This is a genomic window from Phenylobacterium sp. LjRoot219 (genome assembly GCF_964252995.1).
Classification (GTDB): Bacteria; Pseudomonadota; Alphaproteobacteria; order Caulobacterales; family Caulobacteraceae; genus Phenylobacterium.
The window spans coordinates 2042551-2097891 of the sequence record NZ_CAXUQI020000001.1 but is presented as its reverse complement, the minus strand read 5'-3'; the positions used below and the strand labels follow the sequence as shown (position 1 = coordinate 2097891).

Below are 55341 nucleotides of genomic sequence, written 5' to 3'. Positions count from 1 at the left end.
GTCGGTGAAGATTTCCGAGAAGCAGCAGCTGCTCGAGATCTTCAACGTCGTGAAGCGCCTGGAGAAGGTCTACGCCCTGATGGAGGGCGAGATCAGCGTCATGCAGACGGAGAAGAAGATCCGTAACCGCGTGAAGCGCCAGATGGAGAAGACGCAGCGCGAGTACTACCTGAACGAGCAGATGAAGGCGATCCAGCGCGAGCTGGGCGAGCAGGACGACTCGCGCGACGAGCTGATCGAGCTCGAGAAGCGCATCAAGAAGACCAAGCTCTCCAAGGAGGCCCGGACCAAGGCCGAGGCCGAGCTGAAGAAGCTGCGCAACATGAGCCCGATGTCGGCGGAATCCACCGTCGTGCGGAACTACCTCGACTGGCTGCTGTCGATCCCGTGGGGCAAGACCAAGCAGAAGCCGATCGACCTGCAGAAGGCCGAGGACATCCTCAACGAGGACCACTACGGCCTGGATAAGGTCAAGGAGCGGATCCTCGAGTACCTGGCGGTGCAGAGCCGCGTGGGCTCGTTGAAGGGCCCGATCCTGTGCCTGGTCGGCCCGCCCGGCGTCGGCAAGACCTCGCTCGGCAAGTCGATCGCCAAGGCCACGGCCCGCGAGTTCGTGCGCGTCGCCTTGGGCGGCGTGCGCGACGAGGCCGAGATCCGCGGCCACCGGCGGACCTACATCGGCTCGATGCCCGGCAAGGTCATCCAGTCGATGAAGAAGGCCAAGACGACCAACGCCTTCTTCCTGCTGGACGAGATCGACAAGATGGGCGCCGACTGGCGCGGGGATCCGTCCTCGGCGCTGCTGGAGGTGCTCGACCCGTCGCAGAACTCGACCTTCGCCGACCACTATCTGGAGGTCGACTACGACCTGTCGCCGGTGATGTTCGTCACCACGGCCAACAGCCTGAACATGCCCCAGCCGCTGCTGGACCGCATGGAGATCATCCGCATCCCCGGCTACACCGAGGATGAGAAGGTGGAGATCGCCAAGCGCCACGTCCTGCCGAAGCTGACCAAGGACCACGGGCTGAAGCCGGAGGAGTTCGTCGTTCCGGAGCCCGCGATCCGCGACCTGATCCGCTACTACACGCGGGAGGCCGGGGTCCGCTCGCTGGAGCGCGAACTGGGCAACCTGGCGCGGAAGACGGTGCGTGACCTGACCCGCGAGAAGGTGACTTCGATCACCATCGACGACGAGCGGCTGGCCAAGTACGCGGGCGTGCGGAAGTACCGCTACGGCGAGACCGACGCCGAGGATCAGGTCGGGATCATTACCGGCCTGGCCTACACCGAGTTCGGCGGCGACATCCTGACCATCGAAGCGGTCAAGATGCCGGGCAAGGGCCGCATGACGGTGACCGGCAACCTGAAGGACGTGATGAAGGAGTCGATCTCGGCGGCGAACTCTTACGTCCGCAGCCGGGCCACGAAGTTCGGCATCGAGCCGCCGCAGTTCGAGAAGACCGACGTCCACATCCACGTGCCGGACGGCGCCACGCCGAAGGACGGCCCGTCCGCCGGCGCGGCGATGGCCACGGCGATCGTCTCGGTGCTCACCGGGATCCCGATCCGCAAGGAGATCGCCATGACCGGCGAGGTCACCCTGCGCGGCCGGGTCACCGCCATCGGCGGCCTGAAGGAAAAGCTGCTCGCGGCGCTCCGTTCAGGCGTCAAGACGGTGCTGATCCCGAGCGAGAACGAGAAGGATCTGGCGGACATCCCGGCCAATGTGAAGGACGAGCTGGAGATCATTCCGGTCTCGACCATGGACGAGGTGCTGGCCAAGGCGCTGGTGCGGCAACCGACGCCGATCGAATGGTCGGAAGCGGACCAGCCCGCGCCGGTCGCGGCTGAGGATGGCGAACCCGAAGCGGTGCTCACCCACTAAGCCACCGGTTCACATCGTGTGTCAGCGGAGCGGCGCGGGAGTAATCCCGCGCCGCTCTCGTTTGACGTGTGTCGTTCCTCGGACATAATCCCGGGCAGGCGGAATCCCGGGCAGGCGGAGGGGCGTCTGTCGGCGGCTCCCTGCGCGTCCAAAAATAATAAAGACGGTGGGAGACGAACGCAGATGACGAAGGCGGAACTGGTCGCGGCGATCGCGGACCGGGCGGGGCTCAACAAGACCCAGGCGAAGGACGCGCTCGAGGCGTTCATCAGCTCGGTGGCGCATTCGCTGAAGGCCGGCGACGAGGTGCGGCTGGTCGGCTTCGGCAGCTTCGTGCCGGTGAAGCGCCCGGCCGGGGCGGCGCGCAATCCGCGCACCGGCGAGGCCGTGGCCAGGCCGGCGACCCGCAGCTGCAAATTCCGGGCGGGCGAGGCGCTGAAAAACGCCCTCAACGCCTGAGCAGGCGAGCCCGCTGGAAAGCGGCGATACACAGGCGGCCGCTTTTTCATTTGTCCCGAGCCGCCGGCGCGGCTAAGCAGCCCCCATCTCGGGGAGTAGCCGTTCGCAACACAGCGAAGCCCGCGTCAACAAACTTGCCCCTTCGGGGGCATGGCGCGGCGACAGGTCCGAACGGACCTGGATTGGCGAGACCGACGATCTAGACCTCGCGCCACGGGCCGGCGAGGTCCGGGTCGTCGTGTGTTCGCCAGGCCCGGAGAGACCCAGCTTCATGATCTTCGAGCCCCTGCTGATCTCGACGGGCGTCGTCGCCGTCGCCGAGATCGGCGACAAGACCCAGCTGCTGGCCATCGTGCTCGCGGCCAAGTTCCGCAAACCCTGGCCGATCATCCTCGGCATCCTGGCCGCGACCGTGCTCAACCACGCCGTCGCCGCGACCCTCGGCTATCTCGTGGCCCAGTGGCTGAGCGGCAGGACCTTCCAGATCGTGGTCGGCGCCGCCTTCGTCGCCATGGCCGGCTGGGCGCTGATCCCGGACAAGGAAGACGAGGGGGCGGCCGACCGCTCGCGCGGCGGGGTGTTCCTGACCACGCTGGTGGCCTTCTTCTTCGTCGAGATCGGCGACAAGACCCAGATCGCCACCTCGCTGCTGGCCGCGCGGTTCCACGAGGTCGTCCTGGTCACCGCCGGCACCACGCTGGGGATGATGATCGCCAACGTGCCGGCGGTGTTCCTCGGCGAGGCGGCGACCAAGGTCGTCCCGCTGAACGTCGTGCGCATCGTCGCCGCGGCCATCTTTGCCATGATCGGGGTCTGGGTGCTGCTCGCGGCGTTCGGCGTGGTCTAGCGCGCGCTCATCGGCGGGCCGAGGATCTCAATGTTGTGCCGCGCGCTGGCGGCGACCAGCGCCTCGATCTCCGCGGGGGAGGGTTCCGCCATCGGCGGCAGCCCTTCGCCCGCGGGGCGCGCGACCTCACGCATCATGCCTTCGAAATCGCCGGCGGTGTCGAAGGTCAGCAGACGCGCCTCATCGCTCTCGATGCGAAAGGTGTGGGGCACGCCCTTCGGGCCCACCACAGTGTCGCCGGTCCGGGCGGTGATCAGCTGGTCGCCGACCTGAAAGAGAACCTCGCCCTCGAGGATGTGGAAGACCTCGTCTTCGCGGCGATGCAGGTGCAGCGGCGGGGAATCGCCCCGGACCATCCGATGCTCGATCAGGCTGGCCGGATGCTCGCCGGCCGCCGAGCGGGACCTGACCCGGACGCGGGAGTTGAGGAACCACAGATCGTCGGAAGCTTGATCTTGGGTCATAGCGCCCTCTTGGCGAAGTGGCGGCGCGCGCGCCGCGGCGACTACGACAAGAACGCGGCGCATCGCCGGTTGGACAAGCACATTCGCGAAGTTTGCATGCCCTTACAGGCCTGACCGCGGCGGCGAATTCCGCTAGAACGCTGCCGCGGGCGGCTAGCTCAGCTGGTCAGAGCACCTGGTTTACACCCAGGGGGTCACAGGTTCGAACCCTGTGCCGCCCACCATTCCCTCAGTCACCCGCCTCAGGCGCGCCGGGCGCGCAGGTAGAGCTCGCTGTTCAGCCAGGCGGGCAGGGCGGGGAAGGGGCTGCCGATCCGCCTCTCCAGCACGAACCGCTCCGCGACCGCGCGGACCAGCGGACGGTGATCGAAGCCGGTGTGATGCGGATAGTAGGCGCGGCCCGGGCTGATCTCGGCCTGCGGGCGAGGACGTGGCGGGCGACACAGCGAAGCCTGCAGGATCGCGCCCGGCGCGCCGTCGAAGTCGCCGGGGCGCCGCACCGCCCGGAACAGGCCCTTGGCCAGCGCCGGCGGGCCGATCTCGACCGGCACGCCGATGAGCGCACGGCCGCCGGACTTCAGGATTCGGGCGATCTCGTTCAGCGCGCGCTCGGTCTCGGGCGGCGGCAGGTGCTCGAAGACCTCGGTGCAGAACAGCAGATCGGCCGCGCCGTCGGGCAGCAGCTGTTCAGTCTCGACGACCTCGGCTTGCGCGATGTCCGCGAGCAGCGCGCGCGCCTGCTCGGCCAGTTGCGGGGCCGGCTCGAAGCAGATGATGCGCGCTGTCGGCCAGGTCTCGGCGACCGAACGGCAGAGCGCGCCGTCGCCGCCGCCGTAATCGACGACGAGTTCCGGCGCGAGATCGGCTGCGAGCCGCAGCGCATCGACCAGCCTCCGGCCCTGCACCGCCCGTTTCAGCGGATTGGGGTCGTTGCGCGTCAGCGCCGCATAGCTCTGATCGGGGGGCGTGCTCACCCGACCGGTCCCTGCGTCATGTTGTGGAGCGTCACCGCGGCATATAGATCGAGGCCCGCCGTTTAGGGCAAGCTGAAAGCCGATGAGTTTGCATCGCCTCCGCGAGCCGGTCCTGGTGCTCGGCGCGACCTCGCTGGTCGGCCGTTATGTGCTGCCGCGACTGGCCGATCTGCGCGCCGTGACGGTGGCGTTGAGCCGCGCGCCGGTCGACGAACCGCGCGGGGTGCGCTGGATCCAGGGGAACCTGCAGGATCTGGCCGCCGTCGAGCTTCCCTACGCCGAGACGGCGTTCAGCCTGTGCCCGATCTGGCTGCTGCCGGACGCGTTGCCGGCGCTGAAGGCTGCGGGCGTCACCCGGCTGTTGGCCTTCTCCTCGACCAGCGTCACCGGCAAGGCCCGCTCGTCGGACCGGGGAGAGCGCGCGGTGGCGGCGCGTCTGGCTGAGGCCGAGGCGACGGTGCGGCGGTTCTGCGAGGCGAACGGGGTGGCCTGGACGATCCTGCGGCCGACGATGATCTATTCCGAGGGGCTGGACGGCAACGTAAGCCGGCTGGCCCGGCTCGCCGAGCGCTTCAAGATCGTGCCGCTCGCCGGCAGCGGCCGTGGCTTACGCCAGCCGGTCCACGCCGAGGACCTCGCCTGGGCGGCGCTCGCCGCGGCGGCCTCGCCGCTCACGTCTGGGCGCGCCTACGACCTGCCGGGCGGCGAGACCCTGACCTACAAGCAGATGGTCGAGCGGATCTTCCTGGGGCTCGACCGCACGCCGCGGGTGCTGTGCGCGCCGACCGGGCTCTGGCGTCTGGCCTTCCGGCTCGCCGGACCGCGGCTGCGGGGCGCGACCGCGGCCATGGGCGAGCGGATGAACCAGGACCTGGCCTTCGACGGCGAGCCGGCCGCCCGCGACTTCGGCTGGGCGCCGCGGACCTTCAAGCCGGTCTTCCCGCGTGGCGCGCGCGCTCCGGGCTGAGGCTTTCCTCGCACACGGACAGCCGGCAAGATGCCGCCCCGGGGGAGACAAGGGAACTGATGCGCAAAGCCGGTCTCGTGCTCGTCCTGACGCTCGCCGCCTGCGAACGCGGGGCGCCGCCCGCCAACGCCCAGGTCGCGCCATCCGTCGGGAAGCCAGCCGCTGCTGCGCAGGTGAATCCGGACCCGGGCGTGCGCACCTATCGCTGCGACGACGGCCGCACGCTGCAGGCCGGCTATCCCGACAGCACGACCGCCGTGGTCGACGTCGACGGCCGCGCCCATCCGCTGCGGATCGCGCCGTCCGCCAGCGGCGCGCGCTACATCGGCTTTGGTCTGCAATGGTGGACCAAGGGCATGGCTGAGGGCCGGCTCTCCCGATTGAAGGACGGCGAGACCATCGCCAGCGATCCTGGCGTGCTGTGCCATGCGGGAACGGACGTGCCGGCACAGGCGCCGTCGCCGGGCGCGCCGGGCGGCCTGCCCGATGATCGCCGCCCGCTGGTGGAGGCGCCGATCGCGCCCTCCAGCGCAGAGGGGGCGGCCCAGGTGGTGCAGAGCTATTACGCGCTGCTGGAATCCGGCCGCGAGGCGCAGGCCTGGAAGCTGTGGTCGGACGGCTCGCCGGACCGCGCGGCCAGCGCTGAGGCCTTCGCCCGCCAGTTCGACCGCTTCGCCGACTATCACGCGCAGATCGGCGCCCCGGGCCGGGTCGAGGGCGCGGCGGGGTCGCTCTATGTCGAAGTGCCGGTCGTCATCTACGGCCGCCTGAAGTCGGGGGCCGAGGTCCACGAGTCGGGCAAGGCGACCCTGCGCCGGGTCAACGACGTGCCGGGGTCGAGCGAAGCGCAGCGGAGCTGGCGGATCTACAAGATCGAGCTGCGGAGCTGAGATCGCCAACCCACCGGTCATCCCCGCGAAAGCGGGGACCCAGGTGTTTTGTTGTCCGGTGGCCGACGTCGCCCTTGGCGCCCAAACTGAAAAAGCCTGGATCCCCGCTTTCGCGGGAACGAGCGGAAGGGAGAGAGAACGCGAGAGTGGCGGCAGCTAGCCGCCCGTCTCGTTCTGGAGTGGTCTGGATGGAAGTTCCGATTGGCCACCGAAAAAGTGGCGCGAGTGACGGGACTCGAACCCGCGACCTCCGGCGTGACAGGCCGGCGCTCTAACCAACTGAGCTACACCCGCGTGCGGGACTTCGTCTTCGCCTGGATTAAGGATCTTGGCCATCGAAGAGATGGCGCGAGTGACGGGACTCGAACCCGCGACCTCCGGCGTGACAGGCCGGCGCTCTAACCAACTGAGCTACACCCGCTTGCTGGACCGCGTTGGCCCCGGCGAGGGCGGCCTGATACGTCCCGCTCGGAATCGTGTCAACGGCATAGTGCGCCGCACCCCTCGGATCTGTGGATAGTCTGGCTCGGCGAGGTGCGTGGGGAGCGGGCGCGGCGGTGACCTGTCAGATCGTTCGTACGGTCCAAGCGGCGACGGCGGCGGACGCGTCCCGGCGACTCGCGGTCAGCGGTGAGCATGGATCCCTGGCTGGAAGCGGGAGGCGGCGGGACGCAGATCGCCTCGGGTTGCGAGCTGAATTCGTTGCTTTCGTCGACACTGCTTCGCATGTGCACGCGCTCAACGCGGGCCGGAACCAGCAGGCCGCCAGCTCTGTTGCAGAGACCACGGAGGCTGTGTGACGAGGCGCCGGGCGGGTGTCCGGCGCGCGGCCGCAATTTGACCTAACGCCGACATCAAAGCCGCGTTTGAATCAGCCGTATGGCTGGTCTAGAAGGGCGCCGACTCCCTCCGAGGACTCCATGAACGCGTTCCTTCTGCAGTACCTGCCCATCGTGATCTTCATCGGGATCGCGGCGGCGCTGGGTATCGCCTTCATCCTGGCCGCAGCCATTCTGGCGCCGAAGGCCCCGGACCCTGAAAAGCTGTCGTCGTACGAGTGCGGCTTCAACGCCTTCGACGACGCCCGAATGAAGTTCGACATCCGGTTCTATCTGGTGTCGATCCTCTTCATCATCTTCGACCTGGAAGTGGCCTTCCTGTTCCCCTGGGCGGTGTCGCTGATGAAGCTGCCCCCGGAGACGGCGCAGTTCGCCTTCTGGTCGATGATGGCGTTCCTCGGGGTGCTGACGGTGGGCTTCATCTACGAATGGAAGAAGGGAGCCCTGGAATGGGACTGATCGTTCCTGCGGGCGCCGCCGGCCGCTCCTCGGTGGAGGGCTATGACCCCAAGCTGCACGACCCGTATTTCGACGGCGTCTCGCAGCAGCTGGCGGACAAGGGCTTCGTCACCGCCGCCGCCGACGACCTGATCACCTGGGCGCGCACTGGCTCGCTGATGTGGATGACGTTCGGCCTGGCGTGCTGCGCGGTCGAGATGATCCAGGCGGCCATGCCGCGGTACGACGTGGAGCGTTTTGGCTTCGCGCCGCGCGCCAGCCCGCGCCAGTCCGACGTGATGATCGTCGCCGGCACGCTGGTGAACAAGATGGCCCCGGCGCTGCGCAAGGTCTACGACCAGATGCCGGAGCCGCGCTACGTCATCTCCATGGGCAGCTGCGCCAACGGCGGCGGCTACTACTATTTCAGCTATTCGACTGTGCGCGGCTGCGACCGCGTGCTGCCGGTGGACATCTACGTCCCCGGCTGCCCGCCGACCGCCGAGTCGCTGGTCTACGGAATCCTGCAGTTGCAGAAGAAGATCCGCCGCACCGGGACGATCGTGCGATGAGCTGGCCGCATTCCCACGCCGACCTGGAGCAGATCGGCCAGCGTCTCGTCGCCGACAGCGCCGGCGTCTTCACCGCCTATGAGGTGGCGTTCGGCGACCTGCGCGTCACCGCGCAGCTGCCGCGCATCGTCGAGGCCATGCGCCTGCTGCGCGACGCCGAGGGCTTCCAGCAGCTGATCGACATCTGCGGCGTGGACTATCCGGAGCGCGAACGGCGCTTCGACGTGGTCTATCACCTGCTGTCGCTGACCCGGAACCTGCGCATCCGGGTGAAGCTGCAGACCGACGAGGACACCGCGGTGCCCTCGGTCACTCCGGTCTACGGCAACGCCGACTGGTACGAGCGCGAGGCGTTCGACATGTACGGTGTCTTCTTCGACGGCCACCCCGACCTGCGCCGGATCCTCACCGACTACGGCTTCCACGGGCATCCGCTCCGCAAGGACTTCCCGATGACGGGCTATGTGGAGGTTCGTTACGACGACGAACTGAAGCGGGTCGTCTATGAGCCGGTGAAGTCGGTCGAGTGGCGCAACTGGGACTTCCTCTCGCCCTGGGAAGGCATGGAGCGCGGCGTCGGCCCGCTGCCGGGCGACGAGAAGGGTGAGAAGGCATGACCGGCGCGAACACGCCTGCCGCTTCCGTCGACGCGAACGTCGCCGGCGGCGAGACCAAGATCCGCAAGTTCAACATCAACTTCGGTCCGCAGCACCCGGCGGCGCACGGCGTGCTGCGCCTGGTGCTGGAGCTGGACGGCGAAGTGGTCGAACGGGTCGATCCGCACATCGGCCTGCTGCACCGCGGCACCGAGAAGCTGATGGAGGCGCGGCCCTACGCGCAGTCGATCCCGTACTTCGATCGGCTGGACTACGTCGCGCCGATGAACCAGGAGCACGCCTTCGTGCTCGCCATCGAGCGGATGATCGGCGTCGAAGTGCCGATCCGCGGCCAACTGATCCGGGTGCTCTACTCGGAGATGGGCCGGATCCTGAACCACCTGCTCAACGTCACCACCCAGGCGATGGACGTCGGCGCGCTGACCCCGCCGCTGTGGGGCTTCGAGCAGCGCGAGAAGCTGATGGTGTTCTACGAGCGCGCGTCTGGCGCGCGCCTGCACGCCAACTACTTCCGCGTCGGCGGCGTCCGCCAGGACCTGCCGCCGGAGCTGGTGCAGGATATCGCCGACTGGTGCGACCAGTTCCCGAGGATCCTGGACGATATCGAAGGCCTGATCACCGACAACCGCATCTTCAAGCAGCGCAACGTCGACATCGGCGTGGTCAGCAAGGAAGAGGCGCTCGCCTGGGGCTTCTCCGGCGTGATGGTGCGCGGTTCGGGCGTGGCCTGGGACCTGCGCCGCAGCCAGCCCTACGAGTGCTACAACGACTTCGAGTTCGACATTCCGCTCGGCGTCAACGGCGACTGCTACGACCGCTACCTCTGCCGGATGGAAGAGATGCGGCAGTCGACGAAGATCATGAAGGAAGCCTGCCTGCGGCTGCAGAAGACGCCGGGCCTGGTGCTTTCCGACGACCACAAGGTCTCGCCGCCACGGCGTGGGGAGATGAAGCGCTCGATGGAGGCGCTCATCCACCACTTCAAGCTCTACACCGAGGGCTATCGCACGCCGCCCGGCGACATCTACGCCGCCGTCGAGGCGCCCAAGGGCGAGTTCGGCGTCTATCTGGTCAGCGACGGCACCAACAAGCCGTACCGCTGCAAGATCCGCGCGCCGGGATATCCGCACCTGCAGGCGATGGACGCGATGAACCGCGGCCACATGCTGGCCGATGTCGCCGCCATCCTCGGCTCCATCGATATCGTGTTTGGGGAGATCGACCGTTGACCGTCGCCAAGCTTTCGAACGTCGACCTCGTCCAAGCGCAGCTCGAGGCCTACAACGCCCAGGACCTGGACGCCTATTGCGCCTTCTTCGCGGACGACGTCGTCGTCTCCGACCTGAACGGCGCCGTCGGCACCCAGGGGCTCGCGGCCTACCGCACCAAGTACGACGGCGTCTTTAAGCAGTTCCCCGAGAACAAGGTGGAGCTGCTGAGCCGCATGGTCTGCGGGTCCACGGTCATCGACCACGAGAAGGTGGTCCGCAGCCCCGGCGGCGACACCTTCGAGGTAATCGCCATCTACACCCTCGCGGACGGCAAGATCGCCCGCGTCGACTTCGCCAAGTGAGGCCGAATTGAGCGTCCGACGCCTTTCGCCGAACCAGCCGGAGAGCTTCGCTTTCAGCGCCGAGATGCTGAAGCAAGTGAAGGGCTGGATCGCCAACTACCCCGCCGGCAAGCAGCAGTCGGCGGTGATCCCGCTGCTGTGGCTCGTCCAGAAGCAGGAAGGCTGGGTGTCCGAGCCGGCGATCCGCGTGGTCGCCGAGACGCTCGGCATGCCGGTGATCCGCGTGCTCGAGATCGCCACCTTCTACACCATGTTCATGCTGGAGCCGGTCGGCAGCCATGCGCTGGTGCAGGTCTGCGGCACCACGCCCTGCCAGCTGCGCGGCTCCGAGGACCTGATCGCCCTCTGCAAGAAGAAGATCGGGCCGCGCGACCACAAGTCGGCCGACGGCAAGTTCTACTGGCAGGAAGTCGAGTGCCTGGGCGCCTGCTCGAACGCGCCGATGGCTGCGATCAACGACTACTACTACGAAGACCTGACGGCCGAGACGCTCGAGAAGATCCTCGACGACTTCGCGGCGGGCAAGAGGCCGGCGCCGGGCTCGGCCATCGGCCGGCAGAACGCGGCGCCTGAGGGCGGTCCGATGACGCTCACCGACCCGTCGCTCTACGACGGCTCGCGCGCCAAGAAGATCAAGATCCCCAATCTGCCGGCGAAGGAGAAGGCGTGATGGCGGGGATCCTGCAGGACAAGGACCGCATCTTCACCAACCTCTACGGCCTGCACGACTGGGGCCTGGAAGGGGCGAAGAAGCGCGGCGCGTGGAACGGCACCGCCGACATCATCGCCCAGACGCCGGAGTGGATCTGCGACCAGATCAAGGCCTCGGGCCTGCGCGGCCGGGGCGGGGCGGGGTTCGCCACCGGGCTGAAGTGGACCTTCATGCCCAAGCAGGAGAGCGAGCGGCCGCACTACCTGGTCGTCAACGCCGACGAATCCGAGCCGGGCGCCTGCAAGGACCGCGAGATCCTGCGCAACGATCCGCACCTGCTGATCGAAGGCTGCCTGATCGCCTGCCGCGCGATGCGCGCGCGCACGGCCTACATCTACATCCGCGGCGAGTACGTCTTCGAGCGCGAGCGGCTGACCGCGGCCATCCAGCAGGCCTATGACGCCAAGCTGATCGGCCCGGGCAACGTCCACGGCTGGGACTGCGACATCCGCGTCCACCATGGCGGCGGCGCCTACATCTGCGGCGACGAGACCGCGCTGATGGAGAGCCTGGAAGGCAAGAAGGGCCAACCGCGCCTGAAGCCACCGTTCCCGGCCGGCGCCGGCGTCTGGGGCGCGCCCACGACCATCAACAACGTCGAGACCATCTCGGTGGTCGGCAGCATCCTGCGCCGCGGCGCCGAATGGTTCGCCGGCTTCGGCACCGAGAAGTCGACGGGGGTCAAGCTGTTCGCGGCCTCGGGCCACGTGAACAAGCCCTGCGTCGTCGAAGAGGCGGTCGGCATCTCCGTGAAGCAGCTGATCGAAGACCACTTCGGCGGCGTGCGCGGCGGCTGGAAGAACCTCAAGGCGGTCATCCCGGGCGGCATCTCGGTGCGCATGATCCCGGCGGCCGAGTGCGAAGAAGCACTGATGACCTACGAGGACCTGCAGGCCCGCGGTTCGGGCCTCGGCACCGGCACCATGATCGTCATGGACAAGGACGCCGACCTCGTGAAGGCGATCGCCCGGGCCTCCTACTTCTACAAGCACGAGAGCTGCGGCCAGTGCACGCCGTGCCGTGAAGGCACCGGCTGGATGTGGCGGGTGATGGAGCGGATGGTCACCGGCGAGGCGGAGATGTCGGAGATCGATCTCCTGCTCGACGTCGCCTCCCAGGTGGAAGGCCACACCATCTGCGGCCTCGGCGACGCGGCCGCCTGGCCGATCCAGGGCCTGTTCCGCCACTTCCGCCACGAGGTGGAGGACCGCATCACCCAATACCGCGCGCGCAAGGCCGTCTACGCCGGCGCGAAGGTCGCGGCGGAGTAACCCATGCCAATCGCCAAGGTCGACGGGGTCGAAGTCGAGTTCGAGCCCGGCATGAACGTGCTGCAGGTGGCGGAACTCGCGGGGAAGGAAATCCCGCGGTTCTGCTACCACGAGCGTCTCTCCATCGCCGGCAACTGCCGGATGTGCCTCGTCGAGGTGAAGCCGGGCCCGCCGAAGCCGCAGGCCTCCTGCGCCCTGCCCGCGGCGGAGAACATGGAGATCTTCACCGACACGCCGATGGTGAAGAAGGCGCGCCACGGGGTGATGGAGTTCCTGCTCATCAACCACCCGCTGGACTGCCCGATCTGCGACCAGGGCGGCGAGTGCGATCTTCAGGACCAGGCCATGGGCTATGGCCGCGACGACTCCCGCTACCAGGAGAACAAGCGGGCGGTCGAAGAAAAGCAGATGGGCCCGCTCATCAAGACCGTGATGACGCGCTGCATCCAGTGCACCCGCTGCGTGCGGTTCATCACCGAGGTCGCGGGCGTGCCGGACATCGGCCTGATCTCCCGCGGCGAAGACGTTGAAATCACGACCTATCTCGGCAAGGCGGTGACCTCCGAGCTGTCGGCCAACGTGATCGACCTGTGTCCGGTCGGCGCGCTGACCCACAAGCCCTGGGCGTTCAACTACCGCCCCTGGGAGCTGAAGAAGACCGAGAGCGTCGACGTCATGGACGCGCTGGGCGCGGCGATCCGCGTCGACAGCCGCGGCCCGGGCGTGCTGCGCGTGCTGCCGCGCAACAACGACGACGTCAACGAAGAGTGGATCAGCGACAAGACCCGCTACGCGGTGGACGGCCTGTCGCGGCAGCGGCTCGACCGCCCGTACGTGCGGGTCGGCGGCAAGCTGCGCCCGGCGAGCTGGACCGAGGCGCTGGACGTCGTCGCCGGCAAGCTCAAGGCGGCCGCCGCCGAGCGGATCGGCGTGATCGCCGGCGACCTGCAGGACGCCGAGTCGATGAAGGCCGCCCTCGACCTGTTCCGCGGCCTGGGCGCAGCCTCGACCGACTGCCGCCAGGACGGCATGGCGCTGGGCGACGGCCCGCGCGAGAGCTGGCTGTTCAACTCGACCGTGGCCGGCATCGAAGAGGCCGACCTGGTGCTGCTGGTCGGCGTCAATCCGCGCCTCGAGTCGCCGGTGCTCAACGCCCGCCTGCGTAAGCGCTGGCTGGCGGGCGCGCTGCGCGTCGGCGTGATCGGTGAACAGGCCGACCTGACCTACGACTACGACTACCTGGGCGCCGGTCCGCAGACGCTGGGCGGCCTGAGCCGGCAGCGCAACGACTTCGTCAAGGCGCTCAAGGAAGCCAAGGCTCCGGCGATCATCGTCGGCGCCGGCGCGCTCGCGCGCGCCGACGGCGCGGCGGTGCTGAAGGCCGCCGCGGGCGTGGCCAAGAGCTTCAACCTGCGCTGGAACGTGCTGCAGTCGGCGGCCAGCCGGGTGGCCGGTCTCGACCTCGGCTTCGTGCCGGCGCAAGGCGGCAAGACCGCCGGCGAGCTGGTGCAGAAGGGCGCGGCTGACGTGCTCTTCCTGCTCGGCGCCGACGAGCTCGACCTGTCGAAGACCGACGCCTTCGTCGTCTATCTGGGCACCCACGGCGACGCCGGCGCGCACCGCGCCGACGTGATCCTGCCGGGCGCGGCCTACACCGAGAAGAACGGCATCTACGTCAACACCGAGGGCCGGGTGCAGCTCGGCGCTCGGGCGGTGTTCCCGAAGGGCGAGGCCAAGGAAGACTGGGCGATCCTGCGCGCGCTGTCCGAGCGTCTGGGGGCCACGCTGCCCTACGACACCCTCGACCAGTTGCGCGCCAAGCTGTTCGCTGATCATCCGACCTTCGGCCGGATCGACTATGTGGCGGCTCCGGCCAGCGTCAGCCTCGACTTCGCCGCGCTCGGCGCGGCGGGCGAGGTGGCCGACACGCCGTTCGCCAGCCCGATCAAGAACTTCTACCTGACCAATCCCATCGCGCGCGCCAGCGTCACGATGGCTGAATGCGCGGCCCTGGTCTCGGGTCCCGCACAGATCGCCGCGGAGTAGGGGATGCAGCCTGTTGTGACCAATAGCTTCTGGACCACGCCGGGCGGCTGGACCCTGATCACCGTCGGCCAGATCCTGGCGGTGATGATCTGGATCCTGCTGTCGCTAGCCTTCCTGCTGCTGGCGGACCGCAAGATCTGGGCCGGCGTGCAGATGCGCAAAGGCCCGAACGTGGTCGGGCCGTTCGGCCTGCTGCAGTCCTTCGCCGACTTCCTGAAGTTCGTGCTGAAGGAGATCGTGGTCCCGTCCGGCGCCGACAAGGCGGTGTTCCTGCTGGCGCCGTTGATCAGCTTCACCCTGGCGTTCGGCGCTTGGGCGGTCGTGCCGCTGGCCCCGGGCTGGGTGGTCGCCGACCTCAACGTCGGCATCCTGTACCTGCTGGCGATCTCCTCGCTCGGCGTCTACGGCATCATCATGGGCGGCTGGGCGTCGAACTCGAAGTACCCGTTCCTCGGGTCGCTTCGCTCGGCGGCGCAGATGGTCTCCTACGAGGTCTCGATCGGCTTCATCATCATCACGGTGATCCTGCTGGCCGGCACCATGAACCTGCAGCAGATCGTCGAGAGTCAGGCCGGCGGGTTCTGGAACTGGTACGTGTTCGGCGGCCCGGGCGGCTTCGCCAAGCTGCCGATGCTGCTGGTGATGATCCCGATGGCGGTGATCTTCTTCATCTCGGCGCTGGCGGAAACCAACCGCCCGCCGTTCGATCTGCCGGAAGCGGAGTCGGAACTCGTCGCCGGCTATCAGGTCGAGTACTCGTCCACGCCGTATCTGCTGTTCATGATCGGCGAGTATTCGAACATCGTGCTGATGTGCGCGATGATCACCGTGATGTTCTTCGGCGGCTGGCAGGCGCCGTTCCCGACCGACTTCACGGCCTCTTGGCCCGCGACGGCGACCAGCTTCTTCGGGTTCATGTGGTTCTTCCTGAAGATCATTTTCTTCTTCTTCCTGTTCGCCATGGTGAAGGCGATCGTACCGCGCTACCGCTACGACCAACTGATGCGCCTCGGCTGGAAGGTGTTCCTGCCGATGTCGCTGGTCGCCGTGGTGCTGGTCGCCGCCTGGCGCGTGTTCGCGTGATGCGGATGGCGGCCTTCCCACTCCTGGCGCTGGCGCTCGCCGGCTGCGCCGGCGGGGCGACCCGGGACGAGGGGGTGGCCACCCTGGACGCGCTTCGTGATGCGCAGGCCGTCTGCGCCGCGCGCGGCGGGACGATGCAACTCAAACCCGATGGCGACCCGCAGTCGATCAGCGCGTACGCCTGTCAGAGGATTTAGGATGTTCAACCGGATCGGACAGGCCGTGAAGGGCGCAGCCCTTCTGGACTTCGCCGGCGCCTTCGGGCTGGCCATGAAGTACCTGGTCAAGCCGAAGATGACCGTTCAGTACCCGCACGAGCGCAACCCGCAGAGCCCGCGCTTCCGCGGCGAGCACGCGTTGCGCCGCTATCCGAACGGCGAAGAGCGCTGCATCGCCTGCAAGCTGTGCGAAGCGGTGTGCCCGGCGCAGGCGATCACCATCGAGGCTGAGCCGCGCGAAGACGGCAGCCGCCGCACGACCCGCTACGACATCGACATGGTGAAGTGCATCTACTGCGGCCTGTGCCAGGAGGCCTGCCCGGTGGACGCCATCGTCGAAGGGCCGAACCTGGAGTTCGCCACCGAGACCCGCGAGGAGCTCTACTACGACAAGGAGCGCCTGCTGGATAACGGCGACCGCTGGGAGCGCGAAATCGCGAAGAACCTGGAACTGGACGCGCCCTACCGATAAGAGACGGGCGCGATTCGAAGCACTGCTGAAGTAACCGCGTCACGGTCCGGTTTGACTGGACCGCCCCTCCGCAAGCCGCCCTCGACGGGACGGCGCAATGCGGGGCAGGGGTCGCCCGGAAGGGCCGGGCGAAGACGAAGACGTTGAAACCGAGGGGTTGAGAACAGCCGCAATGGCCCTGCAGGCGATCGCATTTTACCTGATGGCGGTGACCACCGTCATAGCCGGCTTGGCCGTCGTTTCGGCGCGCAACCCGGTGCACTCGGTGCTCTTCCTGATTCTGGCCTTCTTCTCGGCGGCCGGCCTCTTCGTGCTGATGGGCGCGGAGTTCCTGGCGATGCTGCTGGTCGTGGTCTACGTCGGCGCGGTCGCGGTGCTGTTCCTGTTCGTCGTGATGATGCTCGACGTGGACTTCACCGCGCTGCGGCAGGGCTTCGCGCAGTATCTGCCGATCGGCGGCGCGATCGCCGCGGTGCTGGCGGCCGAGATGGTGTTCGTCTCGACGACGGTGGCGAGCCAGGGCGCGGCCCGGCTCAACGCCTCGCCGATGGCCAACGGCGGCGGCGACGTCACCAACGTCGAGGCGATCGGCAAGGTGCTTTACACCGACTACATCTACTTCTTCCAGGCCGCGGGCATGGTGCTGCTGGTCGCCATGATCGGCGCGATCGTGCTGACGCTGCGCCACAAGCCCGGCGTCAAGCGTCAGGTGATCGCCGACCAGGTCGCGCGCACCCCGCAGACCGGCATGCGCGTCGTCACCCTCAAGCCCGGCCAAGGGATCGAGCAATGACCATCGGCCTCGCCCATTATCTCGCGGTCGCCGCGATCCTGTTCACGATCGGGGTCTTCGGCATCTTCGTGAACCGCAAGAACATCATCGTCATCCTGATGTCGGTCGAGCTGATCCTGCTCGCGGTGAATATCAACCTGGTGGCGTTCTCGGTCTATTTGCACAACGTGGTGGGGCAGATCTTCGCCATGTTCGTGCTGACCGTCGCCGCCGCCGAGGCCGCCGTCGGCCTCGCCATCCTGGTCACCTTCTTCCGCAACCGCGGCGACATCTCCGTCGACGACGCTTCGATGATGAAGGGCTGAGCGAGAGCAATGGATCCGAAGTCCCTCGTCACCGTCATCCTGTTCGCGCCGCTGATCGGCGCGATCATCGCCGGCCTGTTCGGTCGCCGGATCGGCAACACCGTCTCGATGGCGGTCACCACCGGCCTGCTGTTCCTGGCCGCGGTCCTGTCGTGGACCGTCTTCTCGCAGTGGACCTGGGGCGGCCTCGAGCCGTTCACCATCACCTACCTGCCGTTCGTCCACGTCGGCGACTTTGTCTCCAACTGGTCGTTCCGGCTGGACGGCCTGTCGGCGGTGATGCTGGTCGTGGTGACCTCGGTGTCGAGCCTCGTGCACCTCTATTCGTGGGGGTACATGGCCGAGGACGACTCCAAGCCGCGGTTCTTCGCCTACCTGTCGCTGTTCACCTTCGCCATGCTGGCGCTGATCAGCGCCGCCGACTTCATGCAGCTGTTCTTCGGCTGGGAAGGCGTGGGCCTGGCGAGCTACCTGCTGATCGGCTTCTGGTTCAAGAAGCCGACCGCCAACGCCGCCTCGATCAAGGCCTTCGTCGTCAACCGCGTCGGCGACTTCGGCTTCGCGCTCGGCATCATGACGGTGTTCTGGGCGTTCGGTTCGATCCAGTTCGCCGAGATCTTCCCGCAGATCGCGGCCAACGCTGACCGCACCTGGGAGTTCGCCGGCCAGCACTGGCGCCTGATGGACCTGGCCTGCTCGCTGCTGTTCGTCGGCGCGATGGGCAAGTCGGCGCAGTTCTTCCTGCACACCTGGCTGCCGGACGCGATGGAAGGCCCGACCCCGGTGTCGGCGCTGATCCACGCGGCGACCATGGTCACCGCCGGCGTCTACATGGTCTGCCTGCTGTCGCCGATGTTCGAGTACGCGCCGACCGCGAAGCACATCGTCGTCTTCATCGGCGCCATCACCGCCCTGTTCGCCGCGACCGTCGGCATGGTGCAGAACGACATCAAGCGGGTGATCGCCTACTCGACCTGCTCGCAGCTCGGCTACATGTTCATGGCCGCCGGCGTCGGCGCCTACCAGTCGGGGATGTTCCACCTCTTCACCCACGCCTTCTTCAAGGCGCTGCTGTTCCTGGGCGCCGGCTCGGTGATCCACGCCATGGCCCACGAGCAGGACATGCGCCGCTACGGCGGGCTAGCGAAGTACCTGCCGGTGACCTTCGCGGTCATGACCATCGGCACCATCGCCATCACCGGCCTGGGAATCCCGGGCGTGGAACTCGGCTTCGCCGGCTTCTACTCGAAGGACTCGATCATCCACGCCGCCTTCTCGGCGGGCCAGGCGGGCGACCCGATGGGCTACTTCGCCTTCGTCGTCGGCGTCTTCGTCGCCGGGCTGACCGCCTTCTACTCCTGGCGTCTCGCCTTCTTCACCTTCAACGGCCAGGCCCGCTGGACCAGCGAGGACCTCGAGCACCACTGGCACAACCGCGACCATGAGCATGGTCACGGCCACGACGACCACGCGTCGGAAGCTCAGCTCGAGACCCACGACGAGCCGCTGGCTGCCCACGACCATGGTCATGGCCACGGTCACGGCCCGGCGCTGCCGCACGAGAGTCCGTGGACCATGCGCCTGCCGCTGATGCTGCTGTCGATCGGCGCGATCGCCGCGGGCTTCGCCTTCCATCACCAGTTCATCGGCGCTGAGCAGCACGAGTTCTGGCGCGGGGCGATCTTCACCGCGCCGACCAACCACGTGCTGGGTGCGCATCACTTCCCGACCTGGGTGGTGATGGCGCCGCTGGTGGCGTCGGTCGGCGGGCTGCTGATCGCGGCCTATGTCTACCTGCTGCACCAGGGCATGGGCGCGCGGCTGGCCGCGCGGCAAGGCCCGCTCTACGTGTTTTTCTACAACAAGTGGTTCTTCGACGAGCTCTACCAGGCGACCTTCGTCCGCGGGGCGAAGTTCCTGGGCGACCTGTTCTGGAAGGGCGGCGACCAGAAGATCATCGACGGCCTGGGCCCCGACGGGGTTTCGGCGGTCTCCGTCGCGCTGGGCCGCGGCGGCAGCCGCCTGCAGACCGGCTACCTGTACCACTACGCCTTCGTGATGCTGCTCGGGGTGGCGGGTCTTCTGACCTACGCCCTGTGGGCGTGGAACGTCTGAGGGGGAACTGACCGATGCCTATTCTCTCCCTCATCACCTTCGCGCCGCTCCTCGGCGTCGCGGCGATCTTCGCGCTGCGGATGTTCGGCCAGCCGGACGACGCCAAACTGGTGTCGACCGCCAAGTGGATCGCGCTGGTCACCACGCTGGCCACGCTGGCGCTCTCGGTGCTGCTGGTCGCGCAGTTCAACCCCAACGACGCCGGCTTCCAGTTCGTCGAGGAGCACGCCTGGTTCGCCGGCCTGTACTACCGCATGGGCATCGACGGCATTTCGGTGCTGTTCGTCCTGCTGACCGCCTTCCTGATGCCGATCTGTATCGCCGCCTCCTGGCAATCGATCGAGCACAGGGTGCCCGCCTACCTGATCGCCTTCCTGGTGCTGGAGACGCTGGTGATCGGCGTGTTCTGCGCGCTGGACCTGGTGCTCTTCTACATCTTCTTCGAACTCGGCCTGGTGCCGATGTTCCTGATCATCGGCATCTGGGGCGGGAAGCGCCGGGTCTACGCGGCCTTCAAGTTCTTCCTCTACACCCTGCTCGGCTCGGTGCTGATGCTGGCCGCCATCCTGGTGATGATCAACATCACCGGCACCAGCTCGATCCCGGAACTGATGACCTACCGCTTCGGCGACGGCGTGCAGACCTGGCTGTGGCTGGCCTTCTTCGCCTCGTTCGCGGTGAAGATGCCGATGTGGCCGGTGCACACATGGTTGCCCGACGCCCACGTCGAGGCGCCGACCGCGGGTTCGGTGATCCTGGCCGGCATCCTGCTGAAGATGGGCGGCTACGGCTTCATGCGCTTCAGCCTGCCGATGTTCCCGCAGGCCTCGGAGCTGTTCACGCCGCTGGTGTTCGCCCTGTCGGTGATCGCCATCGTCTACACCTCGCTGGTCGCCTTCCGGCAGGAGGACATCAAGAAGCTGATCGCCTACTCGTCGGTCGCCCACATGGGCTTCGTGACCATGGGCATCTTCTCCGGCAATCCGGCCGGCGAGCAGGGCGCGCTGTTCCAGATGCTGAGCCACGGCCTGATCTCGGGCGCGCTCTTCCTCTGCGTCGGCGTGGTCTACGACCGCATGCACACCCGCGAGATCGCCTTCTACGGCGGGCTGGTGAACCGCATGCCCTGGTACGCCGCGGTGTTCATGCTGTTCACCATGGGCAATGTCGGCCTGCCGGGCACCTCGGGCTTCGTCGGCGAGATCCTGACCATGACCGGGGCCTACGGCGCCTCGACCTGGACCGCGCTGATCGCCGCCACCGGCGTCATCCTCTCGGCGGTCTATGCGCTGTCGCTCTATCGGCGGGTGATGTTCGGCGAGATGGTCAATCCGAAGCTGGCCGCGATCACCGACCTCGACGCGCGCGAGGTGGCGATCTTCGCGCCGCTGATCGCCGGGACCCTGATCCTCGGCGTCTATCCGAATTTCGTGTTCAACCTGACCCAGACCTCGGTCGACCACCTCGTGACGGTCTACCGGGCGGCTGTCGGCGGGTGAAGGGCTGATCCGTAGATGAACTTCTCCGCCGATCTTAGTCTGGCTTTCCCGCAGCTGATCCTGGGCGTCGGCGCCCTGGTGCTGCTCGTCTGGGGCGCGTTCGCGCCGCGTTCGACCACTGCGGTGGCCGGCGCCGCCGTGGTCGCGCTGCTGGGCGCGGCGTTCGCCGCCGCCACCGGCCCGATGGGCCGCGCCTTCGGCGGCGGGCTGATCGCCGACCAGGCCTCGGCCTTCGCCCAGGTCGCCATCTACCTCGCCAGCGCCGTCGCCATTCCGCTCGGCCAGCCGTGGTTCGAGCGGCGCGGCGTGCGCAACTTCGAATTCCCGGTGCTGATCCTGCTGGCGGCGCTCGGCATGGGCATGATGGCCGCCTCGGGCGACCTGATCTCGCTCTACATCGGCGTCGAACTGCACTCGCTGGCGCTCTACGTGCTGGCGGCCATGCACCGCGACGACGCCAAGGCCTCCGAGGCCGGGCTGAAGTACTTCGTGCTGGGCGCGCTGTCGTCGGGCCTGCTGCTGTATGGCGCGAGCCTGATCTACGGCTTCGCCGGCTCCACGCTCTACAGCGACATCGCCGTCGCCGTGCAGAGCGGCGCCGGCACCGGCGTGCTGTTCGGCCTGGTCTTCCTGATGTGCGGCCTGGCGTTCAAGGTCTCGGCCGCGCCGTTCCACATGTGGACGCCGGACGTCTACGAAGGCGCGCCGACGCCGGTCGTGGCCTTCTTCGCCGCGGCTCCGAAGCTGGCGGCCATGGTGCTGTTCGCCCGGGCCTTGGGCCAGGGCTTCGCCGGCGCCGCCGAGCAGTGGCAGCAGGTGCTGGTGGCGCTCGCGCTGATCTCGATCGCGGTCGGCGCCTTCCAGGGCCTCGCCCAGCGAAACCTGAAGCGGCTGTGGGCCTACTCCTCGATCGCCAACATCGGCTACGCGCTGCTGGGGATGGCCGCGGCCGACCAGGCGGGCATGCAGTCGATGCTGGTCTTCATGGTCCTCTACATGATCGACGTGACCGGCTTCTTTGCCTGCCTGGCGGCGCTGTCGCGCCAGGGCCGGTCGATGGAGACGATCGACGACATGGCCGGGCTCATCAAGGAGCAGCCCGGCATCGCGATCGCCATGAGCGTGTTCGCCCTGTCGGCGCTCGGCCTGCCGCCGTTCTCCGGCTTCTGGGCGAAGATCTACGTCTTCAAGGCGGCGCTGGGCGCCGGGCTCGGCCCGGCGGCGGTCGCCGGCCTGGTCGGCTCGGTCGTTGCGGCCTTCTACTACCTGCGGCTGATCAAGGTGATGTGGTTCGACGCCAGCCAGGGCGCGACCGACCGACCGCCGGCGGAAGCCCGCGCGATCGGGCTCGGCCTGGCGCTGTTCTCCTTCCCCGTGGTGCTGGTGGCCCTGGTCTGGATCGATCCGCTGGCGCAGGCCGCTGCGGCTGCGTTCGGTCTCGCCTAGTTGGCCCTTCACCCGCCGATCGAGGCCTACGACGAACTCGACTCCACCAACGCCGAAGCCCGTCGACGGGCCGAGACGGGGGAGGCGGGGCCCGTCTGGATCACCGCCAAGCTGCAGACCGCCGGGCGCGGCCGGCGTGGCCGCAGTTGGACGACGGACGAGGGCAACCTCGCCGCCAGCCTGCTGATGACCACCGACGCGCCGGCGGCCGAGGCGGCGCAGGTCTCGTTCCTGGCGGCGCTGGCCGCCGCCGAACTGGCCGACACCTGCCTGGGCCCGGGGGCGGCGCAGCTGAAGTGGCCGAACGACGTCCTGGTCTACGGCAAGAAGGCGGTCGGCATTCTCGTGGAATCCGGCGCGCGCGCGGACCGTAGCCTGTGGCTGGCGGTCGGCGTCGGCGTGAACCTCGCGCGCCATCCGACCGACGTGGAGCGGCCGGCGACCAGCTTCGCCGAGCATGTCGCCGGTCGCCCGCCCGAGCCGCGCCAAGCGCTGGAGATCCTCGCCGCCCGCTTCGAGCGCTGGCGCGCGGTCTGGTCGGCTGAGGGCTTTGCGCCGATCGCCGAGGCGTGGACGGCGCGGGCCTACGGCCTTGGCCAGCGCTGCGAGGCGCGACTGCCGAACCGGACGGTGCTCGGCGTGGCGGAAGGCATGGATTCGGACGGCGCGCTGCGGCTGCGGTTGGATGACGGGACTGTGGAACGGATCACCGCAGGCGACGTCTTCTTCGGGGGAGGCTGAGCACATGCTGCTGGCCATCGAGCAGGGCAACACCAACACCATGTTCGCCGTCCATGACGGCCAACGCTGGATCGCCCAGTGGCGCGCGGCCACCGAGAGCACGCGCACCGCCGACGAGTACGCCGTCTGGCTCTCGCAGCTACTGGCGATGGCCGGGTTGCAGCTGGGGGTGTTCAACGGCTGCATCATCTCGAGCGTCGTCCCACAGTCGATCTTCAACCTGCGAAACCTCGCGCGCCGCTATCTGCACGTGGAGCCGCTAGTAATCGGCGAGAACGCCGAACTCGGCATCTCGGTGCGGATCGACAAGCCGTCCGAGGCCGGCGCCGACCGGCTGGTCAACGCCATCGGCGCGCACATGGCCTATCCCGGCGACCTGATCGTCATCGACAGCGGCACCGCGACCACGTTCGACGTGATCGGTGGGGACGGCGGCTTCGAGGGCGGGGTGATCGCGCCGGGGATCAACCTCTCGATGGAGGCGTTGCACAACGCGGCGGCCAAACTCCCCCGGGTCGCCATCCAGAAGCCGCAGCGGGTGGTGGGAACCGATACCGTGGGCGCCATGCAGTCCGGCGTATTCTGGGGCTACATCGGCCTGATCGAAGGCCTGATCGAGCGCATCAAGGCCGAGCGCAACGGCCCGATGACCGTGGTGGCCACCGGCGGAGTCGCCTCGCTGTTCCACGGCGCGACGCTGGCGATCGACCATTTCGATTCGGACCTGACCATTCGCGGCATGCTGGAAATCTGGCGCCGTAACTCCAAAACCGGGTGAGGCCGATGGCGTCCCAGTCTGACGAACTCGTTTTCCTGCCGCTGGGCGGGTCCAACGAGATCGGCATGAACTTCAATCTGTACGGCTTCGGTCCACCGCATGATCGGCGGTGGATCGTCGTCGACCTTGGCGTGACGTTCGGCGACCAGCTGACGCCGGGCGTCGAGGTGATCCTGCCGGATCCGACCTTCATCGAGGAATACGCCGACCGGATCCTCGGGATCGTCATCACCCATGCGCATGAGGACCACCTCGGCGCCGTGGCCTGGCTGTGGCCGCGGCTCAAGGCGCCGGTCTACGCCACGCCGTTCACCGCCTTCATCCTGCGCGAGAAGTTGCGCGAGGCCGACCTGCTGGACGAGGTCGAGCTGCACGAGGTGCCGCTCGGCGGCGAGATCGACCTCGGCCCGTTCCACCTCGAGCTGATCACCCTGACCCACTCGATCCCCGAGCCGAACGGCCTGGCGATCAAGACGCCGCTTGGCACGGTGCTGCACACCGGCGACTGGAAGATCGACCCGGACCCGGTGCTCGGCCAGGTCACCGACCAGGACGCGATCCGCAAGCTCGGCGACGAGGGCGTGCTGGCGATGGTCTGCGACTCGACCAACGTCTTCGTCGAGGGCGTGGCCGGCTCCGAGGCGGAGGTGCGCGACGCGTTGACCCCGCTGATCGGCCAGATGAAGGGCAAGGTCGCGGTCGCCTGCTTCGCCTCCAACGTGGCGCGGATGAACTCCGTGGCGCGCGCCGCCAAGGCCAACGGCCGGCGGGTCTGCCTGGTTGGCCGCTCGATGCACCGGATGGCGGCGGCGGCGAAGTCGGTCGGACTGATGACCGACCTGGATCCGTTCGTCACCGAGCAGGAGGCCGGCCACTACCCGGCCAACGAGATCCTGTTCCTCTGCACAGGCAGCCAGGGCGAGCCGCGCGCGGCGCTGGCGCGGATCGCCGAGGGCACGCACCCGCACGTCAGCCTCGGCGCGGGGGACGCCTGCGTCTTCTCCTCGCGCGTGATCCCCGGCAACGAGATCCCGATCCGCAATCTGCAGAACCGGCTCGCCGACCGCGGCGTGCGGCTCTACACCGAGCGCGACCATCCGGGCATCCACGTCTCCGGCCACCCGTGCCGCGACGAGCTCGCCGAGATGTATCGCTGGGCGCGGCCGCAGATCGCGGTGCCGACCCACGGCGAGCGCCGCCACCTGCTGGAGCATGTGGCCTTCGCCCGCGACCTGCAGGTTCCGCAGCAGATCGCGCCGCGCAACGGCGACATGGTCCGTCTGGCCCCCGGCCGAGCGGAGATCGTCGACGAGGTGCCGGCCGGCCGGCTGTTCGTCGACGCCGGTGTGCTGACACCGGAGAACGGCGAGGCGCTGCGCGAGCGCCGCCACGCCGCGCACAACGGCGTCGTCGCGGTCTCGGTGGCGCTCGACAAGCGCGGCCGCATTGTCGCCGGGCCGCAGATCAAGGCGCTGGGACTGCCGACCGACGAGGACTATCCGCTCGACGAGGTGATGGACGACCTCTCGGTGGCGGCGACCGAGGCGCTCAACCGCCTGTCCGGCGACGACCGCGACCTCGACAGCACCGTCGAGACTGCGATGTCGCGGGCGGTGAAGAAGGCCAGCCAGCGAATCTGGGGCCGCCGGCCGGTCGTCGAGACGACGGTTCTGCGGGTCTGATCGAACAGCTCGTCATCGCCCGGCTTGTCCGGGCGACCCAACCCAAGGTCGCCCCGCAACAACTGCGGTCGGCGTTTTGGGGTGGATGGCCCGGACAAGCCGGGCCCTGACGGGGTGAATGGGCGCGAGGGGCGTTTTGCGCCTTTGCGCCCTCTCGCATCACGCGACGCAAAGCGGTATAGCGGCGGCCATGATCGGTAAGCTCAATCACGTGGGCGTCGCGACGCCCTCCATCCAAGACGCCATCGCCATGTACCGTGATGTGCTTGGCGCGACCTCCATCACCGAACCGTTCGTGATGGAAGAGCAGGGCGTTCGCGTCTGCTTCGTGAACCTGCCGAACAGCCAGATCGAGCTGCTCGAGCCCTATGGCGAGAAGTCGCCGGTGCGGGCCTTCATCGAGAAGAACCCGAAGGGCGGCCAGCACCATGTCTGCTTCGAGGTCGAGGACATCCTCGCCGCGCGTGACGACATGGTCGCCAAGGGCGCGACCGTGCTGAACGACGGCAAGCCGCGGATCGGCGCGCACGGCACCCCGGTGATCTTCGTCCATCCGAAGAACATGGGCGGCGTGCTGGTCGAGCTGATGGAGACCCCGAAGGGCGCGCACTGATGGGCGTCGGCACCACCATCGCGCTCTATTTGACGGTCTGGTGGACGGTGCTGTTCGCCATCCTGCCGTTCGGCTCGAAGAGCTTCGCCGAGGCCGGCATCGATCCGGAGGGCGGCGACCCCGGCGCGCCGGTGAATCCGAACCTGAAGCGCAAGTTCATCACCACGACCTGGGTCTCGGCGCTGGTCATGCTGGTGATCCTGGGCGTGGTTCATTCCCACATAATCGACCTCGACAAGCTGCCCTGGCGAACAAGCTGAACCTGAAGACGCCGTCTGCGCGTTGCCAAGGTGAGGCTGCCGGGGCTATCTGACCGGCTCTTCGCTTCATCAGGGACGCCCGAGCTCATGCGCCTTTCGCGTTACTTCATGCCGACCTTGCGCGAGGCTCCGTCCGACGCGCAGATCGTCTCGCACCAGCTGATGCTGCGCGCGGGGATGATCCGCCAGGAAGCGGCCGGCATCTACGCCTGGCTGCCGCTCGGCCTGAAGGTGCTGAAGAAGATCGAGCAGGTGGTCCGCGAGGAAATGGACCGCGCCGGCGCCGTCGAGGTGCTGATGCCGACCCTGCAACTCGCCGACCTGTGGCGCGAGAGCGGCCGCTACGACGACTACGGCGAGGAGATGCTGCGCATCAAGGATCGCCACGACCGCGACCTGCTGTACGGCCCGACCGCGGAAGAGGTGATCACCGACATCTTCCGCAGCTACGTGAAGTCCTACCGGGACCTGCCGAAGAACCTCTACAACATCCAGTGGAAGTTCCGCGACGAGCGGCGCCCGCGCTTCGGCGTGATGCGCGGCCGCGAGTTCCTGATGAAGGACGCCTATTCCTTCGACGTCGACGAGGCCGCGGCCCGGCGTGCGTACAACCGCATGTTCCTGGCCTACCTGAACGTCTATTCGCGGCTGGGTCTGAAGGCGATCCCGGTGCGAGCCGACACCGGTCCGATCGGCGGCGACCTCTCCCACGAATTCATCATCCTGGCCGACACCGGCGAGAGCGAAGTCTTCGCCCACCGCGATCTGGTGGAGATGGGCGCGCCGGGCCCGGACATCGACTGGGACGGCGACCTGCAGCCGCTGGTCGAGCAACGCACCCGGCTCTATGCGGCCAGCGACGAGATGCACGACCAGGCCCGGTTCGAGGTCGAAGCGCCCGAGGACAAGCGGATGTCGGCGCGCGGCATCGAGGTCGGCCACATCTTCTTCTTCGGCGAGAAGTACTCGAAGCCGATGAAGGCCATGGTCGCCGGGCCCGACGGCGTCGAGCGGCCGGTGCAGATGGGCTCCTACGGCGTCGGCGTCTCGCGCCTGGTGGCGGCGATCATCGAGGCCAGCCATGACGGCTCGGGGATCATCTGGCCGGAGAGCGTCGCGCCGTTCGGCGCGGCCGTGGTCAACCTGCGGGTCGGCGACGCCGCGGTGGATGCGGTCGCCGAGCAGGCCTATCGGGCGCTGCAGGCGGCCGGCAAAGAGCCGCTGCTGGATGACCGCGACGAACGCCCGGGCGCCAAGTTCGCCTCGCTGGATCTGGTCGGCGTGCCCTGGCAGCTGATCGTCGGCCCCAAGGGGGTCGCCGACGGCGTGGTCGAGATCAAGCGACGCGCCACGGGTGAGCGCCAGACGCTGCCGCTGGAGGCGGCGCTCAAGGTGATCTGCGCGTGAGCGTGAACGCCGCGGCCCCCAACGGCGGCCGCGCGCCGCCCTTCGGCTCCTGGGAGCGGATGCTCGCCGGTCGCTACCTGCGCGCCAAGCGCAGTCAGGGCGGGGTGGCGCTGATCTCGATCATCTCCTTCATCGGCATCATGCTGGCGGTGGCGGTGCTGATCATCGTCATGTCGGTGATGAACGGGTTCCGCGCCGAACTGCTCAGCCGGATCCTCGGCTTCAACGGCCATCTGTTCGTCGGCGGGGCGGTGCTCGACCGGCCCGACCGCGACCAGGTCCTGGCGCAGATCATCAAGGTGCCCGGCGTGGTCCACGCCGCCCCGATCGTCGAGGCCCAGGCCATCGCCATGGGCCCCGGCCAGATCACCGGCGTCATCGTCCGCGGGGTGCGGCCGCAGGATCTCGCCGCGACCCCGCTGGTCGCCGGCAACGTCACCCGCGGGTCGCTGAAGGGCTTCGGCGAGGGCGAGTTCGGCGGCGACATGGTCGTCATCGGCGAGCGGCTGGCGCAGTCGCTGGGCGTGCGGCCCGGCGACCCGCTGACCCTGATTTCGCCGTCGGGCGGGGCGACCGCCTTCGGCGGCACGCCGCTGCAGAAGACCTACACCGTGGGCGCGACCTTCACCGTCGGCATGAGCCAGTACGACCAAGCCTACATCTACATGCCGCTCGCCCAGGCGCAGCTGTTCTTCGGCCGCGAAACCAGCGTCGACGCGGTCGAGATCAAGGTGGTCGATCCGGACAAGGCGGGGCTGTCGAAGGCGGCGGTCGCGCGTGCGGCAGGGCCCGGGGCGCTGGTGACCGACTGGACGCAGCGCGATTCGTCGTTCTGGGGCGCGCTGAAGGTCGAGCGCAACGTCATGCGCCTGATCCTGATGCTGCTGGTCGCGATCGCGGCGATGAACATCATCTCCGGCCTGGTGATGCTGGTGAAGAACAAGGGGCGCGACATCGCCATCCTGCGCACCATGGGCGCCAGCGCCGGCTCGATCATGCGGATCTTCTTCATGTCCGGGGCGATGGTCGGCGTGCTGGGCACCGCCGCGGGTCTGCTGCTCGGCCTGCTGATCTCGCTCTACATCGGGCCGATCCAGGCCTTCGTCGAATGGGCGACCGGGGCGGCGGTGTTCTCCTCGGACGTCTATTTCCTGTCGCGGCTGCCGGCCAAGGTCGACTGGGCCGAGGTCGGGCTGATCACCTTCTGGGCGCTGGCCATGTCGTTCGTGGCCACCCTTCCGCCCGCCTGGCGCGCCTCGCGCCTCGATCCTGTGGAGGCGCTGCGTTATGAGTGAGCCGGTCCTTTCGATCCGTGGGCTGGAGCGCTCCTACGTCACCGGCGCCGGCAAGCTCACCGTGCTGCGCGGCGTCGACCTCGACGTGAAGCCCGGCGAAGTCGTCGGGCTGATCGGGCCTTCCGGCTCCGGAAAGTCGTCGCTGCTGCACGCCGCCGGGCTGCTGGAGCATCCGGATGCCGGCCGCATCACCGTGCTCGGCCGCGACTGTTCGGACCTGGGCGAGCGTGCGCGCACCCGGGTGCGGCTGGCCAACATCGGCTTCGTCTATCAGTTCCACCACCTGCTGCCGGAGTTCTCGGCGCTGGATAACGTGGCCCTGCCGCAGATGATCGCCGGCCGCACGCGGCGGGCCGCGCGCGAGCGGGCCAAGGGCCTGCTGGCGGAGCTCGGCCTGGAGGCGCGCACCCACCACCAGCCGGCGCAGATGTCCGGCGGCGAACAGCAACGGGTGGCGATCGCCCGGGCGCTGGCCAACGCGCCGCGGCTGTTGCTGGCCGACGAGCCCACCGGGAATCTCGACCCCGGCACCTCGGGGACGGTGTTCGACGCGCTCTACGACCTGGTGCGCAACCAGGGCGTAGCGGCGCTGATCGCCACCCACAACCTCGAGCTCGCCAAGCATATGGACCGGGTGTTCGCGCTGAAGGACGGCCGGCTCGAGGAGCAGCCGAAGGGCTGAACCGCTCAGCGGCGGCGCAGAACGGTGTCGCCGGCCAGCGCCAGGCCGGCGATGATCAGCGGCAGCACGTAGTAGGCCAGCCGATAGCCGAGGAAGGCCGCCGCGAGCGGCGCGGCGTCGGCGTGCGGCAGCAGGGCGGAGATCGAGCCTTCGAAGACCCCGGCGCCGGCCGGCACGGTCGAGATCAGTCCGGCCACGGTCGAGATCGCATAGGCCCCGACGAAGGTCTGGTAGGGCACGGTCCCCAACGGCATCAGCAGCCAGATGATCGCCGCGGCGATTCCGTTGTCGACCACGCCGATGATGACCTGGGCCATGGCGTCGCCGGGCGACGGCAGGCGGAAGCTGCGGCCGAAGATGCGCAGCGGCGCGCGGGCCACCGCACACAGCGTCACATAGCAGAGCACCGCTGAGACCAGCGTCCAGCCGACCGTGCGGGCGAGCTGGACCGGAATCGCCGTCGCCGCCAGCTGCTCGGCCGGCGACAGGGCCAGCCCGGTTCCCCCGAGGGTGGCGATGCCGACGGCGAAGGACATCCCGCCGAACAGCGTCGTGGCGGCGACCTGGCTCAGCGTGACGCCATAGCGGTCGTAGAGCCGGGCGCGCACCGCCCCGGACACCAGCAGGTTGGCGCCGACCGAATGGGCGATGCCGTTGGCGAGGAAGGACACCGCCTGAACGGCGCCGAAGGGGACGCTGGCGCCGGCCCAGCGCACGCCCAGCCATTCGACGACCCCCATCAGGAAGAAGCTGGCGGCGGCCAGGGCGATGGCGCCGAGGATGCGTGCGTGGCCCCAGGCGTTCATCGCCTCGGCGACGGCGGCGAAGCTCAGATGATGGAACTCGCGCCACAGCACGACCCCGGCGGCGACCAGCAACACCGCCGGAACCAGGCGCAACGCCCAACGCCGCGCCACGACGGCGGGGCCGCCGCGCGGCGGCTCACGATGGTGCGGCGCCGGATCTGCCACCGGTTCGGGGAAGGGGGCGGACGTGTCGCGCAGCTGGAGCACGAACTGGGTCTCTCGCGAGTCGCGGCCTCGGTCACGAGCCTAACACGCGCGCGGAGTGCGGATCCTCCGGCGGCCGACGCCCTCTATCAGAGAATTCCCCTGCTGCGCGCGATCAATTGTCGCCCGTGGCCGACGGCCGGCGATCGCGGCGGAACCGAAGGCCACGGCGCAGGTTTCTGGCCCTGAACCGTGATGCAAGGAGGAGGAACCATGCCTTGGGATCGGACGCGCGAAGAACGCGCACGTGAAGAGCGCCGGGCGCACTGGGACGAGCGTCGCGACCCGCCTCAGGACGACTACGGCCTGGCCGACTATTCGACCGACTACGGCTACGATCCGGATCGCCGGGCCGGCTATCGGGCTGCGGAGGAGACCGGCCAGCGGGCGGACGACTTCGGCCAGGCCGATTATTCCACCGACTTCGCCTACGATGCGGAGCACGGTCGGGGCTACCGGCGCTACGCCGAGGAGGACCCGGGGTACGACCCGGCCGCCGAGCGCGACCGCGGCTATGGCCGCCCGATGGCCCGCGGCCCTGATGCCCGCGGCGAGCGGGAAGCCAGCGTCCGGGAAGAGGGCCGGTCGTGGCGCCTGTTCGGCCGCGACGACAGCGAGGCACGCCGCCGGCGCGGACCGTCCGACCGGGTGCTGTGGGCGGTTATCGTCGAGCGCCTGGAGGACCAGCGCGGGCTCGACCTGCGCGACGTCGAAGTGGTCGTCGACAACGCCGAAGTGACGCTCAACGGCACGGTGCGTCGGAAGGACGACAAGCGGCGGATCGAGGACCTGGCCGATCTGAACGGCGTGCGGCACGTGCAGAACAACCTGCGGGTCCGCGAGCGGCGCTGGTTCTAGGCGGCCTCAGGCACGTGGCGGGAAGCGCCGGCGGAACCGCGCGACCAGGATCGGGACCGCCGCGGCGCTGATCCCGCCGATGTCGGCCACCCAGTTGCGCACCAGCGGCCGGAGCTCCGCGCCGGCCAGCAGGTGGCTGGCCTCCAGCAGGCTGGCGAAGATGGCCAGTCCCATGATCAAGCGCCGCAGCTGCGCCCGCGGCATGGCGGCGAGCGCGGACAGCAGCAGGACATAGAAGGCGGCGAAGTGCTGCAGATAGTGCGAGCGCACGAACTGCGGCACCATCCACTTGGGCAGGAAGACGGCGATGACGATCGCCAGCAGGGCCGCGAGGAAGCTGAGGCGGGCCAGCACGGCGAGGGGCCCATCATCGGGATACCGGCCCCTGCCGAAGAGCGTGCGGTCCTCGTCCATCATTCGCCTCTGTTAGCAAGCCGCCACGGAACCCCCAAGCCCGGCTCCACCGTTCATAGGAGCATGAGCAAGGCCATCACCATGAGCATCCCGCACGAGCTGGGCCGCGCCGAGGCGCGACGCCGCATCGATGAGGGGTTCGCCAGCTTCTCGCAGCATATGGGCGCGGTGGCGGGCGCGTTGTCGAAGACCTGGAGCGGCGACCGGTTGAACTTCAAGTTCGGCGCGCTCGGCCAGACCATCTCCGGCACGATCGATGTCGAGGACGCCGCGATCAAGCTGGAGGTGCTGCTGCCCGGCATGCTGGGCATGCTGGCCAACAAGGTGAAGGGACGGCTCAGGAAGGAAAGTCAGCTGCTGCTCGAGAAGAAATAAGGCAGCTGTCTCGCATCTTCGCTTCGCCCACCCTTCATCCCCAGGCCCGCCCAAACCATCCACAGGGCGCCGTCGGCGGATAGTTGCACGTGGGACGGACTCGCCGGCTAGGTGGCTGCGCAAGTCGGAGCGTACAGAATGGACGTCGACAGCCTTTCCCCGCCGAATAGAGACCTGCTGATGCAGGCGCTGCCGAATGGCCGCCTGGTCAATGTGCTCTACGACCACGGCGCCCGCGTCGAGGCGGGATTCGCCCGCGATCGCCGCTGCTTCGCGCTCGGCGAGCGGGGCTGGCTCGAGTTCCTCGGCTGGGATGGCCAGCCGACATCGGGCGCTCATTGCCTCAGCAATTGGGGCCTGACGCGTCAGGCCCAGGCGCTGCTGGTCGGCCGCCTAGCCGCGTAGCTGGTCGGCCAGCCGCAGGAACCCCGCCAGGTCGATCGTCTCGGCGCGCGCCTGGGGATCCAGCCCGGCCGCCGTGATCAGGCTCTCGCCGCCCAACACCTTGAGGCTGGACCGCAGCATCTTGCGGCGTTGACCGAAGGCCGCGGCGGTGACCCGCTCCAGCGACTTCAAGGCTTCCGCCGACGGCCGGTCCGGCCGCGGGACTAGCCGCACGACGGCGGAATCCACCTTCGGCGGCGGGGTGAAGGCGCGCGCCGGCACATCCATCACGCGCTGCGCGTGGCAGGTGGCCTGGACGATCACCGCCAGCCGGCCATAGGCGTCGTCGCCGGGACCCGCGACGATCCGGTCGGCGACTTCCTTCTGGAACATCAGGGTCAGCGAAGCCGGGGTCCACGGGCCGGTGAGCCACTTGATCAACAACGGGGTGCCGACGTTGTAGGGCAGGTTCGACACCAGATGCGCCGGCTCGCCCTGGGCCAGCGCGGTCTCGTTGACCTGCAGCGCGTCACCGAACACCAGGGCGAGCGCCGGGCAGACGCCGGACAGCTCCTCGAGCAACGGCCGGAACCGCTCGTCCTTTTCCACCGCGGTCACCCGGGCGCCGGTCTCGAGCAGGGCGCGGGTCAGGCCGCCCGGTCCCGGGCCGACCTCGAGGACGTGGTCATCGGCGCCGACGGCGGCCAGTCGGGCGATCTTCCGCGTGATGTTGAGGTCCAGGAGGAAGTGCTGGCCGAACGACTTCTTGGCCAGCAGGCCGTGGGTCGCCAGGCTCTCGCGCAGCGGCGGCAGCTCGGAAAGCGGGTCGTTCATGCCGCGCGCCGCCCGGCGATCGCGTCGGCCAGCCGGATGGCGGCCAGCAGGCTGTCGGGCCGCGCCACGCCTTGGCCGGCGATGTTGAACGCGGTGCCGTGGTCCGGCGAGGTGCGCACGATCGGCAGCCCCAGGCTGACGTTCACGCCGCCCCAGAAATCGAGCATCTTCACAGGGATCAGCGCCTGGTCGTGATAGAGGCAGAGCGCGGCGTCATAGCGGGCGCGCATCTCCTCGGGAAACATGCTGTCGGCCGGGTAGGGACCGCTCGCGTCGACGCCCAGCGCGCGCAGGGCCTGCACGGCCGGCGCGACGAGATCCACCTCCTCGCGGCCGATGCTGCCGGACTCGCCGGCGTGCGGATTGAGTCCGGCGACGGCGACGCGCGGCGCGGCGATCCCGAAGTCGCGGCGCAGCGCCTGGGCGGTGACCAGGCCGGCGTGGACGATCGCCTCGGTGCTGAGCAGCGCCGGCACCCGGGCCAACGGCGCATGCACCGTCACCAGCGTCACGCGCAGGTCGCGGGCGGTGAGCATCATGATCGGACCACGTGCGCCCTCGTACGGCGCCGCAGCGGTCAGCTCGCCGAGGAATTCGGTGTGGCCGGGGAACTTGAAGCCGGCGTCATAGAGAGGGGCCTTGGAGATCGGGGCGGTGACCACCCCGCCGGCCTCGCCGCGCAGGGCAAGGTCGACGGCCGTCTCGATCCACTGGATCACCGACGGCGCGGCCGCGGCGGTGGGTCGACCCGCCACGGCCGGCGTCGCCAGCGGCAGGTCGAGCACCGGCAGGGCGTCGGGAAAGACGCGCGTCGCCTCCTGCGGCGAGGCGATCCGTTGCAGGATCCCGGCGTCGGCGGCTGATGCCGCCGCCAGCGCCTGGAAATCCCCGACCGCGAAGAAGCTCAACGGCTCGGCGCGCAGCGCCTGCCAGGCCTTGACGATGATCTCCGGACCGACGCCGGCCGGATCTCCCAGCGTCAGGGCGAGCGGCCGGCGGCTCACCGCGTCTCGATGGTGGCGGAGTTGCGCAGGTCGCGCATGTACCGCCGCGCGATCAGGCTGAGCTGCTGGCCCATGAGCCGGTTCTCGATCTGGTCGCGCGACATCGCACCGCTGCCGGTGGCGCGCTTGCCGCAGACGGCGACCAGGTGGAGCCCGACCTTGGTGCGGATCGGCTCGGAGATCTGGCCTTCGTTCAGCGTCTGGGCGGCCTGCTGGAACTCTGGCGCCAGATCGGCGATCTCCGCGTCGCCGAGGTCGCCGGCCATGACGCCGGCTTTCGACGCGACGCTCTCGAGGTCGTTGCAGCCCTTGGCGTCGGCGCGCACGGCCATCAGCTTGGCGCGGGCGGCCTCGATGTCGGCGGGCGAGGCGTCGGCCTTCAGGGGGATCGCGGCCTGCTTCAAGCTCACCATGGTCGCGCCGGCCCCGGCGCGCTTGTTGCGCAGATAGATGATGTAGACGCCTTCCTTGACCTGGATCGGCGGCGACAGCTGGCCGGGCCGCAGGCCGTCGAGCACGGCGTCGACTTCCGGCGGCAGTTCGCCGGGGCTCACCCAGCCGGCGTCGCCGCCGGCGGCGGCGGTCGGCGCAGCCGAGAACTGCCGGGCGACGGCGGGGAAGGGCGCGCCTTGCTGCATCTGGGTGATCAGCTGCTGGGCGCCCTGCAGCGCCTGCGGCATCCCGCCGGCGCGGTTGGCGTCGATCAGCACTTCGCTGATCTGGTACTGCGGCTTCGAGGCGACGGCGGCGAGCCGGGTCTCGGTGGCCTTGATCTGATCTTCGCCGATCCGCAGACGGCTGCCGTAGCGGCCCTGGATCCAACGCTGCCAGCTCATCTGGGCGCGGACCTGCTGGTAGAGCGTCTCCGGGCCGATGCCCTGGCTCTTCAGCGCGCCGAGGAACTGGTCGGCGGTCATGTTGTTCTCGCGCGCCATGGCGGTGAGCTCTTCGCGCACCTCCGCGTCGGTCGCGATGATGCTGATCTTCTGCTGCTTTTCGACCCGCCGCAGCTCGTGCAACTGCAGGCTCTCGTCGATCAGCGAGATCAACGCCTGCCGCTGAAACTGCGGCAGGTTTTCCTGGTTCGGCTGGATCCCCGAAGTGATGATCAGCAGGCGCATGCGCTGCGCCAAGTCATAGGTCGAGATGATCTCATCGTTGACGATCGCGGCCACCGACTCCGAGAGCGGTCGCGGGGCGGCGGACGTGGCAGGCGGAATCGACACCGCCGGCGCATCGGTCGGCGGTGCCTTCACCGCGCGGCTCGGAGCGGCATGCACGTCGAGGGGCAGGGCTGCGACCAACAAAAGCGCGGCCAAAGCCGCGCCGCGCGCCAACCGGCCCGGGACGTCGTCGGCGTGCATCATGGATGGGATCATTCCTTCCAGCGGCCGCGCGGGCCGGCATTCTCTCAGTGTCATCTAAAATGTCCCGCCCAATGTGGCGAGCGTTAGGCGCACGGCGATCTGCTCGTTGCGGCCAATTTGGCGCAATTGGTTGTTGTCACGCTGGTAAATGACCGCATCTTCCTTGCGATAGATCACGTCCACACGGACGCAGTCGTCGCGGTAGAAGACACCGACGTCGCGGACCGCCCAGGCGCCCTGGGCGATGTCGCGGCTACCGTAGAGCGACGCGCCCCAGTTCTTGGTGAAGTAGACCTCACCACCGATATCCATGTTTTCCTGCTTGCCGCCGCTCAGGCTGGCGGTCGGCTCGCCAATGACCTCGGTGTCATTGTTGAGGTAGCGGATGAAGCCCGAGGCCCACTTGGTCGAGGCGTTGGCGCCGGCCTCGAGCCGGTGCACCTGCAGGTCGTTGGAGTCGAGCCGGGCGCGGGCGTACATCGAGACGCCGGGCAGCGGTTGGGCGTCGGCGGCGACAATCCAGTCGGAGGCCTTGCCGCGCAGCCCGGAGCCTTCGCGGAAGATCGTGTTGGTCTCGGAGCGCAGGCTGCGGCCGACCAGCAGGCTGGCGCGACGGCCGTCGTCCCACAGCACCGAGGCCCGTCCGGCGACGTTCAGCCGCGCGCCGTCCTCGTAGAGGTCGTAGCCCGGGAATTTGTTGGTCCGGAAGAGATTGGTCTCGTCGAACTCGAAGGTCGCGCTGTCTTCGTTCAGGTAGATCGGCGAGCCGTCGGGGTTGTAGCCGATGATGACCTGCCGGGCGTTGGGCGAGACGGCCGCCTGGACCAGCGGCTCCACCACCACCGTCGAGTTCCGCCAGCGGCGGTAAAGCGGATAGGAGAGGTCGGCGCCGACCGTGGCCAGCGCGCGGCCGATCATGTCCGAGCGGTAGGTGACGCCGTCGGCGTCCGGCACGTCGCCCAGGCTGTAAAAGTCGCCGCGGACGCTGACGAACGGATCGAGCCGCAAGCCGCCGGACGAGGTGAAGGACCGCCGCCAGTCAGCCTGGGTGGTGATGCGGCGGCTGTCGATGCCCGGCTTGGAGAGGTCGTTGGGGTCCAGGTCGCGGGTCAGCGCCACCGCGCTGCCGGTCAGTCGCAACTGGCCGCCCAGCAATGCGGAGTCGGGCGAATAGCGCTCTTCGATCAGCGGCGCGATGATCGGGAAGGTGCCGCTGTTTTCGAACTCGCCGGGTACGGTCTGCCGCAGGCCCTGGATGCTCATCGCCGCGGCGGAGAAGTAGTTCTTCGTGTCCTGACGGATCGCGTAGAGCTGCGAGATCAAGCGGCGGTCGTCGGCGACGAACGGGCCGCGGGTCACATAGACGCGCGGAATATCGTACTTGTCGAAGATCAGCAGGTCGGAGGTGCGTTCGGCGGTGAAGCCGAGCAGCCAGTTGTTGTCCAACTGGAACGCGCCACGGCCGAGGATGTAGCTGCGGTTGGTCCGGTCGCCGAACCGGTTGCCGTCGCCGTCGACGTCGCGCTCGTAGGTGTAGCCGCCGCGCAGATCGATGTCCCCGGAGTAGAAGCGCTTTTTAATCTGCAGGTTCAGGAACGGGTTGATCTCGGTGTTGAACTGCGGGCTCAGGACGACGTCGGTGTAGGGCGAGACCACCCAGAGGTAGGGCTGCTCATAGGAGAGGCCGCGACGGTCGGAGAGGCCGAAGCTCGGCGTCAGGAAGCCCGAGGCGCGCTTGGCCGTGGGGTCGGCGTGCCAGAAGACCGGCAGGTAGAGCACCGGGACGCCTTTCACGCGCACCCGGGCGTTGCGGTAGAAGATCAGCCGCTGCTGCTTGTCCTGCACGACGCGGTCGGCGGCGATCGACCAGCTCGGCGTCTTCGGCGTGCCGTCGGCCTTGCAGATGTCGCAGGGCGTGTAGATCGCGCGGTTGAGCTCCTGCACGGTCTGGGAGCGCCGCGCGGCGGTGGCCGAGGCGATCTTGCCATTGTCCGGCAGGCGGGCCGAGAAGCCCTCGGCGACGCCGGCGCTCATCTTGTCGTCCAGCGCCAGCTGGTCGGCGAACTCGATAGTGCCGTCGGCATTGATCAGCTGGACGTGGCCGAAGGCGCGGATGACGCCCGGCTTGCCTTCGACGCCTTCGTCATAGACGACGCGGTCGGCGCGCAGGGTGCGGCCCTGGTAGCGGATCTCGACCGAACCCTCGGCCGTGGTGCGGCCGTTCTTGTCGTCGCGGGTGAGGCGGTCGGCCTCCAGGTAAAGCTCGTCGTCCGCCAGGCCGTCAGGCGACGGCGCCTCGGCCGAGGGCGCAGCGGTTTCGGTCCCGCCGGACGCCTGAGCGTTCGCGGGGGAATGCGCCAGCATCGCGACGACGGCGGCGCCGGCCAGCATAGCGCGCCTGGCAGCGGAAGGCGTGAGCCGATCCGGACTCATCGTTGATCAGATCCCCTCTGGCGTCCGCCCGCGCTATTGCGCCGTTTGCGGATGCATAGTCGTGCTCACGAACGATTCAACCGTCTTCGGTGTAGCAGAGCAGTGTCAAACCCGACAGCAGCGCTACGATAGGCGGCGCCCAGGCTGCGGCGTACAGCGGAATAATGTCGCCCTTGGCGAGGGCGCCCGCGAACTGATTGAAGAAGAACACCACGAAACCGAGGGCCACGCCGGCCCCGGCGAGCCCCGCCAGGCCGCCCAGCCGGGCCAGCCGTAGCGAAAAAGCCGCCGCCAGCACCGCCATCGCCGCGAACAGAATCGGCGTCGCCAGCAGCTGGTGGAAGCGCAGCCGATAGGCGGCGGCGGAGAATCCGGCCTGTTCGGTGAGCCGGATCGCCGCGGGCAGCCGCCAGAAGGCGATCGCATCGGGCGAGGCGAACCGCTCCATCGCCGACTCGGCGTCGAGGCTCGAGCGAATCGACAGGCTGTCGGAATGCACCGAGTTCTCGCCGGCGGTGGCCTCGCGCACGTCGCGCAACTGCCAGAAGCCCGGCATCAGCTGCGCCTCGGCGGCCTCCAGCCGGCGCTTGAACTGCGGCCGGCCGGTCTGGTCCTTCTGGTAGACGAACAGCGACACGCCCTGCAGCCGGACGACGCCGTCGACGACGCTGCGCGAGCGGGCGTGGATGACGATCTGGTTGGTCTCGTCGCCCTGGCGCAGCCACACGTCCTTCGGCGCGCCGGGCAGGTAGTTCTCCATCAGTCGGGCGCGATCGTACTCGAACCGGGCGTTGAGCGATGCGGCCAGCGGATTGAGCGCGGTCACCGTCAGCACGCCGGCGACGAAGGCGGCCAGGGCCGAGGGCATGATGAACCGCCAGGCCGACACCCCGGCGGCCCGCATCGCCACCAGCTCGCTCTTGCGGTTGAGGCCGACGTAGGCGGCGATCACGCCGAACAGGAAGACGAAGGGCAGCAGGATCTGGATCACCGACGGCGCGCGCAGCATCGTCAGGCCGAACAGCTGCGCCGGACCGACATCGGCCCGCACCCCGACCTGACGCGATAGGTCGACGAACTGGACCAGCACGATCACCGCGGTGATCACCGCCAGGGCCGAGCCGACGCCGCTGAGGGTGCGGGCCAGCATGTAGCGCTCGAGGCGCCCCGTCAGGTTCATGCCGCCGCTCCGCTCAGCTTGCCGGGCAGGAGTCGGCGACGCCACAGGGCCGGGCGGCCGGTCTGCCGGCTGAAGATGCTGCGCAGCGCCAGGCCCAGCGCCAGCAACGGCACGGCGTACTGCAGCACGTTGAGCCACACGGTGTCGTCGCAGGCGGCCTGGACGACGAAGCCGATGATGCGGGTGAGCGTCGCCAGGCCGGCCATCACGGCGATTCGCCGGCCATAGCCGAGCCGCGAGAAGCCGCCGCCGATGATCGCGGCCAGCGCCATGGCCATGAAGGCGATGTTGTACAGCGGCGTGGCCAGCCGGGAGTGGCCCTCGGCCAGCAGGCTCTTGCGGTTGTGCTTCTCCCAGGCCTGGGTGAGGTCGGGGAAGAACAGCTCGTGCAGATAGCGGTCGGAGGCCTTGTAGTGCACCCGCTCGGGGCTCTCGGTCAGCGGCGAGAGGTCGAACACGTACTCGTCGAACGTCAGGAAGTTCAACACGCCGTTGCGCGAGAATTCCTGGGTCGAGCCCTGGCGCATGATGAGCACCGGGCGGCCGAAGCGCTTGGTGAGCTTTCCCTGTTCCGCGGTGTAGGTGGTGGCCCCGCCGTCCGGCTTCATCTGATGGATGAAGAGGTTGCTCATCTTCCCTTGGCCATCAATGGTTTGCGTATAGACGGTTACCCCTGGCGCGGGCTCGGTGAACTCGCCTTCGCGCACCAGTGTGGAGGCGAGGTCGGTGCGGACGGCGAACAACTCCTGCCTCAGCTGGCGGAACGCCGCCGGCTGGACGAACAGATTGAGCACCAGGGCCAGGTAGGCGACCACGCAGGCCAGCCGGATCGCTGGCGAGATCACTCGCCAGCGGCTCATGCCGCCGGCGAAGCAGACGACGATCTCCTGCTCGGTGTGCAGCCGGTTGAACGCCACCAGGGCGGCGACGAACACCGCGACCGGTAGGATCATGTTGATCAGCTGCGGCATGTAGAGCAGCGTGACCTTCAGGAAGACCATCGCGCTCTGGCGTTGGTTCACGATCAGGTCGAGGCCGGCGAGACTCTGGCTCAGCAGGGCGACGCCCGTGAGGGCGCCGGTCGCCAGCAACGTCGGGCCTAGCATTTGGCGCAGCAGATAGCGGTCGATCAGGCGCATCGGTAAGAAAACGGCTCACCTGGAGAATTTGCCGCGCCGCGGCCGCGGAGCTGTTCTAAACCATGCGTCGCCGCCTCGCACAACCATGCGTGGGCCGTGAGCCGAAGCTGCGTGACACGCGTTGCAGGGCGACTGAGGCGGGAGCTGAGGGAGTTCCGATGGAGATCGAGTTCGTTGCGGCCGAAGCCGCGGTGGCGCCCAAGACGGGTGTGGCCCAGATCGTCTTCGAAGGCGAGACGCCGGCTGGGCCGCTCGCCCAGGCGCTGGCGGCGAGCCGATTCACCGGGGCCAAGGGCCAGACCCTCGACCTGATCGCCCCCGCCGGGCTGGACCTCGCCCGGCTGGTGCTGGTCGGCGCCGGCAAGCGGGAAGGTTTCGACGCCCTGGGCGCCGAGCACGCCGGGGCGAGCGCCTACAACGCGCTGAAGACCTCCGGGCTGGAGATCCTGCGCGTGGAGCTGCCGGGCGCCGAGGCGGCCACGGCGGCCAGCGTGGCGCTGGGCGTGCGGCTCGCAGCCTACAGATTCGACAAGTACCGGACCAAGGAGCCGGCGGAGAAGAAGCCGTCGATCCAGCGCGCCCAGGTGGTCGCTGCCGAGCCCGACGCGGCGCTCACGGCCTTCCCGCCGCTGGCGGCGGTGGCCGACGCGGTGAGCTTCACCCGCGACCTCGTGTCCGAGCCCGCCAATATCCTCTATCCGGCCGAGTTCGCCCGTCGGGTGAAGGAGCTGGAGAGCCTGGGCCTGGCGGTCGAGATCCTCGGCGAGCCGGAGATGAGCAAGCTCGGCATGGGCAGCCTGCTGGGCGTCGGGCAGGGCAGCGTGCGCGAGAGCCAGCTGGTGGTGATCCGCTGGAACGGCGCGAGCGACCCGAGCGCGCAGCCGATCGCCTTCGTCGGCAAGGGCGTGTGCTTCGACACCGGCGGCATCTCCATCAAGCCGGCGGGCGGCATGGAGGACATGAAGTGGGACATGGGCGGGGCGGGCGCAGTGGCCGGCCTCATGCACGTGCTCGCCTCGCGCAAGGCCAAGGTCAACGTGGTCGGCATCCTCGGACTGGTCGAGAACATGCCCGACGCCAACGCCCAGCGTCCGGGCGACGTGGTGACCTCGATGTCCGGCCAGACGATCGAGGTGATCAACACCGACGCCGAGGGCCGCCTCGTGCTCGCCGACGCCATCTGGTACTGCCAGGACCGCTTCAAGCCGAAGTTCATCGTCGACCTGGCGACGCTGACCGGGGCGATCATCACCGCGCTCGGCAACGACTACGCCGGCCTGTTCTCGAACAACGACGAGCTCGCTCAGAACCTGCTCGACGCGTCTCAGAAAGAGGGCGAGCCGCTTTGGCGCATGCCGCTGCCGGAGCAGTACAACAAGAACATCGACTCCGTGATCGCCGACATGCGGAACGTGAGCTCGGGCCCGGCCGGCGGCTCGATCACCGCGGCGCTGTTCATCCAGCGGTTCGTCAACAACCTTCCCTGGGCGCATCTCGACATCGCCTCGACCGCCTGGAAGAAGCCGTCGAGCGTGCCGACGATCCCGGAGGGCGCGACCGGCTACGGCGTACGGCTGCTGAACCGGCTCGTGCAGGAGAAGTATGAAGGCTGAGATGACGGCTCAGCGCATGCTCCTGCTCCACACCCCGCTCCTGGGGCCCTACAGCCTGCGACCGCTGGCGAACGAGTTGGCGCGCCTCGGCGTGGAGGCGGAAACGCCGGCCTGGCCGCGGCTGTCGTCCGTGGCCGACGCCTACTATCCGACCCTGGCCGGCAGCCTGGCGGCGACGATCGACGGCGCCGGCGGCGGTCCGGTGGTGCTGGCCGCGCACAGCGGCGCCGGCGCGCTGATCCCGGCCCTGGCCGCACAGCTGCGCACGCCGCTGGCCGGCGTGGTGTTCGTCGACGCCATTCTGCCGCACCCGGGCCGCAGCTGGTTCGACACCGCGCCGAAGGAGATGCGCGACCAACTGCGCGCCGGCGCCCAGATGGGCCAGCTACCGCCGTGGGACGACTGGTGGCCGCCGGGCGCGCTCGAGCGCCTGGTCCCGGACGCCGAGTCGCGCGCGGCGCTGGTCGACGAGCTCGAGCCGCTGCCGCTCGGCTATTTCGAGGAGCCGGCCCCGACCATCGAGCTCACCGCGCCGGCGGCCTATCTGCAGCTGAGCGGCGGCTATGAGGAAGAGGCGCGGCTCGCCGGCCGCCAGGGCTGGCCGGTCGTGCGCCTGCCGCTCAATCACCTGGCGCCGTTGAGCCAGCCGCAGGCGGTGGCCGGCGCGCTGGCTTCGCTCGCCGAACGCCTGACGGGCGCTGCCCATGGCTGAAGGCTGCGAGGTCTGGTTCTACCACCTCGAATCCACCAGCCTGGACCAGGCGTTGCCGGAGCTGTTGGAGAAGACCCTGGCGCGCGGCTGGAAGGCGATCGTGCGGACCCGCCAGCCGGAGCGCATCGAGCACCTCGACGGCTGGCTCTGGAGCTACCGGGACGACAGCTTCCTGCCGCATGCGCCGGACGCTGAGCCCGGGGCGGCGCGGCAGCCGGTCCTGCTGACCAGCGGCTTCGACAATCCCAACCGCGCCGACGCCCTGTTCCTGGTCGATGGCGCGGAGCCGGGCGAGCTGACCGGCTATACGCGCTGCGTGGTGCTGTTCGATGGCGCGGACGAGGACCAGCTGGTCACCGCCCGCGGTCAGTGGACCGCCATCAAGGCCAAGGGCTTTGCGGTATCCTACTGGCGCCAGCAGGGCCGCGGCTGGACGAAGGTCGCTTAACTCCCGAGCGCCTCGGCGCGATTGCGGGCGTCCACCGTGGCGATGTCGGCGCGATAGCTCAGGCTGGCGCGGAAATAGAGCACGGCGCCGACCAGGCCGAGCGCGGTCGAGCCGAGCAGGGCGTAGCGCAGCGACTCCTCGCCGAAGCTGGGCTTCAAGAGATCGCTGGCGATGCCGATGATCTGCGGGCCGAGGCCGAGGCCGACGATGTTCATGACGAAACCGAGGATGGCCGAGGCGGTGGCGCGCGCCGCCACCGGGGCCAGGTTCATGACGATGGCGATCATCGGCGCGGTGAACAGCCCCTGCAGCAGCATCTGCACGGCCAGCAGCGGGAACACGTAGTCGAGCGGCGCGAGGAAGGCGATCGCCGCGAGGACGGCGGCCACCGGATTGGTGATCATCGGCACCCACAGGTGCCAGCGCAGGTCGCGCCGGCCGAGCCAGTCGATGATCGGGCCGCCAATGATGTGGCCGATGATCGAACCTACGCCGAGCGACGCGCCGAGCGCGGCCCCGATCGCGGCGTGGTCCATGCCGTGCGAGCGCGCGAGGAAGGCCGGCAGCCAGGTCATCGCGCCCATGGCCGCCATCGCCGTGATCGTGGCCCCGAAGATCATGTACGGGAAGGCGCGCGTAGACCACATGGCTTTGAGGGTCTGAAGGAACGGCTGGGCCGGGGGCGCATGCCGGACGCCGTCGGCCATCCCCTTGTCGATCTCCGGGATGGTGAAGAACACCAGCGGCCCGAGCAGCAGGCCCGGAATGCCGACCAGGATAAAGGCCATCCGCCAGCCGTACTCCTGCAGCGCCCAGCCGCCGAACGCCAGGCCGAGCGCCATGCCGACCGGCGAGGACAGCATCAGCACGGTCATCGCCGTCGCCCGTTCGCGCCGCGGGAACAGGTCGCCGACCAGGGCGTGGCCGGAGGAGTTGCCGCAGGCCTCGCCGACGCCGACGCCGAAGCGGGCGACGAACAGCTGCAGGCCGTTTCGGGCCATGCCGCAGAAGATGGTCATGATGCTGTAGCTGGTGATCGCCAGCGCAACCATCTTGCGGCGCGACCAGCGGTCGGCGATGCGCGCGGCCGGGATGCAGAGGGTGGCGTAGACGAAGGCGAAGGCGAGCCCGGTCAGGAGCCCCATCTGGGTGTCGCTCAGCCCCAGTTCCTTGCGGATCGGTTCAAGCAGGATGTTCATGATCTGCCGGTCGAGCGTGCTCATCGTCGCGACGAGCGTCAGGATCAGCAGGCAATAGTACCGCCGCATCCGGGAGAAACCGGCGTCGGCGGGCGCGGCTTCGGCCGCTGCGGCGCTGGCCAGATCGTTCATCTCGACGCTTCCTCCCGCGACGGGCGTATCGTCCCGCCGTCATGTTCTTGTCGCCCGAAGCGTCAGCCGCCCAGGCGGACGCATGCTGACGCGCCCGCAGCGGCCAGGGCAAGGGGCGTTTGCGCGCAGATCGCCGGCGCGTTTTAGGCGGCGGGGACCTGGAGGCCGAGGTCGCCCAGCAGCTCGAGCCAGCCGGCGCGGCCCTGGGCGCGGCTGAAATGGGCCACCGCGGTCTCGCGCGCGGCGACGCGGAACGGTGCGGAGGCCTGCGGCGCGCGGCAGGCGGCGATCAGCGCCGCGGACAGCGCGTCGACGTCGAAGAACGGCAGCAGCCGGCCGTTGACCCCGTCCTGGATCGCGTCGCGCACCGGGCCGGTGTCGGAGCCGATGACGTAACAGCCGCTGGCCATGGCCTCGACGATCGACCAGGAGAGCACGAACGGGTAGCTGTAGTAGACGTGCGCGGTCGACAGCCGCAGCGCCGCCAGCATCTGCGCGTGCGGCACCCGGCCCAGGAAGTGCACCCGGCTCAGGTCCAGCTGGCTGGTCAGCGGGCCGAAGATGGCGTCCTTCCAGGTCTGGCCGCCCGGCGCGGCGGCGCCATAGCCGCTGGTCTTGGCTTCGCCGATCATCACCACCTGCGCGTCCGGAACCTCCGCCAGCAGCCGGGGCAGGGCGCGGGCGAAGATGTGCAGGCCGCGCATCGGCTCCATCTGGTTGTTGACGTGGGTGATCACCGGTCTCCCCGGCGTCAGCACGCGGCCGTCGGGCAGGACGAAGGGCTCGGCCGGCGCCGGGCGGATCGCCTCGACATCGATGCCTTCGTGGATCACCCGGGTCAGGGCGCGAAACGCTGGCGGCAGGCGGGAGGCCTGGAACTCGGTCGGCGCGACGATCGCGTCGGCGTCGGCCAACGCCATCGCCATCACCCCGTTCTTCGCCTTGCCGCGGATCAGGGCCTCTTCGTCGCCGGTCCAGAACTCCGGGTCAAAGTCGATGTCCGAGCCGTGGCCGTGATAATAGAACTCGGAGAAGAGCACCTGTTTCGCCGCCGGAAACACGTGCCTCAGCAGGGCGGTCTCGCCCCAGCCGGGATGGCCGACGATCACCTGCGGCTCCTGGCCCTGGTTCTTCAGCCAGCGCGCCGCCTCCAGCGCATAGCGGCTGCGCAGCAGGTCGGCCTCGGCGCGCACCGCCAGCGGGAAGACGTCCTTGCCGGTGCCGCGCGGCAGCCGGTAGCGCACCAGCTGAACTCCCGGCGCACCGGGGGCGCTTTGGTAGCCGATGGCGGAGCAGGGCACGCCGCGCGCGACCAGCGTCTGGGCGAGGTCGCGGAACTGCGCAGGGAAGTTGTTGTGGACGAAGAGGACGCCGGCGGCCATGGCGCTGTTCTGCCCGGCCGGACCTGGGCTGTCACCTCTCTTGCGCCGCGATCGCCCCGATCGTCTGGTGGTTGCGGATCGCCTGCTGGAACAGCTGTTCGCGGAAGTCGGTGAGCATGCGAGAGGCGTGGGGCGCCAGCGACAGGGTATGGTCGTCGCGGATGATCCATCCCGCCTCGACCAGCGCGGCCACCTTGCGCCGGACGCTCTCCTTGGGAATGCCGGTGGAGTCGGCGATCGAGCGCACATTGGTCGACAGGCTGGGATAAGTCTCGACGGCGCCGCTGAGCACGTCCTCCAGCTCCAGGTCGAGCACGCGCTTGTCCTCCGCCGTGCGCATGGCGACCACCAGCACGATCAACAGCTTATCCAGGTCCCCGTCACAGGCCGTCCGGCCGATGTTCAGCACATCGATCATCGGGCCGAGGAAGTCCTTCGCCACATAGGGATAGTGGCGGCGCAGCAGGCTCAGCAGCGGGGATTGGGGCATGGCGCCTCCCTCTGGCTCGAACGACACAGCGGCGCTGCTGTTCCGCACCGGCGGGAAACGCCAGGCGCCACCCACTTGACGATGTGAACAAAACGAGAATAAGAACGAAGGAAGAACGCGGCGGCGGTTCTCCACAGCCCGCCCACAACAGGGATGCGACACATGGTTCGTCTGGCGCGAGAATCGCTGGCCTTTGCCTCGGTGGCCAGCTTTGTCTGGATGGTCTGTTTGGTGGCCAGCTACGTCGGCTGACCGCCATGCGAATGGGGGAGGCGGCTGGGGTGAGCGCGGAAGGTCAGGAACCAGGCGCCCCGGACGTCAGGCCGGAAGGCTTCGTCCACCTGCGGGTCCGCTCCGCTTATTCGCTGCTCGAAGGCGCGATCAAGGCCGACAAGATCGGCGCCTTGGCCAAGTCCGGCGACATGCCGGCGGTGGCGCTGGTTGACCGGGCCAATCTGTTCGGCGCCCTGGAATTCTCGGTCGCGACCAAGGAGACGGGCGTCCAGCCGATCATCGGCTGCGCCCTTCCGGTCAGCGGCATCGGCGAGGGGCAGCCCGAGCGCTGGGCGCGCACCCCGACCGTCGTCCTACTGGCCCAGAACGAACAGGGCTACCTCAACCTCGCTGAGCTTTCCTCGATCGGCTACGTCGAATGCGACGGGATCTCGGAGCCGAACGTCCCCTGGACGAAGGTGGCGGAGCTGTCCGAGGGCCTGATCCTGCTGTCGGGCGGTCCCGACGGCCCGGTCGATCCGCTGATGGCGGCCGGCAAGGTCAAGGAGGGCCGGGCCGCGCTCGAGGAGATGCACCGCGTCTTCGGCGACCGGCTCTATGTCGAGCTGCAACGGCATGGCGCGCCGAACGAGGCGGCGGCCGAGGGCGAGCTGGTCGCCTGGGCCTACGATTGCGACGTACCGCTGGTGGCGACCAACGACGTCTATTTCGCCAAAACCACGATGTATGGGGCGCATGACGCGCTGCTCTGCATCGCCGACGGCTCGTTCGTCGGCCAGGACGAGCGCCGGCGGGTCACCGCCGAGCACTGGTTCAAGCCGGCCGCGGAGATGCGCAAGCTGTTCGCCGACCTGCCGGAGGCCTGCGACAACACGCTCGACATCGCCCGGCGCTGCGCCTTCATGGTGGCGAAGCGCGCGCCGCTGCTGCCCAGCTTCCCGACCGGCGACGGCCGCTCCGAGGCCGAGGAACTCGCCCACCAGGCCCGCGAGGGCCTGAAGATGCGCATGAGCCTCGGCCAGGCGAACGCCTACCCCGCCGCGGACTACGAGGCGCGCCTCGAGCGGGAGATCGGGATCATCATTCAGATGGGGTTCCCGGGCTACTTCCTGATCGTTTCGGACTTCATCAAGTGGGCCAAGGCCCACGACATCCCGGTCGGGCCGGGACGGGGTTCCGGCGCGGGCTCGCTGGTCGCCTATGCGCTGACGATCACCAACCTCGACCCGCTGCGCTATGGCCTGCTGTTCGAGCGCTTCCTGAATCCCGAGCGGGTGTCGATGCCCGACTTCGACATCGACTTCTGCCAGGAGCGACGGCAGGAGGTCATCGACTACGTCCAGCAGTACTACGGCCGCGACCGGGTCGCCCAGATCATCACCTTCGGCACCCTGCAGGCGCGCGCCGTGCTGCGCGACGTCGGCCGGGTGATGCAAATGCCGCTCGGCCAGGTCGACCGCCTGGCCAAGATGGTGCCGGCCAATCCGGCCAACCCGGTGACCCTGGCCCAGGCGATCGACGTCGAGCCGCGGCTGAAACAGGCGCGCGACGAGGACGAGGCGGTGGCCCGCCTGCTGGACGTCTCGCTGCAGCTGGAGGGGCTGTACCGCAACGCCTCGACCCACGCCGCCGGGGTGGTGATCGGCGACCGGCCGCTGATCCAGCTGACGCCGCTTTATCGCGATCCGCGCTCGGACCTGCCGGCGACCCAGTTCAACATGAAGTGGGTGGAGAGCGCGGGGCTGGTGAAGTTCGACTTCCTCGGCCTGAAGACGCTGACCGTCATCGACCGGGCGCTGAAGCACCTGCAGAAGCGCGGCGCCGGGGTCGACATGGACACCCTGCCGCTCGACGACGCGAAGACCTACGAGCTGATGGGCGCGGCCCAGACGGTCGGGGTGTTCCAGTTCGAAGGCCAGGGGATGCGCGACACCCTGCGCCAGCTGCGCCCCAACTGCATCGAAGACGTCACCGCCATCGGCGCCCTCTACCGCCCGGGGCCGATGGACAACATCCCGGCCTTCATCGACTGCAAGTTCGGCCGCAAGCCGATCGACACCCTGCACCCGACGCTGGCGCCGGTGCTGAACGAGACCTACGGCATCATCGTCTACCAGGAGCAGGTGATGCAGATCGCCCAGATCCTGGCGGGCTACAGCCTGGGCGAAGCCGACCTTCTGCGCCGCGCCATGGGCAAGAAGAAGAAGGAGGAGATGGAGCAGCAGCGCGCCCGCTTCGTCTCCGGGGCCGAGCTGAACGGCATCAAGCCGGACCACTCCGGCGCCATCTTCGATCTCGTCGACAAGTTCGCCGGCTACGGCTTCAACAAGTCCCACGCCGCGGCCTACGCGGTCGTCAGCTACCAGACCGCCTGGCTGAAGGCGAACGCGCCCGTCGAGTTCTTCGCCGCCTCGATGAGTCTGGATATCGCCAACACCGACAAGCTGTCGGTCTTCTACCAGGACGCCAAGCGCTTCGGGATCAAGATCCTGCCGCCCGACGTCAACCGCTCGGCCGCCGACTTCGAGGTCGAGAACGGCGAGGTGCTCTATGCGCTGGGCGCGATCCGCAACGTCGGCCTGCAGGCGATGGAGCACGTGGTGCAGGTGCGCCGCGAGGGCGGTCCGTTCCGTGACATCTTCGATTTCGTCGAGCGGGTCGATCCCCGGCAGGTCAACAAGCGCACCTTCGAGACCCTGGCGCGCGCCGGGGCGTTCGATGCCATTCATCCGAATCGGGCCCAACTGGTCGAGGCCGCCGACCTGCTGGTGAGCTTCAGCCAGAGCGTGGCGGCCGAACGCGCCTCGGCCCAGGGCGGGCTGTTCGGCGACAGCAACAGCGACCTGGTCGAGGCGCAGAAGCGGAAGATGCCCAAGGTCGATCCCTGGGCCCCAACCGACCGGCTGGACCAGGAGCTGGCGGCGGTCGGCTTCTACCTCTCCGGCCACCCGCTGGAGGATATGGTCGAGGCGCTGCGCCGCAAGCGCACGGACCTCTACGCCGACGCGCTGGTCAAGGCGGTCGGCGGCGCCGAAGTGCTGAAGATGGCCGGCATCGTCCGCCGCAAGCTGGAGAAGCCGGGCCGCACCGGCGAGAAGTTCGCCTTCGTCACCCTGTCGGATCCGACCGGCGAGTACGAGGTGCTGTTCCCGCCGGAGACCCTGCGCCGCTGCCGCGACCACCTGGAGCCGGGCAAAGCGGTGTCGATCAAGGTGCGCGCCAAGGCCACCGAGGGCGAGGTGCGCTTCTTCGGCGACGACGCCCAGCCGGTGGAGAAGGCGATCGAGAACGCCGTCGCCGGCCTGCGGGTGCACGTCGCCCCGCGCAGCGCCGAGATCGACGCCCTGCAGAAGCGGCTGGCCGGCGTGGTGTCCGACCGCGGCGGCGAGATCCTGCTGGTCGCCGGGCTGGAGCAGGGGGCCGAGGTGGAGCTCAAGCTGCCGGGCCGCTTCAAGCTCGACGGCGCAGTGCGCGGGATGCTCAAGACCACCCAGGGCGTGCTGCTGGTCGAGGACCTCTAGGCGCGGGCGCCGGCCTGGCGCTAGCTTGCCCGCCATGAGCCATCCGCTGGACCGCGCCGTCTGGACCGCCCTGAACACTTCTCAGGCGGAGCTGGCGCTGGGCGTCGGGCCGGCGCGGCGGCTGGCGCCGGAGTACGGCCTGTTCGCCGCCGCGGCCGACGCCACGGAGACCAGCCTGCAGTCACTCGGCGCGCTGGTCCGCGCCTCCGGCGAGGCCGCGCTGTTCGAGCCGGATCCGCCCGCCGAGCTTCCCGGCGTCGTCGTCACGCCCGGCGATCCGCTGTCGCAGATGGTCGCCGAGGCGCCGGTCTGCCCGACGCCCGACTTCGAGGTGGTGGAGCTCGGCGACGCCGACGCCGGCGAGATGCTGGCGCTGGCGACTCTGACGCGACCGGGCCCGTTCTTCCGCCGCACGCATCGGCTGGGGGATTTCGTCGGCGTGCGGGTCGGCGGCCGGCTGGCGGCGATGGCCGGCGAGCGGCTGCGCCTGCCGGGCTTCACCGAAGTCAGCGCGGTCTGCACCCACCCCGACTTCCGCGGCTGCGGCTACGCCGCCGGCCTGATGGGCGTGGTGACCCGCGCGGTCGTCGACCGCGGCGAGACGCCGTTCCTGCACGTCTACGATCACAACGAAAGCGCCATCCGGCTTTACGAGGCGCTCGGCTGGCGCCGTCGCCGGGCGATCCGGGTCAGCTTCCTGGCCCCGGCCTGAACGTCGTTTCCCGAGGCCGATCCGGCGCGGGATACTTGCAATTTGGCGGGCTTGGCCCTATTTGCCCGCCTCATTCCACACGTAGGCGTTTGGGACGCGACGGGGAGACATCCCGTCCGATCCATTCCGGTCCTCGGAGACGAGGGTTTGCCTGCGGAGGTTAACCGGAAGAAGGACATTTGAAAGCCCATGGCTCTTCCTGAATTCTCCATGCGTCAGCTCCTCGAAGCCGGCGCGCACTTCGGCCACCAGACGCACCGCTGGAACCCGAAGATGGAGCGCTACATCTTCGGCAGCCGCTCCAACATCCACATCATCGACCTGTCGCAGTCGATCCCGCTGCTGCACCAAGCCCTGGTGAAGGTCCGCGAAGTCGCCGCCGGCGGCGGCCGCATCCTGTTCGTCGGCACCAAGCGTCAGGCCTCAGAGCCGATCGCGACCGGCGCGAAGCGCTGCGCCCAGTACTACGTGAACCACCGTTGGCTCGGCGGCACCCTGACCAACTGGCGCACCGTCTCCGGTTCGATCGCGCGTCTGCGCGAGCTGGAAGGCGTGCTGGAAGGCGAAAGCGGCCGCTCCAAGAAGGAACTTCTGCAGCTCACCCGTGAGCGCGACAAGCTCGAGCTGTCGCTGGGCGGCATCAAGGACATGGGCGGCATCCCCGACCTGATGTTCGTGATCGACACCAACAAGGAAGCGATCGCGATCCAGGAAGCTCGCAAGCTCAACATCCCGGTGATCGCCATCCTCGACACCAACTGCAACCCGGACGGCATCACCTACCCGATCCCGGGCAACGATGACGCCGCCCGCGCCATCCAGCTCTACTGCGACCTGATGGCCGACGCGATCCTCGACGGCCTGGCCGCTGGCCAAGCCGCCTCGGGCGTCGACCTCGGCGCCGCGGAAGCGCCGATGGAGCCGGCTCTGGCGCGCACCGAAGCGGCCGCCCCGGCGGCTGAGGCGCCGGCGACCGAGTCGAGCGAACCGGCGGCCGGCTGAGCCCTTTCGGGCTCAAGCGCTGCGATCAACTGACTGTCACGGCGGGCCCTTATGTTGGGCCCGCCGGTTTCATAAACCTGAAGGAGCTGACCCATGGCGGAGATCACCGCTGCGCTGGTCAAGGACCTGCGCGAGAAGTCCGGCGCAGGCATGATGGACTGCAAGAAGGCGTTGCAGGAGAACAACGGCGACGTCGAAGCGTCGATGGACTGGCTGCGGACCAAGGGCCTGGCCAAGGCGGCCAAGAAGGCCGACCGCGCCGCCGCTGAAGGCTTGGTGGCCGGCAAGATCTCCGCCGACGGCAAGACCGGCGTGCTGGTCGAGTTCAACGCCGAGACCGACTTCGTCGCCAAGAACGACTCGTTCCAGAACGCCGCGCGCGATTTCGCTAACGTGGCGCTGGCGACCGACGGCAGCGTCGACGCCATCGTCGCCGGCAAGACCGCCAAGGGCGAACTGGTCAGCGACGTCGTCACCAACCTGATCGCGACCATCGGCGAGAACATGCGCGTTCGTCGCTCGGTGAAGCTCGCCGTCGACCAAGGCGCCGTCGCCATCTACCTGCACAACAAGCAGGGCGATGACGTGGCCCGCCTCGCGGTGCTCGTCGCGCTGGAAGGCGCTGGCGATCAAGCGCAGCTGGCCGAAGTCGCCCGCCGCATCGCCCTGCACGTGGCCGGCACGCCGACCCCGCCGCTGGCGCTGAACAGCGACGAACTCGATCCGGAAGTCGTCGCCAAGGAGCGCGAGATCCAGACCCAGATGGCGGTCGAGTCGGGCAAGCCCCGCGAAATCGCCGAGAAGATGGTCGAGGGCCGCATCCGCAAGTGGCAGGAGGAAGTCGTCCTCCTGAAGCAGCCGTTCGTGATGAACCCGGACCAGACGATCGAGCAACTGATCGCCGAGACCGGCAAGGAACTCGGCTCGCCGGTCACGCTCAAGGCCTTTGCGCGCTTCGCGCTCGGCGAGGGCGTGGAGAAGAAGACCGACGACTTCGCCGCCGAAGTCGCCCAACTCTCCGGCCAGAGCTAAGCTTGAGACGCCCCGGCGCCGTGTATGCGGTCGCCGGGGCGTTGCGCCGCTGCCGCGGGACGGCGCCGACCAGACGATTTGCGGCCGCGGCGCGGCTTCCGCTTGGCGGAAAATCGTCCTGGGCTATGTTCCAGTACCCCGGAGCCTTTCCGGTTTGGGCGGACCCGCCTGAGCCGAGCGGAAAGGCTCCCATTTGTGTGTTAGAGCGCGGCGGACGGTTCTCGCCCCACGCGCCCTTCTGATCCGGACTCCGCGATGACCGAAGCCCCGCTGCGCTACAAGAAGATCCTGCTGAAGGTCTCCGGCGAGGTTTTGATGGGGGAGCAGGGCTTCGGTATCGACACCGCCACGATTGAGCGCACGGCCGAGGATATCGCCGAGGTCGTCAAGACCGGCGTCGAACTCTGCCTGGTGATCGGCGGCGGCAACATCTTCCGCGGCGTCTCGCTCGCCGGCCGCGGGATGGAGCGGGCCCAGGCCGACTACATGGGCATGCTGGCCACGGTCATGAACGCGCTGGCCCTGCAGGGCGCGCTGGAAAAGATCGGCGTCTACACCCGCGTGCAGTCGGCGATCCCGATGGAAGCCGTCTGCGAGCCCTACATCCGCCGCCGCGCGCTGCGGCACCTGGAGAAGGGGCGGGTGGTGATCTTCGCCGCCGGCATCGGCAATCCGTTCTTCACCACCGACACCACCGGCGCCCTGCGCGCGGCCGAGATGGGCTGCGACGCGCTGTTCAAGGGGACCAGCGTCGACGGCGTCTACACCGCCGATCCGAAGAAGGTCCCGACCGCCGAGCGCTACGAGTCGCTCAGCTACCAGGAGGTCCTGGCCAAGGACCTTCGCGTGATGGACGCTTCGGCCATCAGCCTGATGCGCGACAACCAGATTCCGATCGTGGTGTTCTCTATCCGCGAACGCGGCAATTTCCTGAAGGTGTTGAGGGGCGAAGGCGTCTACACCACCATCGCCTGATCACCTCGAACGCAGAACGAGATAAGGGAGAAGTCCCATGGCCACCGCCGAGAAGCCCGTGCTTTCGAGGTACAAGGACCGCATGGACAAGGCCGTCATCGCGCTGAAGGAGGAGTTCGCCTCCCTGCGCACCGGACGCGCCTCGGCCAACCTGCTCGATCAGGTGCACGTCGACGCCTACGGCTCGAGCGTGCCGATCAACCAGGTCGGCGCGATCAACGTCCCGGAAGCGCGGATGATTTCGGTCAGCGTCTGGGATCGCGGGCTGGTCGTCTCGGTCGAAAAGGCGATTCGCAATTCCGGCCTGGGCCTCAATCCGGTGGTCGACGGCCAGAACCTGCGCATCCCGATCCCGGCGCTGACCGAAGAGCGTCGCAAGGAGATCGCCAAGATCGCCAGCAAGTACGCCGAGCAGCAGCGCGTGGCCGTCCGCAACATCCGCCGCGACGCCAACGACGACCTGAAGAAGGCCGAGAAGGACGGGGCCATCAGCCAGGACGAGCACAAGCGGATGGAGACCGAGGTTCAGAAGCTCACCGACGAAGCGATCAAGCGCGTCGACGAAGCCTTGAAAACCAAAGAACAAGAGATCATGCACGTCTAGCGAGCGCCGTTGCGCCCGTAGGGAACCTCCACGCTCATGGCCGCCCAAAACGAAAATCCGTCCGCGGGCGTCCCAGCCTCTGGCTTGTCGGGCCGGGCCGCGGGCTCCCCGCGCCCGTTGCACGTGGCGATCGTCATGGACGGCAACGGCCGCTGGGCGAAGCAGCGCGGCCTTCCGCGCACGCTCGGCCACCGCGCCGGCGTCGAGGCGCTGAAGCGCACGGTCGCCGCCGCGCCGGACCTGAACATCGGCTGGCTGACCGTCTTCGGCTTCTCGACCGAGAACTGGAGCCGACCCGCCGCCGAAGTCTCCGAACTGATGGCGCTGCCCAAGCGCTACTT

At 68.7% G+C, this 55341-nt stretch carries 55 protein-coding genes and 3 tRNA genes (2 of these 58 cut by a window edge); 43 read left to right on the top strand and 15 right to left on the bottom strand.

Features of this window, described 5'->3' with window-relative positions:
• The 3 genes from lon to ACSQ14_RS10305 all read left to right on the top strand — a co-directional run.
• Positions 1–1888, top strand: partial view of an endopeptidase La gene (gene lon / locus ACSQ14_RS10315; protein WP_436012342.1) — the 3' portion only. It extends 509 nt beyond the left edge of the window; only the last 1888 of its 2397 coding nucleotides appear in the window; the start codon falls outside the window, past its left edge; its stop codon occupies positions 1886–1888.
• A gap of 183 nt (positions 1889–2071) precedes the next feature.
• Complete coding sequence (locus ACSQ14_RS10310; RefSeq protein WP_436012340.1) at positions 2072–2347, top strand: HU family DNA-binding protein; 276 nt, start codon at positions 2072–2074, stop codon at positions 2345–2347.
• 271 nt (positions 2348–2618) lie between these two features.
• The gene (locus ACSQ14_RS10305; RefSeq protein WP_436012338.1) at positions 2619–3194 is read left to right on the top strand and encodes a TMEM165/GDT1 family protein; all 576 of its coding nucleotides are present in this window, start codon (positions 2619–2621) and stop codon (positions 3192–3194) included.
• Here ACSQ14_RS10305 and ACSQ14_RS10300 read toward each other — a convergent pair.
• Entirely contained in the window at positions 3191–3658 is a 468-nt protein-coding gene (locus ACSQ14_RS10300) for a cupin domain-containing protein (protein ID WP_436012336.1), read from the bottom strand. The genes ACSQ14_RS10305 and ACSQ14_RS10300 overlap by 4 nt on opposite strands.
• A 147-nt stretch (positions 3659–3805) precedes the next feature.
• On the opposite strand from ACSQ14_RS10300, the gene ACSQ14_RS10295 reads away from it, so the two are divergent.
• Positions 3806–3882, top strand: a tRNA-Val gene (locus tag ACSQ14_RS10295).
• Positions 3883–3900: 18 nt separating this feature from the next.
• Here ACSQ14_RS10295 and ACSQ14_RS10290 read toward each other — a convergent pair.
• Positions 3901–4632 (bottom strand): class I SAM-dependent methyltransferase, encoded by a 732-nt coding sequence (locus tag ACSQ14_RS10290; protein ID WP_436012334.1) that lies wholly within the window; start codon positions 4630–4632, stop codon positions 3901–3903.
• Between the two features lie 82 nt (positions 4633–4714).
• On the opposite strand from ACSQ14_RS10290, the gene ACSQ14_RS10285 reads away from it, so the two are divergent.
• Together ACSQ14_RS10285 and ACSQ14_RS10280 are read left to right on the top strand one after the other, a co-directional pair.
• Positions 4715–5599, top strand: coding sequence for an SDR family oxidoreductase (locus ACSQ14_RS10285; protein ID WP_436012332.1), 885 nt, complete (start codon positions 4715–4717; stop codon positions 5597–5599).
• Between the two features lie 59 nt (positions 5600–5658).
• Entirely contained in the window at positions 5659–6489 is an 831-nt protein-coding gene (locus ACSQ14_RS10280) for an MliC family protein (RefSeq protein WP_436012330.1), read from the top strand.
• A 217-nt stretch (positions 6490–6706) separates the two neighbouring features.
• On the opposite strand, the gene ACSQ14_RS10275 is transcribed toward ACSQ14_RS10280, so the two are convergent.
• Together ACSQ14_RS10275 and ACSQ14_RS10270 are read right to left on the bottom strand one after the other, a co-directional pair.
• Positions 6707–6783 (bottom strand) — tRNA-Asp (locus tag ACSQ14_RS10275).
• A 50-nt stretch (positions 6784–6833) separates the two neighbouring features.
• Positions 6834–6910, bottom strand: a tRNA-Asp gene (locus ACSQ14_RS10270).
• A gap of 499 nt (positions 6911–7409) precedes the next feature.
• Between ACSQ14_RS10270 and ACSQ14_RS10265 the strand changes: the two genes are divergently transcribed.
• The 23 genes from ACSQ14_RS10265 (at position 7410) to ACSQ14_RS10155 (ending at position 29946) form a co-directional block, all read left to right on the top strand.
• A complete protein-coding gene (locus ACSQ14_RS10265; protein ID WP_436012328.1) occupies positions 7410–7787 on the top strand; it encodes an NADH-quinone oxidoreductase subunit A in 378 nt (125 codons plus the stop codon).
• Entirely contained in the window at positions 7757–8338 is a 582-nt protein-coding gene (locus ACSQ14_RS10260) for a NuoB/complex I 20 kDa subunit family protein (protein WP_436012326.1), read from the top strand. The genes ACSQ14_RS10265 and ACSQ14_RS10260 overlap by 31 nt, the downstream gene beginning before the upstream one ends.
• Positions 8335–8955 carry an NADH-quinone oxidoreductase subunit C gene (locus ACSQ14_RS10255; protein WP_436012324.1) on the top strand — a complete coding sequence of 207 codons (621 nt, stop codon included), beginning with the start codon at positions 8335–8337 and terminating at the stop codon, positions 8953–8955. The genes ACSQ14_RS10260 and ACSQ14_RS10255 overlap by 4 nt, the downstream gene beginning before the upstream one ends.
• Complete coding sequence (locus tag ACSQ14_RS10250) at positions 8952–10184, top strand: NADH-quinone oxidoreductase subunit D (RefSeq protein WP_436012322.1); 1233 nt, start codon at positions 8952–8954, stop codon at positions 10182–10184. The genes ACSQ14_RS10255 and ACSQ14_RS10250 overlap by 4 nt, the downstream gene beginning before the upstream one ends.
• Positions 10181–10528 (top strand): nuclear transport factor 2 family protein, encoded by a 348-nt coding sequence (locus ACSQ14_RS10245; RefSeq protein WP_436012320.1) that lies wholly within the window; start codon positions 10181–10183, stop codon positions 10526–10528. Before ACSQ14_RS10250 ends, ACSQ14_RS10245 begins: the two co-directional genes overlap by 4 nt.
• A 7-nt stretch (positions 10529–10535) precedes the next feature.
• Positions 10536–11198 (top strand): NADH-quinone oxidoreductase subunit NuoE, encoded by a 663-nt coding sequence (nuoE, locus tag ACSQ14_RS10240; RefSeq protein ID WP_436012318.1) that lies wholly within the window; start codon positions 10536–10538, stop codon positions 11196–11198.
• Positions 11198–12511, top strand: a complete 1314-nt coding sequence (gene nuoF, locus ACSQ14_RS10235; protein WP_436012316.1) for an NADH-quinone oxidoreductase subunit NuoF — start codon at positions 11198–11200, stop codon at positions 12509–12511. The genes nuoE and nuoF overlap by 1 nt, the downstream gene beginning before the upstream one ends.
• A 3-nt stretch (positions 12512–12514) precedes the next feature.
• Entirely contained in the window at positions 12515–14557 is a 2043-nt protein-coding gene (nuoG, locus tag ACSQ14_RS10230; protein WP_436012314.1) for an NADH-quinone oxidoreductase subunit NuoG, read from the top strand.
• Between the two features lie 3 nt (positions 14558–14560).
• Positions 14561–15640: an NADH-quinone oxidoreductase subunit NuoH gene (gene nuoH, locus ACSQ14_RS10225; RefSeq protein ID WP_436012312.1), complete on the top strand. Its 1080-nt coding sequence runs from the start codon at positions 14561–14563 to the stop codon at positions 15638–15640.
• A 198-nt stretch (positions 15641–15838) separates the two neighbouring features.
• The gene (gene nuoI / locus ACSQ14_RS10220) at positions 15839–16330 is read left to right on the top strand and encodes an NADH-quinone oxidoreductase subunit NuoI (protein ID WP_436012310.1); all 492 of its coding nucleotides are present in this window, start codon (positions 15839–15841) and stop codon (positions 16328–16330) included.
• A gap of 172 nt (positions 16331–16502) precedes the next feature.
• Positions 16503–17123, top strand: a complete 621-nt coding sequence (locus tag ACSQ14_RS10215) for an NADH-quinone oxidoreductase subunit J (RefSeq protein ID WP_436012308.1) — start codon at positions 16503–16505, stop codon at positions 17121–17123.
• Entirely contained in the window at positions 17120–17428 is a 309-nt protein-coding gene (nuoK, locus tag ACSQ14_RS10210) for an NADH-quinone oxidoreductase subunit NuoK (protein ID WP_111458380.1), read from the top strand. The genes ACSQ14_RS10215 and nuoK overlap by 4 nt, the downstream gene beginning before the upstream one ends.
• Before the next feature lie 9 nt (positions 17429–17437).
• Positions 17438–19543, top strand: a complete 2106-nt coding sequence (gene nuoL / locus ACSQ14_RS10205; protein ID WP_436012306.1) for an NADH-quinone oxidoreductase subunit L — start codon at positions 17438–17440, stop codon at positions 19541–19543.
• A 14-nt stretch (positions 19544–19557) separates the two neighbouring features.
• Positions 19558–21042, top strand: a complete 1485-nt coding sequence (locus tag ACSQ14_RS10200) for an NADH-quinone oxidoreductase subunit M (RefSeq protein WP_436012304.1) — start codon at positions 19558–19560, stop codon at positions 21040–21042.
• Positions 21043–21057: 15 nt separating this feature from the next.
• Positions 21058–22488: an NADH-quinone oxidoreductase subunit NuoN gene (gene nuoN / locus ACSQ14_RS10195; RefSeq protein ID WP_436012302.1), complete on the top strand. Its 1431-nt coding sequence runs from the start codon at positions 21058–21060 to the stop codon at positions 22486–22488.
• Positions 22489–23229 carry a biotin--[acetyl-CoA-carboxylase] ligase gene (locus ACSQ14_RS10190; RefSeq protein WP_436012300.1) on the top strand — a complete coding sequence of 247 codons (741 nt, stop codon included), beginning with the start codon at positions 22489–22491 and terminating at the stop codon, positions 23227–23229.
• A gap of 4 nt (positions 23230–23233) precedes the next feature.
• Positions 23234–24007, top strand: coding sequence for a type III pantothenate kinase (locus tag ACSQ14_RS10185; protein ID WP_436012298.1), 774 nt, complete (start codon positions 23234–23236; stop codon positions 24005–24007).
• A 5-nt stretch (positions 24008–24012) separates the two neighbouring features.
• Positions 24013–25689, top strand: a complete 1677-nt coding sequence (locus ACSQ14_RS10180) for a ribonuclease J (protein WP_436012296.1) — start codon at positions 24013–24015, stop codon at positions 25687–25689.
• A gap of 190 nt (positions 25690–25879) precedes the next feature.
• Entirely contained in the window at positions 25880–26302 is a 423-nt protein-coding gene (gene mce, locus ACSQ14_RS10175) for a methylmalonyl-CoA epimerase (protein WP_436012294.1), read from the top strand.
• On the top strand, positions 26302–26562 hold the full coding sequence (locus ACSQ14_RS10170; RefSeq protein ID WP_436012292.1) for a DUF1467 family protein: 261 nt from the start codon (positions 26302–26304) through the stop codon (positions 26560–26562). The genes mce and ACSQ14_RS10170 overlap by 1 nt, the downstream gene beginning before the upstream one ends.
• Before the next feature lie 87 nt (positions 26563–26649).
• Positions 26650–27969, top strand: coding sequence for a proline--tRNA ligase (gene proS, locus ACSQ14_RS10165; protein ID WP_436012290.1), 1320 nt, complete (start codon positions 26650–26652; stop codon positions 27967–27969).
• A gap of 59 nt (positions 27970–28028) precedes the next feature.
• Positions 28029–29264, top strand: a complete 1236-nt coding sequence (locus ACSQ14_RS10160; RefSeq protein ID WP_436015399.1) for a lipoprotein-releasing ABC transporter permease subunit — start codon at positions 28029–28031, stop codon at positions 29262–29264.
• Positions 29257–29946, top strand: a complete 690-nt coding sequence (locus ACSQ14_RS10155; RefSeq protein ID WP_436012288.1) for an ABC transporter ATP-binding protein — start codon at positions 29257–29259, stop codon at positions 29944–29946. Before ACSQ14_RS10160 ends, ACSQ14_RS10155 begins: the two co-directional genes overlap by 8 nt.
• Before the next feature lie 5 nt (positions 29947–29951).
• Here ACSQ14_RS10155 and ACSQ14_RS10150 read toward each other — a convergent pair whose 3' ends face one another.
• Positions 29952–30959: a lysylphosphatidylglycerol synthase domain-containing protein gene (locus ACSQ14_RS10150; protein WP_436012285.1), complete on the bottom strand. Its 1008-nt coding sequence runs from the start codon at positions 30957–30959 to the stop codon at positions 29952–29954.
• A gap of 210 nt (positions 30960–31169) precedes the next feature.
• Here ACSQ14_RS10150 and ACSQ14_RS10145 point away from each other — a divergent pair, with 210 nt between their 5' ends.
• The gene (locus tag ACSQ14_RS10145; protein ID WP_436012283.1) at positions 31170–31814 is read left to right on the top strand and encodes a BON domain-containing protein; all 645 of its coding nucleotides are present in this window, start codon (positions 31170–31172) and stop codon (positions 31812–31814) included.
• Positions 31815–31820: 6 nt separating this feature from the next.
• Here ACSQ14_RS10145 and ACSQ14_RS10140 read toward each other — a convergent pair whose 3' ends face one another.
• A complete protein-coding gene (locus tag ACSQ14_RS10140) occupies positions 31821–32228 on the bottom strand; it encodes a hypothetical protein (protein WP_436012281.1) in 408 nt (135 codons plus the stop codon).
• Between the two features lie 63 nt (positions 32229–32291).
• On the opposite strand from ACSQ14_RS10140, the gene ACSQ14_RS10135 reads away from it, so the two are divergent.
• Together ACSQ14_RS10135 and ACSQ14_RS10130 are read left to right on the top strand one after the other, a co-directional pair.
• On the top strand, positions 32292–32603 hold the full coding sequence (locus ACSQ14_RS10135) for a polyhydroxyalkanoic acid system family protein (RefSeq protein ID WP_436012279.1): 312 nt from the start codon (positions 32292–32294) through the stop codon (positions 32601–32603).
• 138 nt (positions 32604–32741) lie between these two features.
• Positions 32742–33008 (top strand): hypothetical protein, encoded by a 267-nt coding sequence (locus ACSQ14_RS10130; RefSeq protein WP_436012277.1) that lies wholly within the window; start codon positions 32742–32744, stop codon positions 33006–33008.
• Here the strand turns inward: ACSQ14_RS10130 and rsmA are convergent.
• From rsmA to lptF, 6 genes are all read right to left on the bottom strand, one after another.
• Positions 32997–33821: a 16S rRNA (adenine(1518)-N(6)/adenine(1519)-N(6))-dimethyltransferase RsmA gene (gene rsmA, locus ACSQ14_RS10125; protein ID WP_436012275.1), complete on the bottom strand. Its 825-nt coding sequence runs from the start codon at positions 33819–33821 to the stop codon at positions 32997–32999. The two genes, ACSQ14_RS10130 and rsmA, sit on opposite strands and share 12 nt — an antisense overlap.
• On the bottom strand, positions 33818–34825 hold the full coding sequence (pdxA, locus tag ACSQ14_RS10120) for a 4-hydroxythreonine-4-phosphate dehydrogenase PdxA (protein WP_436012273.1): 1008 nt from the start codon (positions 34823–34825) through the stop codon (positions 33818–33820). Before pdxA ends, rsmA begins: the two co-directional genes overlap by 4 nt.
• The gene (locus tag ACSQ14_RS10115) at positions 34822–36192 is read right to left on the bottom strand and encodes a peptidylprolyl isomerase (protein WP_436012271.1); all 1371 of its coding nucleotides are present in this window, start codon (positions 36190–36192) and stop codon (positions 34822–34824) included. The genes pdxA and ACSQ14_RS10115 overlap by 4 nt, the downstream gene beginning before the upstream one ends.
• Before the next feature lie 54 nt (positions 36193–36246).
• Positions 36247–38583, bottom strand: coding sequence for an LPS-assembly protein LptD (locus ACSQ14_RS10110; RefSeq protein ID WP_436012269.1), 2337 nt, complete (start codon positions 38581–38583; stop codon positions 36247–36249).
• A 118-nt stretch (positions 38584–38701) separates the two neighbouring features.
• Entirely contained in the window at positions 38702–39805 is a 1104-nt protein-coding gene (gene lptG, locus ACSQ14_RS10105; RefSeq protein ID WP_436012267.1) for an LPS export ABC transporter permease LptG, read from the bottom strand.
• On the bottom strand, positions 39802–40944 hold the full coding sequence (lptF, locus tag ACSQ14_RS10100) for an LPS export ABC transporter permease LptF (RefSeq protein ID WP_436012265.1): 1143 nt from the start codon (positions 40942–40944) through the stop codon (positions 39802–39804). The genes lptG and lptF overlap by 4 nt, the downstream gene beginning before the upstream one ends.
• 158 nt (positions 40945–41102) lie before the next feature.
• Between lptF and ACSQ14_RS10095 the strand changes: the two genes are divergently transcribed.
• The 3 genes from ACSQ14_RS10095 to ACSQ14_RS10085 are packed head-to-tail and all read left to right on the top strand — an operon-like array spanning position 41103 to position 43717.
• Entirely contained in the window at positions 41103–42557 is a 1455-nt protein-coding gene (locus ACSQ14_RS10095; RefSeq protein WP_436012263.1) for a leucyl aminopeptidase, read from the top strand.
• Position 42558: 1 nt separating this feature from the next.
• Positions 42559–43269 (top strand): alpha/beta fold hydrolase, encoded by a 711-nt coding sequence (locus tag ACSQ14_RS10090; protein ID WP_436012261.1) that lies wholly within the window; start codon positions 42559–42561, stop codon positions 43267–43269.
• A complete protein-coding gene (locus tag ACSQ14_RS10085; RefSeq protein WP_436012259.1) occupies positions 43262–43717 on the top strand; it encodes a DNA polymerase III subunit chi in 456 nt (151 codons plus the stop codon). Before ACSQ14_RS10090 ends, ACSQ14_RS10085 begins: the two co-directional genes overlap by 8 nt.
• Here the strand turns inward: ACSQ14_RS10085 and ACSQ14_RS10080 are convergent.
• The 3 genes from ACSQ14_RS10080 to ACSQ14_RS10070 all read right to left on the bottom strand — a co-directional run bounded on the left by ACSQ14_RS10080 (position 43714) and on the right by ACSQ14_RS10070 (position 46920).
• Entirely contained in the window at positions 43714–45048 is a 1335-nt protein-coding gene (locus tag ACSQ14_RS10080; RefSeq protein ID WP_436012257.1) for a spinster family MFS transporter, read from the bottom strand. The two genes, ACSQ14_RS10085 and ACSQ14_RS10080, sit on opposite strands and share 4 nt — an antisense overlap.
• A gap of 143 nt (positions 45049–45191) precedes the next feature.
• On the bottom strand, positions 45192–46430 hold the full coding sequence (locus ACSQ14_RS10075) for a glycosyltransferase (protein ID WP_436012255.1): 1239 nt from the start codon (positions 46428–46430) through the stop codon (positions 45192–45194).
• Positions 46431–46461: 31 nt separating this feature from the next.
• Complete coding sequence (locus ACSQ14_RS10070) at positions 46462–46920, bottom strand: hypothetical protein (protein WP_436012253.1); 459 nt, start codon at positions 46918–46920, stop codon at positions 46462–46464.
• Positions 46921–47082: 162 nt separating this feature from the next.
• Here ACSQ14_RS10070 and sidA point away from each other — a divergent pair, with 162 nt between their 5' ends.
• The 8 genes from sidA to uppS form a co-directional block, all read left to right on the top strand.
• Positions 47083–47172, top strand: coding sequence for a cell division inhibitor SidA (gene sidA / locus ACSQ14_RS10065; protein WP_436012251.1), 90 nt, complete (start codon positions 47083–47085; stop codon positions 47170–47172).
• Positions 47173–47201: 29 nt separating this feature from the next.
• Entirely contained in the window at positions 47202–50675 is a 3474-nt protein-coding gene (gene dnaE, locus ACSQ14_RS10060) for a DNA polymerase III subunit alpha (protein ID WP_436012249.1), read from the top strand.
• A 34-nt stretch (positions 50676–50709) separates the two neighbouring features.
• A complete protein-coding gene (locus tag ACSQ14_RS10055) occupies positions 50710–51387 on the top strand; it encodes a GNAT family N-acetyltransferase (protein WP_436012247.1) in 678 nt (225 codons plus the stop codon).
• Positions 51388–51576: 189 nt separating this feature from the next.
• Entirely contained in the window at positions 51577–52389 is an 813-nt protein-coding gene (gene rpsB, locus ACSQ14_RS10050) for a 30S ribosomal protein S2 (protein ID WP_436012245.1), read from the top strand.
• Positions 52390–52482: 93 nt separating this feature from the next.
• Positions 52483–53421 (top strand): translation elongation factor Ts, encoded by a 939-nt coding sequence (gene tsf, locus ACSQ14_RS10045; protein WP_436012243.1) that lies wholly within the window; start codon positions 52483–52485, stop codon positions 53419–53421.
• Positions 53422–53676: 255 nt separating this feature from the next.
• Positions 53677–54396, top strand: a complete 720-nt coding sequence (gene pyrH, locus ACSQ14_RS10040; protein ID WP_436012241.1) for a UMP kinase — start codon at positions 53677–53679, stop codon at positions 54394–54396.
• A gap of 37 nt (positions 54397–54433) precedes the next feature.
• The gene (gene frr, locus ACSQ14_RS10035; protein ID WP_436012239.1) at positions 54434–55000 is read left to right on the top strand and encodes a ribosome recycling factor; all 567 of its coding nucleotides are present in this window, start codon (positions 54434–54436) and stop codon (positions 54998–55000) included.
• A 36-nt stretch (positions 55001–55036) separates the two neighbouring features.
• Positions 55037–55341 carry the start of a polyprenyl diphosphate synthase gene (gene uppS / locus ACSQ14_RS10030; RefSeq protein ID WP_436012237.1) on the top strand. The gene runs 490 nt beyond the window's last position, so only the first 305 of its 795 coding nucleotides appear in the window; the start codon lies at positions 55037–55039; the stop codon falls past the right edge of the window.

Excerpts from the sequence above, each read along its gene's own strand:
- ACSQ14_RS10310 (WP_436012340.1), top strand. The coding sequence starts at position 2,072 with ATGACGAAGGCGGAACTGGTCGCGGCGATCGCGGACCGGGCGGGGCTC.
- ACSQ14_RS10305 (WP_436012338.1), top strand. The coding sequence starts at position 2,619 with ATGATCTTCGAGCCCCTGCTGATCTCGACGGGCGTCGTCGCCGTCGCC.
- ACSQ14_RS10300 (WP_436012336.1), bottom strand. The coding sequence starts at position 3,658 with ATGACCCAAGATCAAGCTTCCGACGATCTGTGGTTCCTCAACTCCCGC.
- ACSQ14_RS10285 (WP_436012332.1), top strand. The coding sequence starts at position 4,715 with ATGAGTTTGCATCGCCTCCGCGAGCCGGTCCTGGTGCTCGGCGCGACC.
- ACSQ14_RS10280 (WP_436012330.1), top strand. The coding sequence starts at position 5,659 with ATGCGCAAAGCCGGTCTCGTGCTCGTCCTGACGCTCGCCGCCTGCGAA.
- ACSQ14_RS10265 (WP_436012328.1), top strand. The coding sequence starts at position 7,410 with ATGAACGCGTTCCTTCTGCAGTACCTGCCCATCGTGATCTTCATCGGG.
- ACSQ14_RS10260 (WP_436012326.1), top strand. The coding sequence starts at position 7,757 with ATGGAAGAAGGGAGCCCTGGAATGGGACTGATCGTTCCTGCGGGCGCC.
- ACSQ14_RS10255 (WP_436012324.1), top strand. The coding sequence starts at position 8,335 with ATGAGCTGGCCGCATTCCCACGCCGACCTGGAGCAGATCGGCCAGCGT.
- ACSQ14_RS10250 (WP_436012322.1), top strand. The coding sequence starts at position 8,952 with ATGACCGGCGCGAACACGCCTGCCGCTTCCGTCGACGCGAACGTCGCC.
- nuoF (WP_436012316.1), top strand. The coding sequence starts at position 11,198 with ATGGCGGGGATCCTGCAGGACAAGGACCGCATCTTCACCAACCTCTAC.
- nuoG (WP_436012314.1), top strand. The coding sequence starts at position 12,515 with ATGCCAATCGCCAAGGTCGACGGGGTCGAAGTCGAGTTCGAGCCCGGC.
- nuoH (WP_436012312.1), top strand. The coding sequence starts at position 14,561 with ATGCAGCCTGTTGTGACCAATAGCTTCTGGACCACGCCGGGCGGCTGG.
- nuoI (WP_436012310.1), top strand. The coding sequence starts at position 15,839 with ATGTTCAACCGGATCGGACAGGCCGTGAAGGGCGCAGCCCTTCTGGAC.
- ACSQ14_RS10215 (WP_436012308.1), top strand. The coding sequence starts at position 16,503 with ATGGCCCTGCAGGCGATCGCATTTTACCTGATGGCGGTGACCACCGTC.
- nuoK (WP_111458380.1), top strand. The coding sequence starts at position 17,120 with ATGACCATCGGCCTCGCCCATTATCTCGCGGTCGCCGCGATCCTGTTC.
- nuoL (WP_436012306.1), top strand. The coding sequence starts at position 17,438 with ATGGATCCGAAGTCCCTCGTCACCGTCATCCTGTTCGCGCCGCTGATC.
- ACSQ14_RS10200 (WP_436012304.1), top strand. The coding sequence starts at position 19,558 with ATGCCTATTCTCTCCCTCATCACCTTCGCGCCGCTCCTCGGCGTCGCG.
- nuoN (WP_436012302.1), top strand. The coding sequence starts at position 21,058 with ATGAACTTCTCCGCCGATCTTAGTCTGGCTTTCCCGCAGCTGATCCTG.
- ACSQ14_RS10185 (WP_436012298.1), top strand. The coding sequence starts at position 23,234 with ATGCTGCTGGCCATCGAGCAGGGCAACACCAACACCATGTTCGCCGTC.
- ACSQ14_RS10180 (WP_436012296.1), top strand. The coding sequence starts at position 24,013 with ATGGCGTCCCAGTCTGACGAACTCGTTTTCCTGCCGCTGGGCGGGTCC.
- mce (WP_436012294.1), top strand. The coding sequence starts at position 25,880 with ATGATCGGTAAGCTCAATCACGTGGGCGTCGCGACGCCCTCCATCCAA.
- ACSQ14_RS10170 (WP_436012292.1), top strand. The coding sequence starts at position 26,302 with ATGGGCGTCGGCACCACCATCGCGCTCTATTTGACGGTCTGGTGGACG.
- proS (WP_436012290.1), top strand. The coding sequence starts at position 26,650 with ATGCGCCTTTCGCGTTACTTCATGCCGACCTTGCGCGAGGCTCCGTCC.
- ACSQ14_RS10160 (WP_436015399.1), top strand. The coding sequence starts at position 28,029 with ATGCTCGCCGGTCGCTACCTGCGCGCCAAGCGCAGTCAGGGCGGGGTG.
- ACSQ14_RS10155 (WP_436012288.1), top strand. The coding sequence starts at position 29,257 with ATGAGTGAGCCGGTCCTTTCGATCCGTGGGCTGGAGCGCTCCTACGTC.
- ACSQ14_RS10145 (WP_436012283.1), top strand. The coding sequence starts at position 31,170 with ATGCCTTGGGATCGGACGCGCGAAGAACGCGCACGTGAAGAGCGCCGG.
- ACSQ14_RS10140 (WP_436012281.1), bottom strand. The coding sequence starts at position 32,228 with ATGGACGAGGACCGCACGCTCTTCGGCAGGGGCCGGTATCCCGATGAT.
- ACSQ14_RS10135 (WP_436012279.1), top strand. The coding sequence starts at position 32,292 with ATGAGCAAGGCCATCACCATGAGCATCCCGCACGAGCTGGGCCGCGCC.
- ACSQ14_RS10130 (WP_436012277.1), top strand. The coding sequence starts at position 32,742 with ATGGACGTCGACAGCCTTTCCCCGCCGAATAGAGACCTGCTGATGCAG.
- rsmA (WP_436012275.1), bottom strand. The coding sequence starts at position 33,821 with ATGAACGACCCGCTTTCCGAGCTGCCGCCGCTGCGCGAGAGCCTGGCG.
- ACSQ14_RS10115 (WP_436012271.1), bottom strand. The coding sequence starts at position 36,192 with ATGATGCACGCCGACGACGTCCCGGGCCGGTTGGCGCGCGGCGCGGCT.
- ACSQ14_RS10110 (WP_436012269.1), bottom strand. The coding sequence starts at position 38,583 with ATGCTGGCCGGCGCCGCCGTCGTCGCGATGCTGGCGCATTCCCCCGCG.
- lptG (WP_436012267.1), bottom strand. The coding sequence starts at position 39,805 with ATGAACCTGACGGGGCGCCTCGAGCGCTACATGCTGGCCCGCACCCTC.
- lptF (WP_436012265.1), bottom strand. The coding sequence starts at position 40,944 with ATGCGCCTGATCGACCGCTATCTGCTGCGCCAAATGCTAGGCCCGACG.
- ACSQ14_RS10095 (WP_436012263.1), top strand. The coding sequence starts at position 41,103 with ATGGAGATCGAGTTCGTTGCGGCCGAAGCCGCGGTGGCGCCCAAGACG.
- ACSQ14_RS10090 (WP_436012261.1), top strand. The coding sequence starts at position 42,559 with ATGACGGCTCAGCGCATGCTCCTGCTCCACACCCCGCTCCTGGGGCCC.
- ACSQ14_RS10085 (WP_436012259.1), top strand. The coding sequence starts at position 43,262 with ATGGCTGAAGGCTGCGAGGTCTGGTTCTACCACCTCGAATCCACCAGC.
- ACSQ14_RS10080 (WP_436012257.1), bottom strand. The coding sequence starts at position 45,048 with ATGAACGATCTGGCCAGCGCCGCAGCGGCCGAAGCCGCGCCCGCCGAC.
- ACSQ14_RS10075 (WP_436012255.1), bottom strand. The coding sequence starts at position 46,430 with ATGGCCGCCGGCGTCCTCTTCGTCCACAACAACTTCCCTGCGCAGTTC.
- ACSQ14_RS10070 (WP_436012253.1), bottom strand. The coding sequence starts at position 46,920 with ATGCCCCAATCCCCGCTGCTGAGCCTGCTGCGCCGCCACTATCCCTAT.
- sidA (WP_436012251.1), top strand. The coding sequence starts at position 47,083 with ATGGTTCGTCTGGCGCGAGAATCGCTGGCCTTTGCCTCGGTGGCCAGC.
- ACSQ14_RS10055 (WP_436012247.1), top strand. The coding sequence starts at position 50,710 with ATGAGCCATCCGCTGGACCGCGCCGTCTGGACCGCCCTGAACACTTCT.
- rpsB (WP_436012245.1), top strand. The coding sequence starts at position 51,577 with ATGGCTCTTCCTGAATTCTCCATGCGTCAGCTCCTCGAAGCCGGCGCG.
- tsf (WP_436012243.1), top strand. The coding sequence starts at position 52,483 with ATGGCGGAGATCACCGCTGCGCTGGTCAAGGACCTGCGCGAGAAGTCC.
- pyrH (WP_436012241.1), top strand. The coding sequence starts at position 53,677 with ATGACCGAAGCCCCGCTGCGCTACAAGAAGATCCTGCTGAAGGTCTCC.
- frr (WP_436012239.1), top strand. The coding sequence starts at position 54,434 with ATGGCCACCGCCGAGAAGCCCGTGCTTTCGAGGTACAAGGACCGCATG.